We start from the raw sequence: 56,739 nt of genomic DNA, 5'->3' as shown, positions 1-56,739 counted from the left end.
TGGGGCTCCCTGTTCGGGCTGCTCTTCCTGATGCCCGTGTTCGGTGCCGCGGTGGGCGCCGCGACCGGAGCCGTCGCCGGCAAGCTCACCGACGTCGGCATCAACGACTCCTTCGTCAAGGAGATCGCGCACGCCCTGGAACCCGGCCACGCCGCCGTCTTCGCCCTCGTCCGCCGCTCCACCCCCGACCGGGTCAGGGACGCCGTGCGCCCCTTCCACCCCACCGTGCTCCGCACCTCCCTCACCAAGGACCGTGAGGAGGAGCTGGTCGAGGCCCTGCGGCCCAGCTGACCCGACCGGGACGCGGCCCGCCGCACCCCCGCAGGAGACCCGACCGGGCACGGGCTCGCGCGCCCGCCCCGTCGCGCCGTCGCACGCCGGAACTTCACCCGGGTGAGATGGCCGGCGAGGCGGGCGCCGGGCCGTGCCGGGCGGCGCACACTGGCCCGTGCCGCGTCACTGTGCGCCGAGAGCGAGGTGCCGTCCATGGCCGGAGGACCACTCACCAGCGGGGGCAACGGCGGGGATCGTGGGGCCGCCGGCGGCGTTCCCGAGCTGCCCGGATGGCTGGTCCCCAGGCCCCGCCTCACCGACCGGCTCGCCCGCGGCGCCCGCGGACCGCTGACCGTCGTGGTGGGGCCCGTCGGTGCGGGCAAGACCGCGCTCGCCCTCGAATGGGCACACACCCGCCGACCGCCAGGACCCCTCGCCTGGGTCTCCTGCGACGGCCGGGCTGAGCGGCCCCCGGTGTTCTGGCCGCGGGTGACCCACGCGCTGCGGGCCGCCGGGGTCGACCTGCCGGACTCCGTCGCGGCGGGGGAGGGCCCGCTGTTCGTGGCCGCGCTGGCCGCCGCCCTCAACGCCCGGGACGAACCGGTGGTGCTGGTCCTCGACGACTTCCAGCCCGCCCCCAACTCGGCCCTCGCCGAAGGCGTCACCAGCCTGCTGCGGCACACCTGCGGACTGCTGCGCCTGGTGGTCCTGGCCCGCCGCGACCCGCCCCTGCACCTGCACCGCGGACGGCTGACCAGCGATCTCACCGAACTGCGCACCGCCGACCTCGCGTTCGACGACCGGGAGGCCGCAGCGCTGCTCGCCCAGCACGGCATCGACGTGCCCCGGCAGACCGTGAGCACCCTGCGCCGCCGCACCGACGGCTGGGCCGCCGGGCTGCGGCTCGCCGCGATGTCCATGGAGAAGCACGGCGACCCCGACCGGTTCGTGACCCGGTTCGCCGGCGACGACGAAGCCGTCGCCAGCTACCTCGTCGAGGAGGTGCTCGACGTGCAGCCGCCCGGCATGCGCCGGCTGCTGCTCACCACGAGCGTCCTCGACCGGGTCAACGCCGAACTCGCCGCCGAGCTCTGCGACGAGGACGCCGGCCGGCACTTCGCCTCGCTCGTCCGCGAGAACTCGTTCCTGCAGCCCGTCGGCCACGGCTGGTACCGCTGCCACCAGATGTTCGCCGACGTCCTGCGGATGTGCCTGCGCCACGAAGCCCCCGGACTCGTCGCCCCGCTGCACCGCAGGGCCGCCGACTGGCTCGACGAGCACGGCCAACTTGCCGATGCCGTACGGCACTTGCTGGCGGCGGACAACTGGGACCAGGCGGCCAGGCTGATCGTGCACCGGCTCGCCGTCGGCCGGGTCATCGGCGTGACCCGGGCCCGGCTGCCCGCCGAGCTCACCCGCGCCAGGACCGAGACCCTGCCCGACGAGCCCGAGCCGGTGCTGCTCGCCGCCGCCGCGGCCCACGCGCGCCACGACGACCAGGTGTGTGCCCATCACCTGGAGCGGGCGGCCCTCCTCGTCGATCGACTGCCGCCCGACGAGGAGGACCGTGCCGCCCGCTGCCGCCTCGCGCACGCCGAGATCCGGATGGAGCGCCTGCGCACCCGCGACGCCAAGGCGGCCCGCGCCGCCGCCGCCGACGCGGAGGCGGCCGGACCGCGATTACCGCACGGCGCCCTGGCGCAGTGCCCCGAGATCCCCGCGCTCACCCTGACCGTCCGAGGCGGCGACGAACTGCGCGCCGGCTGCCTCAAGGCCGCCGAGAGCTCCCTCACCGGTGGCCTCAAGGCGGCGGGGGCCGCGGGCAACGGTGCGCTGCGCCGGGACTGCCTGGTCGAACTCGCCCTGCTGGAGGCGCTGCGCGGCCGGTTCCGGGCGGCCGACGAACTCACCGGCCTCGCCACCCAGCCGCCGCTGCCCGCCTGGACCGCCACCGAGCCGGCCCGCGCCACCCTGCACCTGGTGCGCGCCTGGGTGGAGCTGGCCCGCGGCGACGTCCGGCGGGCCCGGCACGAACTCGCCCGCAGCGAGGCCGTGTTGCGGGTCCTGCCCGATCCGTTCGTCGGCGCGGTCGGCGCCCTGGTGGCGGGTGTGGCCTGCGCGGCGGAGCGCGGCGAAGGGCCGGCCGCACCGATCGCCGCCGTGTCCGCCCGGCTGCCCCGCTCCGTGCTGCGGTCGGTGGAACCGGCGTGCGCCGCGCTGCTGCGCCCGGGCCGCGCGGGTCGCCTCCCGGCGGGCGCGGCGGCCGAGCAGCTCCAGCGGACGGCGGCCCCGGCCGAGCGGCTCAGCGTCCGCGAACGCGACGTGCTCGACCGGCTGGCGCAGATGATGACCACCGAGGAGATCGCCGAGGAGCTCTACCTCTCGGTCAACACCGTGAAGACCCACCTCAAGAGCGTCTACCGGAAACTCGCCGTCTCCCGGCGCTCGGCCGCCGTGCGGCGGGCCCGCGAACTCCAGCTCCTGTGACGGCGGCCGCGGCCGCCGGCAGGCCGCGCCTGAACTCACACGAGACCCAACTCCCGTGCCCGGTCCACGGCTTCGGCCCGTGACCGCGCGCCCAGCTTGCGATACACGGCGCGGGCATGGCTCTTGACCGTGTTGTACGAGACGTACATGCCGTCGGCGATCTGGCGCAGCGGCACCTCCTCCTGCAACTGCCGCAGCACCGCCAACTGGCGGCCGGTCAACGGCTCGTGGGGCGGCGGCGCGCCGCGTGCGGTCCCGTCGTGCGGCGGCGCGGGCACCGAGGCGAGGACGGCGGACGCCTCGTGCACCAGCGCGCCCGCGCTCCGCAGATCGGCCACGTCGCCCGCGATCTCCACGAGGACGCCCGCGACCCACACCAGACACGTGGTGACGGCCGCGTCCGGCGCCGCCGGATCCCGGGCGAGCGCGTGCAGCCGCCCGCGCAGCGCGGACACCCGCACCCCCCTCGCGAGATCGGCGTCCACCTGCGCGCACAGCGCTGTGGTCATGCCCCTCACCTCCCCTTGTGCAGGGCATCACCCCTCCACGGTGGCGGCTGCCCGATGCCTGCGGAAGGGGTCCGTCGGCCGGATTCTTGGGGGAGGCTTTGCCCTGCGGGCCTGCCCGCGCGCCCGTCACGGCAGGCGTCAGGCCGGACTCCCGCCCTCGTGCCCGGCCGGCAGGCGGCGCACCTCCAGGAGTTCGAGTCCGAGCGCCTGGATGCGGTCGAGGATCCCGTACAGGGCCGCCTGGTCGAGCCGGGTGCCGAGCAGCACCGTCTCCGCCGGCCGCAGCACCATCGTCAGCTCGCCGAAGGCGGTGCGGTACGCCTCGCCGATCCTGCCCCGCACCCGGATCTCGAAGTCGGCGCCGCCGGACGGCGTCCCGCCCGGACCGCGCTCCGGGCCCGACTGTGCCCCGCCCATGGCGTCACCTCCTGTGCGACGACCTGGCCTCGCCCCCATTCTCCCGGCGGGACGGCGGAGGGCATCACCTGAGCCGGGTGACGGCGCGCGGCCCACCGCTCATCCGCTGCGGGTGAACCGGTGTGCCGCGCCGGGGCGGGATGCTCCGGTCCGATCGAGGAGGAGGACCGAGAGATGGCCGAACAACAGACCTCGCCGGGCACGGTGCGGCCCGGCACGCCCGAAACACCGCCCCACGTCAGCGCGGTCGCCGTCACCGGCGTCGTCTTCGCCGCGTGCGTGATGGGCATCGTCGGCGCGTTCCACGCGATCGCGGGACTCTCCGCGATCCTCAACGACAACTTCTACCAACAGCAGAACGACTACCCGTTCGACTTCGACGTGAACGGCCGCGGCTGGGTCCAGCTGATCTCCGGCGTGCTGATGGTCGCGGCGGCCTGCGCCCTGTTCACCGGCCGCACCTGGGCCCGGGTCGTCGGTATCGTCTTCGCCGGGCTCAGCGCGATCGAGAACTTCCTGTTCACGCCGTACTACCCGGTGTGGTCGGCCATCATCATCATGCTCGACGTCCTGGTGATCTGGTCGCTGACCGTGTACGGGAAGCCGCAGGCGCACAAGGTCTACGGGGCGTAGCCGCCGTCCCCGGCCGGTCGCCCGCTCAGTGCCGGAAGGGCAGCCCGAGCAGCAGGACCTGGCGCCAGTCGAGCCGCGGGCGTTCGCGGTACGTGCCCGGGCGCCGCCGGGGCACCAGCACCCGCAGCGCCCCCGGCCGCACCTCGCAGCGCACCGGCACGGGCAGCCGCATCGCCTCCCCGTCCACGCCGACCGGGATCTGCTCCTGGCCGGCGTCGACGACCACCGAGACCGCGGTCGCCCGGGTCAGTCCGGTGGACCGGCTGCCCCGCAGCAGGCCGGCCGCCTGGGCGGCGCTCGTCACCCGCACCCCGATGCAGCCGAGCACCCCGCCGTCGATCCGGCTGCGGCGGCCGAGGCCGGCGATGTCGTCGGCGGCGTACGGGTTGTTGCTCACCAGCAGCGCCTGCGGATCCGTGAACTCCTGGTCACCGGCGCGTGCGGTGAGCCCGGCGTCGCGGTGCCGCTCCAGCAGGTCGGGCAGCAGGCGCAGGGTCGTGCGGGTCTTGTCGTCGCGGTAGGCGGGGCTCTGCACCACCTCGGCGTAGGCGCCGAACGACACGTTGTTCACGAACGGCCGCCCGCCGGCCCGGCCGAGGTCCACCCGCAGTTCCACGCCGTCGCGCAGGGCGTCCAGCGCTGTGGAGGGGTCGTCCCGGTCGAGGCCGAGGTCCAGGGCGAAGTGGTTCCGGGTGCCCGCGGGGATCACCAGGAACGGCAGGTCGTGGTCGGCGGCCACCTCGGCCACCAGGGCCTGGGTGCCGTCGCCGCCCGCGACGCCGAGCAGATCGGCGCCCTCCGCCGCGCAGGCGTGGGCCAGCTTCGTCACGTCGGTCTCGCCCGGTCCCTCCAGGAGCACGACGTCGGCGCCCAACTCCCGGGCGCGGTCGGCCAGATGGAACTGCCCCACCTTGCCCCCGCCCGACCGCGGATTCATGATCAGCACCGGGCGGCGGAACACGGGCGGCGCCGTCTCCGGCATCGTCGGGGCGACGGCACCGCGGGCGAGTGCCGCCCGGCCCGCGCCGGCCGACAGGACCAGCAGCGCGCCGGACACCAGGGCCACCCACAGCAGCCGGGCCCGGCCGAACTCCACCAGCACCCAGACCGGTGCGGCGAGTGCGAGCAGGGCCGCGAGGAACCGCGGCAGCCCCCTCCTGCTCAGCACCCACCACACCGCGACGACCGTGACCACGAGGCCCAGCAGTCCCGCGCCGAGCAGCGCGAACGTGCGCAGCCCGGCGAACACGCCCAGGACGAGCACCGCCGCCGCCGCGGCCGCCAGGGAGGCCCGGGCCAGCAGGCGCTGCCCGGGCGCATCCGTCCGCCCGGCCGGGCCGGGCCGACCGGGGGTCAGGGGTTCCATACGGCTCAGTCTGCGGCCTCCCGGCCCGCCCGGCCTCACCCCTGGCAGGCGACCTCACACCGGTGGGGTGACGCCCGGACCGCGCCGCCGCGCTGCCATGCACCCAGCACTCCGCGCCGGAAGGGAGCGGCCATGACCGAGACCACGCACCGCCACCGCACGCCCCAGGAGCGGGCGGCCGGGGGACGCGCCGCCCGCGCCGGCGTCCCGCGCTCCGCCCACGCCGAGTTCACGCCCGCCGCGGACCGGCCCGACCCGGTCGACGTCCTGGAGGACCAGTCGGCGACCCGGCTCACCGAGCTGGTGCCGATCCGCTACGGGCGGATGCTGGAGTCCCCGTTCCGGTTCTACCGGGGCGCGGCCGCGATCATGGCGGGCGATCTGGCCACCACCCCGGACAGCGGACTGCGGGCCCAACTGTGCGGCGACGCCCACATGTTGAACTTCCGGCTGCTCGCCTCGCCGGAGCGGCACCTGATGTTCGACGTGAACGACTTCGACGAGACCCTGCCGGGCCCCTGGGAGTGGGACGTCAAACGGCTCGCGGCCAGCCTGGCGATCGCCGGACGCGGCAACGGGTTCCGCACGTCGGAGCGGGCGGCCGTGGTGAGCGGCACCGTCCGCGCGTACCGCCGGTGGATGGCACGGTTCGCCCGGATGCGCACGCTCGACGTCTGGTACGCGCGGATCGACGCGGACGACCTGTACCGGCTGCTCTCCGCCCGGCTCGACACGAAGGTGCGGCGGCGGGTGACGCGCACCATCGGCAAGGCCCGCACCCGTGACCACCTCCAGGCGCTGGAGAAGCTCGCCCACGTCGTGGACGGCACCCTGCGCATCACCGCCGACCCGCCCCTGATCGCCCCGCTGGACACCCTGATGCCGGGCGTCGAGCGCAAGCAACTGGAGGACCAGCTCAGGAATCTGATCGAGCGTTACGCCCGCACGCTGCCCGCCGACCGGCGGACCCTGCTCGCCCAGTACCGGGTGGTCGACATGGCGCGCAAGGTCGTCGGGGTGGGCAGCGTCGGCACCCGCTGCTGGATCGTCCTGCTGCTCGGCAGGGACGACGCCGACCCGCTGCTGCTGCAGGCGAAGGAGGCCCAGGAGTCGGTGCTCGCGAGGTACGCGGGCCGGGCCGAGCACAGCAACCAGGGGGAGCGGGTGGTCGCCGGACAGCGGCTGATGCAGGCGACCAGCGACATGTTCCTCGGCTGGGAGCGGGTCGAAGGACTCGACGGACGTGAACGCGACTTCTACGTGCGCCAGTTGAGGGACTGGAAGGCGATCCCGCAGGCCGATCTGATGACCCCGGAGGTGATGCGCCTGTTCGGGCGGGTCTGCGGGGCGTCGCTGGCCCGCTCCCACGCGCGCTCCGGCGACCGGATCGCCATCGCCGCCTACCTGGGCCGCTCCGACAGCTTCGACCGGGCCCTCGTCCGCTTCGCCGAGGCGTACGCCGACCAGAACGAGCGGGACCGCGCGGCGCTGGCCGCCGCGGTGAAGTCGGGCCGGGTGAGCGCCGCGCAGGCGGAGCCGCCGTCACGGTGACGCCGGGTCCGGCCCGCCGAGCCGGCGCCGCAGGAACTCCTCCTGAGCGAGCGTGCGGCCGACGGCGATGCCGAACACGACGATGGTGAAGTACACGATGAGCCAGGACAGCACGGTGAACACCGGACCCAGCGCCCCGTACCGCTCCACGCTCATCCGCAGCGTCCGCGGCAGCCAGAGACCGGACACCGCGGAGAACACTACTCCGCCCACACCGGTCAGCACGGCGCCCGGAAGCAGCGGCAGCCACCGAACGCGGCCGACGAGCAGCAGGTGCTGGGTCCACCACCACAGCAGCACCGAGCCGGCTGCCTGCAGCGGGATGCCCAGGACGGCTCCGGCACCGAACGCCTGGTGCAGGGCGCCCTGCACCACCAGCACCACGATCCACACGAGCAGCCACGCGGCCCACCGCCACGCCACCAGCCGTACGGCGGACCGCGGCAGGTCCCAGGCACGCTCGCACAGCCGTTGCAGCGCGCGGGTGAAGGCGGTGGCGGACAGCAGGGCGACCAGCACGCCCACCGCGCCCCAGCTGTGCAGGACGGTGTCCTCGCCGCCGGTCATCTGCTCGGCCTGGGCCACCACCGGCCCGACCGAACCGATCAACGAGCGCAGCGAGCGCAGCAGTTCACGCCGGACCGCGTCGGGGAAGAACGACGCCACGGCGATGAGCATCGGCAGCGCCGCGAGGAACGCCTGGGCGGCGAGCCGTGTCGCCATGTCGAGGATGCTGACGTGGGCCAGCTGGCGGAGGGCCCGCCCCGTCAGCGGCCCCAGGACCCCGGCGATCGCCATGACGCGGACCTCCCCGGCCAGGCACGGCATGAGGCCCCCACCCTCACCCATCCGGCCACGGCCCACGTCCCCCACGACGGGTGACGGAGTGGGTGCGCCCGGCCCTAGCCGGCCGGCGGCAGTTCCCCGGAGCCGCGGCGGATGAGCCGGGTCGGCAGTTCGATGCGCTCCGGCAGCAGCGTCGCCCCGTCCAGCTGCCGGAACAGCCGCTCCGCCGCCGTGCGGCCCAGCTGCGCGGCGTCCTGCGCGACCACGGTCACCCCGGGCCGCAGCAGATCGCCCAGCTCGATGTCGTCGAAGCCCACCAGGGCGATGCTCCGGTCGACCTCGGACAGCACGCGGACCACCGTCACCGTCACCCGGTTGTTGCCCGCGAAGATCGCCGTGACCGGGTCGGGACCCCGCAGCATCTCCTCGGCCGCCCGCCGCACCCGCTCGGGATCGGTGACGCCCAGCGACATCCAGTGGTCCTCGACCGGTATCCCGGCGTCCTCCATCGCCGCGCGGTAGCCGCGCAGTCGCTCGGCCGCCGTGTGGATGCGCGGCTGGTCGCCGATGAAGCCGATCCGGCGGTGGCCGCCCGCGATGAGGTGCGCGACGCCGTCCCGCGCGCCGCCGAAGCTGTCGGACAGCACGACGTCCGCGTCGATCTTCCCGGCGGGCCGGTCCACGAACACGGTCGCGACGCCGGCGGCGATCTCCGGCTCCAGGTACCGGTGGTCGTCACCGGCCGGGATCACCACCAGACCGTCGACCCGGCGCGCGCACAGCGCGAGCACCAACTCCTGCTCGCGGTCCGGGTCCTCGGCGCTGGAGCCGTTGATGAGCAGGGCGCCGTGCGCCCGCGCGACCTCTTCGACAGCGCGGCTGAGCGGCCCGTAGAACGGGTCCGCCAGATCCTCCAGGACCAGACCGATGCTCGCCGTACGGCCCTTGCGCAGCACCCGCGCGCTGTCGTTGCGCCGGAAGCCCAGGGCGGCGATCGCCTCCTGGACGCGCCGCTCGGTGTCCGGCGTGACCCCCGGCTCGCCGTTGACGACGCGGGAGACCGTCTTCAGGCCGACCCCGGCGCGTGCGGCGACGTCCTTCATCGTCGGGCGGTTGCCGTAGCGGTTCTCGGAGCGGCGGGCGGTGCGGTCCACTATGCGATGTCCTGTCCTGTCGTCGTCAGGGTTCATCATGCTGTACCGGCATGTGGCGTCGAGCATAGGGCCTGGACAACGTTGTCAGATGCGGGAGAGACTGTCCATCACTCTCTGCTCTTTTCTAGAGTTGCCCTCTCCGACCTGCCTTTTCCCGACCCGTTTCTCCAGGGGATCTGACACTGATGCACATGGACCTCGTCGCCGCGCTCGACATCGGCGGCACCAAGATCGCCGGCGCCCTGGTGGACGACCGGGGCCGCATCCTGCTGCGGGCGCAGCGCCCGACCCCCGCCCAGGAGGACGGCGACACGGTGATGGGCGCGGTGCAGGAGGTGCTGACCGAGCTCGCCGCCTCGCCCCTGTGGGCCGACGCGCGCGCCGTGGGCATCGGCAGCGCGGGCCCGGTGGACCGTTCGGCGGGCACGGTCAGCCCGGTCAACGTGCCCGGCTGGCGCGACTTCCCGCTGGTCTCGCGGGTCCGCTCGGTGGCGGGCGGTCTGCCGGTCGAGCTCATCGGCGACGGGGTGGCGATGACGGCGGCGGAGCACTGGCAGGGCGCGGCCCGCGGCCATGACAACGCGCTGTGCATGGTGGTGTCGACCGGCGTCGGCGGCGGTCTGATCCTGGGCGGCCAACTGCACCCCGGCCCCACCGGCAACGCGGGACACATCGGCCACATCAGCGTCGACCTCGACGGCGACCTCTGCCCCTGTGGCGCCCGCGGCTGCGTCGAGCGCATCGCGAGCGGCCCGAACATCGCCCGCCGCGCCCTCGCCGACGGCTGGCGGCCGGGCCCGGACGGCGACGAGTCCGCCGCGGCGGTGGCCCGCGCGGCCCGCGCGGGCGACAAGGCGGCCGTCGCCTCCTTCGAGCGTGCCGCCCAGGCGCTGGCGGCCGGCATCGCGGCCACGGCGACCCTCGTCGAGATCGACATCGCGGTGATCGGCGGGGGAGTGGCGAAGGCCGGCGACGTCCTCTTCACGCCGCTGCGCCGCGCGCTGCGCGACTACGCCACCCTCTCGTTCGTCCAGCGCCTCACGGTGGCCCCCGCGTCGACCGGCACGGACGCGGGTCTCGTGGGCGCGGCGGCCGCCGCGCTGCGCGCCGGCTCCGCCCTGGACGCGGCACACCCGCAGGCCGTCTGAGGCGGCGTCGAGCGGCTCTCGGAGCCGTGCGGTTCATCCGCGATTCGCCCGGAAGTCATACGCGATTTCCGGGCATCGCGGGCTTCTCCCACAATGCTTGAAGTGTGGACTGTTGTTCCCCTACTGTCCCAGGAACACAGCGCCCCCACAGCGTTCCCCCACATGCACGCCGTTACGTCGTCCTCTACATGTGAGGGTCACCGAACCATGCGAGCGCTACTCACCAGCAAAGCCGCCCGGCGCGCCCTGCGCCCCGTCGCCGACCTCATCGACCAGCGCATCGAGCGCCGGGTCGGACCCCTGAGCAACCGGCAGCGTCCCCTGGAACTCCTGCTCGACGGCACCGGCCGCGGCCCGTCCCGGCTGCCCGCCCAGGTCCATCTCGACCGTCTCGTCGAGGAGTTGGGGCGCGTCACCGGCGACCCGGCAGGCGCCGAGCGCAACGTCGCCCAGGCGTTCCGGCTCCTCATGGCGCTGGAGGCGCTCGGCGTCGGCCGGATCGCCGGCGGCACGATGAACATCTGCGGCAAGCTCTCCGCGGTCCCGCTCCTCGACCCGCCGAACGACGACGTCCTGGAGATCGGCACCCTGTACGGGATGTTCGGCGCGGCCCTGATCCGGATGCTGGAGCGGGCGGGACGCGACCCGCGCCTGACGATCGTCGACCCGCTCGCCGGACTGCAACTGCAACCGGGCACCACCGAGGGCGCCGACCCGACGGGCGCCCCGGTGCGGGGCGCCGCGGTGCGCACCAACCTGGCCCTCGCGGGAGCGGCGGGCGCCGCGGCCCGGATCCAGCAGGGCTTCTCCGGGGACGCCGAGGTCCGCGCCGCCGTCGCCGACCGCGCCTACGGAGTGATCATCGTCGACGGCGACCACTCCGCACCGGGCGTCGCCGCGGATCTGGCGTGGGCCGAGGAGATCGTGGCACCCGGCGGCATCGTCGTGCTCGACGACTTCGGACACCCCAAGTGGCCCGGCATCAGGGAGGCGTACGAGAAGCACATGACCGGCGTGACCCGGCTGACGTTCCTCGGTCAGGTCGCCAACTCGGGCTATCTGCGTGCGAGTTGACGCACCGCGCGGTGCGGGGAACGCGCCGGGGTGCGGCCCGTTCCCCGCAGGGTTCTCGGCGAGGCAGTGACTCAGTGACTCAGTGACTCAGTGAGTCTGCGAGTCGATGAATCGGTGGATCGGTGGATCGGTGACTCAGCAGCTCAGCTGGGCGTCCGCCCAGTCCGCGTGGTCGGAGTCGATCCCGTCACCGCCGTCGGTGACGACGAGCCGGACCACCTGAGCGCCCGTCACATCGGCCGAAAGGTCCTGCGCGGCATCGGCGTTGGTGAGCACGCCGGTCGAGGCCACCTTCGCGCCGTCGGCCCAGATCTCGAAGGCGACCGTGCCCTTCGTGCCCTTCTCGTCGTCGACCCCGACCTTCGCGGTGACCCGCTCGCACGCCCGGGCCGTGTAGTAGTCGACGGAGCTCTGGGCGTGTACGCCGAGCCCCTTGGCGTACACCACCGAGCCGATCGTGATCGGATTCCCGTCGCCCGCCGCGCTCTCGCCGTTGCTGGTGTCGCGCTCGACCGGGCCCCAGCCGTTCGTGGTCGCCAGCCACGGGAGGTCGCTCAGGGCGGACGTGCCGGCGGGCGGCGCCGTCGCCACGTGGGCCGTCACCGGGACCGTGGTGGTGACCCGGGTGCCCTGCGGCGAGCGGTAGGACGCGCGCAGGGTGAGGTCGTACGAGCCGGTGGCGGTGCCCGCGGGGACGGTCACCCGCCAGGGCGTCGCGAAGGACTTGCCGCTCGGCACCGTCGGTGCGCTCGTCGGTCCGGCCGCCGCGACCTTCCAGTCGGCTCCGGACGGTCCGGTCAGCGACACGGAGACGTCGCGGGCCGCGGTGCGGCCCAGGTTCGCGAACGTGCTGGAGACCTTCGCGGAACCACCCGGCTCCATGAACACGCCGTCACCCAGGCCGAGTTCGGCCGCCGGAGGGTAGGAAGCCCACTTCGGGTCGGCCGACACCCGCAGCAGCACGGTGCCGTGCGCGGGGACGGTCGCGGCGAGGGTGCCCGCCGAGTTGTAGTTCTTGTGCTGCCACAGGTCGCGGGCGACGTACGCGTCGGCCGCGGGCAGTCCCACCGCTCGCGCGGTCGTCGCGATGCGCTGCGCGGACCCCGTCTCGTTGAACAGGGCGACGGCGCGGCTGCCGTCCTTCATCTCCTTCGACACGACCCAGCGGCCGCCCTCCGACGACACCACGGCGCCCTGCTTGCCCAGCGGGTCCTGGTCGACGGCGATCACGTCGTGGTTGGAGAGGATCTCGTACGTCTCGTCGGACGCGGTCCGCAGGTCCGTGCCGATGAGCAGCGGCGACGCCATGACCGACCACATCGAGAAGTGGGTGCGGTACTCGGTGGCCGTCATGCCGCCGTTGCCCACCTCCAGCATGTCCGGGTCGTTCCAGTGGCCGGGCCCGGCGTACTGGTCGAGCGGCAGGTTCTGCTTCATCAGGGACAGCATCGAGCCCCAGCTGTCGCTGATGTCGCCGGTGGTGCGCCACAGGTGGCCGACGTCGGCAGCCCACTCCCACGGCTTGTTGGAGCCCCACTCGCAGATGCTGTAGACGATGGGGCGGCCGGTGGCGCGCAGGGCGTCGCGCATCGTCGTGTAGCGCTGTTTGGCGTCCACGCCCTGGTTGTTGCAGTTGTCGTACTTGAGGTAGTCCACGCCCCAGTCCGCGAACTGCTGGGCGTCGCTGTACTCGTGCCCGAGCGCGCCGGGGAACCCGATGTCGCTGCAGGTCTTCGTTCCGGCGCTGGTGTAGATGCCGAGCTTGAGCCCCTTGGAATGCACGTAGTCGGCGACCGCCTTGATGCCGCCCGGGAACCGGACCGGGTCGGGCACCAGCTTGCCGTTCGCGTCGCGGGCCGGCAGCGCCCAGCAGTCGTCCAGGTTCACGTAGTGGTAGCCGGCCTCCTTGAGGCCCTTCTCCACGAAGATGTCGGCGATGCCCTTCACCATGGCTTCGTCGAAGTCGGCCCGGCAGTGCGTGGAGTTCCAGTTGTTGAAGCCCATCGGCGGGGTCAGGGCGAGACCGTCGTCGAGGGTGGGGGACGGGTCGGCCGGTGCGGCGGCAGAGGCGGGTGGCGCGGCCGCGGGGGCGGCGGCCGCGGAACCGGCGGGCAGCGCCGCGAGGCCGCCGGTGCAGAGCACCCCGACGGCCAGCGCTCCGACGACTCTTCGCCGGACCGTGGCGGCCCTGCGGATGGGGAGACGACGCATCGTCACATTCCTCCGTACTTCCAAGAGATTGGATCACGGCATGTACGTGTCAGTCGTGCGCGTTGACGGTAGGCCGTGTTGAAGTCTGTTGGAAGAGGTCGGCAGGGAAGCGCCGGCAGTTGGGCGAAATCTTGTCAAAGCCCTTGACGCTTGCCGAAGTTGGCAGTGCCGATCAGGTCGCACGTTCGGTTGTGTTTGGTTGCGCTCCGAGGGGGTGGCAGTTTCGTCGTACGGCGGCTCCCCACCGGACATCGGATGTCCCGCCGGAACGTCCCGCGGGTCACTCCGTGGCGCGGTGCAGCTGGATCTGCCGGTTGACGAAGAGGTGGACGAAGCCGCAGTGCCAGCAGATCAGGCCCGTGGCGGTCTCGTCCGCCCAGGCCAGGTTGAAGAACTCCCCGCCGGTGCTGTTCAGCTTCACGCCGCGCTCGCGGAAGAGGCCGCCCTTGCAGACCTGGCAGCTGATCCACATGTCACCCACGGAAGCCCGCACCGCCTTGGCCATGGCCCCTCCTCGATTGCACCCGATCGTCCGACAGTGCAGTGACCATGCCCCGGATCGGCCGAAGTCGATCACGAATTGAGCAAGACCTGAGCAATGAGGTCAAAGGGGAGGATCGGCCCCCGGCCGCCGACTGCCGTACGGGATCAGTCGGCCTCGGGCTCCAGTGCCTCCGCCATCGTCCGCATCGGTGTCAGCGTGCCGGTGAGTCCGGCCAGCCCGATGATGCGCAGGGTGAGGCGGTGGGGGCAGACCACCGCGACCCGGCCGCCGTGCTCGGCGGCCCGGCGGTCCGCCCGGACCAGCAGCGTGAGGCCCGAGCAGTCGAAGAACGTGGTGGCGGTCAGGTCGATCACGACGACGCGGTAGGGCCCGGCCGCCACGGTCTCGACCAGCGCCGCCATCCTGTGCAGCGCCAACAGGTCTATCTCGCCGGCGAGTTCGACGACGGCGCAGTCCTCGACCGTCCGCACCACGGGCGCGGGCGCACCGTCCTCGACTCCGGAGAGGTCGGCGAACCGCTCGTGCTCGCCGAAGTCGTCGGAGAGGTAGTCCTGCTGGTTGCCCTGTCGCATCGGTCCCCCCGGGCCGAGCACCGGCCGGCTCCGGAGGGGAGTCGGACGTGCTGCGTTGCGTCTCGGTGTACGAACGAATCGGGAGGTCACCGGGGGCTGGGGCGCCTGAGCGGTCACCGTACCGGGAGTGACCGTGTCACGTCGTGCCGTAACGATTCCCGACGAGTGCGCATCACTTGATGGAGTGAATTGGCTGCAAGGGGCTTGACGCGTCAGGGGTGCGTGCGCACGGGAAATCGGTCGACAGACGGCGCGCCAGGCGCTGGGATGGACCGAGGCCCCTCCCTCCCCACCCGTGCCGCCTTCGCCGCGTGCTCGGAGCCCCCTCCGTCCCCTCCGTCCCTCTCATGTCCTCCCAGGAGCAGTCGACTTGACCACAGCGCGTGACCTCGACGTCCGGCCCGTCATCGACACCGCGCTCGTCCGGCGACTCGTCGACACCCAGTGCCCGCAGTGGGCGCGGCTCCCGCTGGCCGTGCTCGACGAGGCCGGTTCGGACCACGTCATCCACCGGCTCGGGGACGAACTGTCGGTCCGGCTGCCGCGCTTCGCAGGCGCCGCGGGACAGGCGGAGAAGGAAGCTGCCTGGCTCCCGCGGCTCGCCCCGCACCTGCCGCTCGCCGTCCCCGTCCCCGTGGCGGTGGGCCGTCCCGCGCTCGGCTACCCTTGGCCGTGGGCCGTCACCCGCTGGCTGGACGGCGAGGTGGCGACCGTGCGGGACCTCGGCGACTCGACGCGGGCCGCCCGTGAACTCGCCGGATTCCTCCGGGTGTTGCAGGCGATCGGCCCCGACGGGGCGGCCGGCGACGGCGCACCCGGCGACGGTACACCCGGATCCGCGCCCGTCCGGGACGGCGCGGGGCTCGCCGCCCGGGACGCAGAGACCAGGGAAGCCATCGGCCGGACCGCCGGTGACTTCGACGCGCCCGCGATGACCGCCCTGTGGGACCGGGCCCTGGCCGCGCGGGCCCGGCAGGAGCCCCCGGTCTGGTGCCACGGCGACTTCCACACCGGCAATCTGCTCACTGTCGAGGGCCGGCTCTCCGCCGTCATCGACTTCGGCGGATGCGGCCTCGGTGACCCCGCCGTCGACCTGATGGTGGCCTTCACCCTTCTGTCGCCGACCCCCAGGGCCGCCTTCCGCGCCGCGCTGGACGTGGACGACGCGACGTGGCTGCGCGGGCGCGGCTGGGCCCTGTGCACCGGACTCAACGCGTACACGACGTACGCGGCGACGAGTCCCCGGATCGCCGCGCAGACCACCCGGCAGATCCGCGCCGCGCTGGCCGGCTGAGGCCCCCGGGCGGCGGAGGGCGGCGAGCGCACACCCCGTGTGCGCACATCGCACCCCGTGTGAACCGGATGCCGTCACCTCGCCCGCACACACGCTTCTGCGCTCCGCGCGGCTGCGCTTGACTGCTCACACGGGAACAGCGGGAGGCCGCAAAGAGGCCGGTCGTGGACCGTCGGGCAGCGGTCCGTGCCCCGGCGCCCCGGTCCTCCCGCGGTCGCCTCCGGGATCCCCCCGATGCCCGGAGCCGGACGGGTGGTGCCGAGAACCCCGCATCCACCCGGCACGGAGAGCCCGCCTGTCGTGACCTTCCTCGGGCGGCAGGCGGGCGCCGCCCCCTCGCACCGAACGCCTCCGCGGCGATCGTTAGAGTGCCCCGAACCATCGGCCGATGGCTGAATCGGAGAGGGGAACTCCATGACCGCTCGGTCACGGACCCGGGTGTCCGCGTACGCGCTGGCCCGCCGGGACGACCACGTGCTGCTCGCCCGGCTCTCGGACGCCTCACCGGTGTTCGCGCCGGGCCTGTGGCATCTGCCGGGCGGCGGGATCGACCACGGCGAACAGCCGGTGGAGGCCCTCGCCCGCGAACTGTACGAGGAGACGGGCCTGCGGCTCGTCGACGCCCGCCTGGTCGACAGCCGCGCGTACACCGCCGAACGAGGCGGTGTGCACTGGCACTTGATCGCCCTGTTCTACGCCGTCGAGCTGAAGGGCGACCTGCCCGAGGTCGTCGAAGTGGCGGGCTCGACCGAGGCGGTGGAGTGGATCCCGCTGGCCGAACTCGACGACGCGATGCTGTCCCCGGCCGCGGTGGACGGCCTGCGCCGGATGTGACCGGTTCTGATCCGTGACCACCGCCACGGGCGACGCCCGGACCACGGAACCGGCTCCTCATCAGGGCCTGGTTTCCGTGGCGGGGTGTTGCGGGCAAGCCTCAGGAGGCCGACGAAGAGGGGGAGCCGTGATCGTCTGGGTCAATGGGGCGTCCCGTGCGGGCAAGACCACCGCCGCGCGGGAGCTGATCGACCTGATCCCCCACTGCACGCTCTTCGACCCCGAGGTCATCGACGGCGAGCTGGAGCGGCTGCTGCCGCCCAAGCGGCTCGCCGAGGTGAGCGACCACCAGGACCTGCCGATCTGGCGACGCCTCGTCGTCGACACCGCCGCCGCGCTCCTCGCCGAGCTCGGCGGGGTGCTCGTGGTGCCGATGGGACTGCTGCGCCAGGAGTACCGGGACGAGATCTTCGGGGGTCTCGCCGCCCGGCGGATTCCCGTGTGCCATGTGCTCCTTGCTCCAGGGGAAACGATCCTGCGCGACCGTGATCCGGGAGGCGAGGCCCCCGCCGACATCGAGCCCTACCGCGCCGCACTCGACGGCTGGCTCGCCGCCGACGCCTATCCCGTCGACAACGGAGCCCTGACGCCGTACGAGACCGCCGTCCGGATAGCCGCCGCCGTCCGGGCCGGGGACGCGCCGCTGTGCGACATCGTGCAGACGCCCGAGCCGACCGCCGAGACCGTCGCCGCGGGCGTGCTGCTCTTCGACGAGGAGGGGCGCGTGCTGCTCGTCGACCCGACGTACAAGCCCGGCTGGGAGTTCCCCGGCGGCGTCGTGGAGCCCGGCGAGGCCCCCGCGCGCGCCGGGGTGCGCGAGGTCGCCGAGGAGACCGGCATACAACTCACCGTTGTGCCAAGGCTGTTGGTCGTCGACTGGGAGCCGCCCGTGGCGCCCCGCTACGGCGGCCTGCGGCTGCTCTTCGACGGCGGGCGCCTCGACAGCGGCACGGCCAGCCAAGTGGTGCTCCCGGGACCGGAGCTGAGGGGCTGGCGGTTCGTGACCGAGGCCGAGGCGGCCGGGTTGCTGCCGCCGGTCCGCTTCGAGCGCCTGCGCTGGGCCCTGCGCGCCCGGGAGCGCGGCGCCGCGCACTACTTGGAGGCCGGAGTGCCGGTCGACCAGCTCGGCTAGTTCAGCTGCTTGAGCTGGAGCAGCTGGATCGCCTGGAGCAGCTGGAGCAGCCGGAGCAGCTGGATCGGCCGGATCGGCCGGATCGCTGGTTCAGGCCGCCGCCGACCGCAGCGCCGCCGCCGATCCGCCCACCACCGGGGCGCCGTGTCCGAAGCACGCCACGTCGCTGTCCAGGGCGGCGAGCCGGCGGAACGAGGCGAGCGCCTGCTCGCGGTCCAGATTGAACACGCCGAGGATCACCTGCCCGTCCACCGGCGACACCGCCACGGCGTCCCCCGTGAACAGCACGCCGTGGGCGGGGAGATGGAGCGCGATCGACCCGTCGGTGTGCCCGGGCGCGCCGACCACGTGCGCGCCACCGCCGAGGTCGAGAACGTCGCGGTCCGTCAACTCCCGCACCGGCGAGGGGAATTCGGGGTGCTCCGGACTGGGCGGGAGCTGCGCGAGGGCCTGTGCGTGGATCGGGCGCTCCCAGTCCTCGAAGACCGGGCCGGGACCCCGCTTCTCGCCCCGCACGAAGGGGGCGTCGAGCCGGTGCGCGCACACCTCGGCGCCGCTCAGCCGCGCGAACTCCCCGGCGCCGCCCGCGTGGTCCTCGTGGAAGTGGGTCAGCACGATCCGGCGCACGTCCTGCGGGGCGTGCCCCCAGTCCCGTACGGCCTCCGCGATCGGCTGCCCCGCCCCGGGCGCGCCCGCGTCGATCAGGGTCAACTCGTCGCCGTCACGCCACAGATAGGCCTGCCCCACCGGGAAGCGCAGCATCCGGAGGCGGGGAGTCACATCGATGATGTCCGTCGGTGCGTAGGTCGTCATGCCGGCGACCGTACGAGGGTCGCGGGCATGACGGCGTACGTCTTGGCCCAGAGCAGATTCGCCCCGGACCCAGGGCCTGTCTCCCAGGTCAGTTGGCGGCCGCGTACTTCTGCAGGAACAGCGCCTCGGCGACCGAGAGGCGCTCAAGCTCCTCGGGCGAGACGCTCTCGTTCACCGCGTGGATCTGCGCCTCCGGCTCGCTCAGACCGATGAGGAGGATCTCCGCGTCGGGGTAGAGCGAGGCGAGCGTGTTGCACAGCGGGATCGAGCCGCCCTGGCCCGCGTACTGCATCTCCTGGCCGTCGTACGCCTCCGCCATCGCGTCCGCCAGCGCCGCGTAGGCGGGGCTCGCGGTGTTCGCGCGGAACGGCTGGCCCTGGCCGACCTGCTCGACCTTGACGCGGGCGCCCCACGGCGTGTGCGCCTCGATGTGCGCCATGAGCAGCTTGGTGGCCTCGGCGGCGTCCGTGCCCGGCGGCACCCGCAGGCTGACCAGGGCGCGCGCCCCGGCCTGCACGGACGGCGTCGCGCCGACGACCGGCGGGCAGTCGATGCCGAGCACGGTCACGGCGGGCCGCGCCCAGATGCGGTCGGCGACCGTGCCCGAGCCGATCAGGCCGACGCCGTCGACGACCTTCGCGTCCTTGCGGAACGCCTCCTCGTCGTACTGCAGCCCGGTCCAGGACTCGGCCGAGTCGAGCCCGTCGACCGTCGTCGAACCGTCCTCGGCGCGCAGCGAGTCCAGGACGCGGACCAGGGCGGCCAGCGCGTCGGGGGCCGCCCCGCCGAACTGGCCGGAGTGCAGATTGCCTTCCAGGGTGTCGATCTGGACCCGGACCAGCGTCATCCCGCGCAGCGTGGCGGTCGCCGTCGGCAGGCCCACGCGGAAGTTGCCCGCGTCGCCGATCACGATCGTGTCGGCCTTCAGCAGGTCGGGGTGCTGCTCCGCGTACCGCTCCAGGCCGCCGGTGCCCATCTCCTCCGAACCCTCGGCGATGACCTTCACGCCGACCGGCACGCCGCCGTTCGCCTTCAGCGCGCGGATCGCCAGCAGGTGCAGCAGGACTCCGCCCTTGCAGTCGGCCGAGCCGCGCCCGTACCAGCGGCCGTCCTCGCGCTCCGTCAGCTCGAACGGGGGCGTCACCCACGCCTCCTCGTCCAGCGGCGGCTGCACGTCGTAGTGCGCGTACAGCAGTACCGTCGGCGCGCCGGCGGGACCGGGCAGGTAGCCGTACACGGACTGCGTGCCGTCCGGGGTGTCGAGCAGGGCGACGTCCTGGAAGCCCTCGGCGCGCAGCGCGTCGGCGACCCAGTTGGCGGCGCCCTCGCTCTCGCTCTTCGGGTACTGCTCGAAGTCCGCCACCGATTTGAAGGCCACCAGCTCGGCCAGCTCCGCCTTGGCGCGGGGCAGCAGGGAGGCGACGGTTCCGGCGATCGGATGCGGCGACATGGGCACGCTCCTCGTGGGTGCGACGTTGTGCGGGGTGTGCTGATGATCCTCCCACAGAGGGTCGCGGCACGGCCCGCCGTAGGATGCCTGGGAAAGGTGCGGCAGGCATCCTCCAAGAGCGCGATTCGGGAGCGGCAGACCATCGTGAGCAGCGAGAACTCGGCGGGCGGCAACGAAGTGAGCGACGAGCGGCCCGGCAGCGTGTGGGACGTCGTCGTGGTGGGCGCCGGTCCCGCCGGGGCGTCCGCGGCGTATGCGGCAGCCGTCGCCGGGCGTCGGGTGCTGCTCCTGGAGAAGGCGGAGTTGCCCCGGTACAAGACGTGCGGCGGCGGCATCATCGGCCCGTCCCGGGACGCGCTGCCGCCGGGCTTCGAGCTGCCGTTCAAGGACCGGATCAACGCGGTGACGTTCTCCCTGAACGGCAAGTACGCCAGGACCCGGCGCTCGCGCAGCATGCTCTTCGGGCTCATCAACCGGCCGGAGTTCGACGCGCAGCTCGTCGAGCACGCCCAGAAGGCGGGCGCCGAACTGCGCACCGGGGTCACGGTCTCGCGCGTCGAGCAGCACGGCTCCGCCGTCCCCGACCGGCGCACGGTCGCGGTGGTCCTGCAGGACGGCGAGACGATCCTGGCGCGGGCCGTGGTCGGCGCCGACGGCAGCGCCAGCCGGATAGGAGCGCACGTCGGGGTCAAGCTCGACCAGGTCGACCTGGGCCTGGAGGCGGAGATCCCGGTTCCGCAGACCGTCGCGGACGACTGGCGCGGCCGGGTCCTCATCGACTGGGGCCCCATCCCCGGCAGTTACGGCTGGGTCTTCCCCAAGGACGACACCCTGACGGTGGGCGTCATCTCGGCCCGCGGCGAAGGGGCCGCCACCAAGCGGTACTTGGAGGACTTCATCGGCCGGCTCGGCCTCGCCGGGTTCGAACCGTCCATCTCGTCCGGGCATCTGACGCGCTGCCGCGCCGACGACTCCCCGCTGTCCCGCGGCCGCGTCCTGGTCTGCGGCGACGCGGCCGGTCTGCTGGAGCCGTGGACCCGGGAGGGCATCTCGTTCGCGCTGAGGTCCGGGCGGCTCGCGGGGGAGTGGGCGGTGCGCGTCGCCGAGTCGCACGACGCGGTGGACGCCCGCCGGCAGGCGCTGAACTACGCGTTCGCCATCAAGGCCGGGCTCGGCGTCGAGATGGCCGTCGGCAAGCGGATGCTGGCCGTCTTCGAGCGCAAGCCGGGCCTGCTGCACACGGCGATCACCGGCTTCCGTCCCGCGTGGAACGCGTTCGCGAAGATCACCCGGGGATCGTCGTCCCTCGGTGAGCTGGTGCGGACGCATCCGATGGCGGGCCGCGCGCTGTCGCGGTTCGACCGCCAGGGGGACGACGCCGTCAGCTCTTGAGCGTCACGCGGAAGACCGGGTGGTCGGGGGCGATGCGGCGCAGCTCCTCGTCGGAGGAGTCGGGGCCGACGCCGTTGAAGAACACGCCCACCTCGGCCTTCCAGCGCTTGAGGTAGGCGCGGAGCAGGGCGGGCTTGTCGTCGTCCTGGATCTCGGTGGCGGTGAACTCGTCGACGCGCTTGCCGAGCCGCAGTTCCCCGCCGCCCGCGGCCCGCATGTTGTGCGTCCACTGCACGTGTCCACGGGGCGCGACGATGTACTGCTCCCCGGACACCGTCAGGAGATTGACCGGGGTGGTGCGCCAGGCGCCGCTCTTGCGCCCGCGGACGGCCAGCACCCGGGAGCCCCAGACGCTGAGGCCCCGCCGGGTCAGCCAGGCCACCGAACGGTTCAGCACGTTGACGGTGAACCAGCCGGGCTTCTGCACGTGCGGGGTCGACGCGGACATCATGTCCTCCAGGAAATAGTGAGCGGTGCTCTCGCTTGAGAGCAGTCTGTACCCGATGGGTGATCCAAAGCAAGAGCGCTGCTCTCTTTGTTGTTTGCTGCTCCTGAATGTGTGCACCGATCCGTTCCCGTGGGACACTGACCCGCATGAGTACGAGCCGCAGCACGCGACCCAGCGCCGTGCAAGGAGCCCGCGCCCGCGCGCGACAGGAGATCACCGTCGCCATCAAGGACGAGGCACGCAGACAGCTGGCCGACGACGGCGCGGCCAAGCTCTCGCTGCGCGCCGTCGCCCGCGAGCTCGGCATGGTCTCCTCGGCCCTGTACCGCTACTTCCCCAGCCGCGACGAGCTGCTGACCGCGCTCATCATCGACGCGTACGACTCGCTCGGCGAGGCCGCCGAGCGCGCGGACGCCGACCGGACCGCGGCCACTCCGCCGCCCTCGTCCGTCGAGCGCTGGGTCACGGTGTGCGAGGCGGTCCGCGCGTGGTCGCTGGCGCACCCCCACGAGTACGCACTCATCTACGGCTCGCCGGTGCCCGGCTACACCGCGCCGACGACCACGGTCCCGGCCGCCGCCCGCGTCGGCCTGCTGCTGATCGGCATCGTCCGGGACGCGCACGGGACGCGCGGCGTCGCCCTGACGCCGCTGCCCGACGCGCTGCGTGCCGAGGCGGAGCGGATCGCGGCCGACATCGCGCCCGATCTGCCGCTCGAGGTGGTGGCCGCGCTCGTCGCCGCGTGGGCCCAGCTGTTCGGGCTCGTCGGCTTCGAGGTGTTCGGCCAGTTCAACCGGGTCGTCGAGGACCGTGCCGCCTTCTTCGCGTACGCCGCGACCGGACTCGCCCACACGGTCGGCCTGCTGCCGGCTTCTCCCGGGGAGTGACGCCGGGCCCCGAACCGGCGGACCACCGGCGCGGTCACGGGGTGAACCTCCGCACGGGGTGAACCTCCGCACGGGACGCCGGACACCCGGGCGTCCCGTACTCGCCCGCACTCACCCGTACTCCACGGGGAGTACGGGTGATCACCTCGCCCGGCTGACGCTCACGAGGGCCCGCGGCCCTTAGCGTGGCGGCATGGACGAGCAGCGAGGACGGGGCGGCCCCCCATGGACGCGGCCGGGGCTGCCGTGGTGGAGCCAGGGGCCCGCGTGGTGGAACCGGGGCGGTGACGCCCGCTGGCCGTGGCGGTCCACGGTGCTGGTCACCGCGTTCGTGCTGCTCGGCTCGAACTTCGCCGCGCACGGCCAGAGCGACCGCGCCGCCCTCGACGTCTTCGCCCGGCTGCTGCTGCTCGCCGGCGGCGCGCTGCTGCTCTGGCGCAAGCGGTACCCGGTGGCCGTCGCGTACGGGACAGCGCTGTGCGCGACGGTGTACCTGGGCGCCGGATACCCGTACGGGCCGGTGTTCATCACCGTGGCCCTGGGCTGCTTCGCGGCGATCATCGCCGGCCGCCGGTGGGCCGCTTGGGGGGCCGTCGGGCTCTTCTGGGTGGGGCACGTCGTCATCTCGCACTGGCTCTACCGGTACCTGCCGCCGTCGGGCGACGGTCCGGCGGCCTGGGGACAGGAGGGGTTCGTCGCGGCGTGGGTGCTCGCCGTCGTCGCGATCGCCGAGCTGGCCCGGGTGCGGCGCGAGCAGTGGGAGCAGGCGCGCGCCGAGCGGGAGCGGGCCGCCAGGCGGCGGGCCGACGAGGAGCGGCTGCGCATCGCCAGGGAACTGCACGACGTGCTGGCGCACTCCATCTCCGTGATCAACGTGCAGGCGGGCGTCGGCCTCGCGCTGCTCGACTCCGACCCGGAGCAGGCGCGGACGGCTCTGACCACGATCAAGGCCGCGAGCAAGGAGGCGCTGGGCGAGGTGCGGCAGGTGCTGGACACCCTGCGGGCGCCCGGGGACGCGCCGCGGGCCCCGGCGCCCGGCCTCGACCGGCTGCCGGAACTCGTCGAGCAGGCGTCGGGGGCCGGGCTCACCGTCGGCGTGACGACGGACGGGGAGCGGGTGGGCCTGCCGCCGGGTGCCGACCTCGCCGCGTTCCGCATCGTGCAGGAGGCGCTCACGAACGTCGTACGGCACTCCGGGTCGCGCGCGGCGCGGGTCCGGCTGCGCTACGGGAAGGGCCTGCTGACCGTCACCGTGGACGACGACGGACCCGCGAGCCGGACCGAGGCAGGCGGCAGCGGCAACGGACTCGCGGGAATGCGGGAGCGTGCCGCCGCGCTCGGTGGCACGATCGAGGCGGGCCCGCGCCCCGACGGCGGCTTCCGGGTCGTCGCCGAACTGCCGCTCACCGCCCGAGCGGCAGCGCCCGCACCGTCTCCGGAGGACCCCCGTTGATCCGCGTACTGCTCGCCGACGACCAGTCGCTCGTCCGCGCCGGGTTCAAGGCGCTCCTCGACGCACAGTCCGACATCGAGGTCGCGGGCGAGGCCGCGGACGGCGAGGAGGCCGTGCGCCTGGTGCGCGAACTGCGGCCCGACGTCGTCCTGATGGACATCCGGATGCCGCTCCTGGACGGGCTCGCGGCGACCCGCAGGATCGGCGAGGAACCGGAACTGGGAGAGGTGAAGGTGGTCATGCTGACCACCTTCGAGCTCGACGAGTACGTCTTCGAGGCGATCCGCTCCGGTGCCTCGGGCTTCCTGGTCAAGGACACCGAGCCGGAGGAGCTGCTGCGCGCCGTCCGTGCGGTGGTGCACGGCGACGCGCTGCTCTCGCCTGGGGTGACGCGGCGCCTGATCGGGGAGTTCGCGGCGCGTTCCAAGGAGCCCGCGGCCGCCGCGTCGCTGTCCCGGCTGACCGAGCGGGAGCGCGAGGTGATGGCGCTCGTCGGCATCGGGCTGTCCAACGAGGAGATCGCCCGCCGCCTCGTCGTCAGCCCGCTCACCGCGAAGACCCATGTGAGCCGCACGATGGTGAAGCTGGGCGCCCGCGACCGGGCCCAACTGGTCGTCCTGGCCTACGAGTCGGGCCTGGTGCGGCCGGGCTGGCTGGGCTGACCCGGCACCTTCGCCGGGCCCGGCGGCAGGTTCCTGACGTCAAGGCCCTGCCGTCAGGCGTGCGCCCTCGCGTCGGTCCCCAGGGCCGCCTCCATCGCGTGCAGCCGGTCGAGATTGCGGCGGCGCACCCACAGGATCCAGACGCAGAAGACGGCCACGCCGAGCGCGAAGAGCAGCGGGAAGCCCCAGGAGCCCGAGACGGCGCCGAGCACGAGCATGCCCGCGGCCAGCAGGCCCATGAGGCCCAGGCTGTACGGGAGCCAGCGCCGCCCGCGTTCGATCCGGCCCTTCTGGTCGGCGACGAGCCGCCGCATCGAGTCCCGCTCCGCCGGGTCCTCGGGCACCTCCCGGTGCCGGATCTTGCGCGCGAGGTCGGTCACGCCGCGCGCGTCGGTGCCGGCCGCGCGTCCGGCCTTGCGGCGCGCCACGGCCACGAACGTGATGCCGATGGCGGTGTAGAGCGCGGCCTTGATCACCCACAGGACCGGGTGTTCGCCGGGACGGAAGAGGGCGGAGATCCCCACTCCCAGCAGGAAGATGAGCACGGCCTGGGCGGGCAGGCTGTGGTCGAGACGCTGCTTGAGACGGTGCACGGCTGTACCTCCTCGCTCGCTCCGGATGTCGTCCGTCTCCGGGTACCCCCTGGTCCCGAAATCAACGAACCCATCGGGCGCACAGGGCAGTTGGGCCCCGGCTGCACCGCGGGCCCCGCAGCTGACGTCACGTCAACTGCGGGGCCCGTCCCCCGAAACGCGGTGCCGGATCAGTCCCGCACCGCGACCCGCTCCTCGTCGGCCTCCGTCTGCACCGACTTCACGACGACGATCGTGTCCTGGGTGCGGGGCGTGCGCAGACCGGTGAGGGTGATCAGCAGACCCGCCAGGGCGACCGCGGTGACGACGACGAGCCCGGGCCGGAAGCTGTCCAGGACCGCCTGCGGCGAGGCGTCCGCCGGGGCGCCCGCCGTCACCACGGCCGTCACGACGGCCAGGAAGATCGCGCCGCCGACCTGCACGGACGTGTTGAGCAGGCCCGAGACCATGCCCTGCTCGTCGTCGTGCACGCCGTTCGTGGCCTGGATGTTGAGCGAGGGGAAGACCAGGGCGCAGGCCCCGCCGATCAGCAGCATCGTGGGCAGGATGACGGCCGTGTAGACCGGGTCGAGGTTGATGCGGAGGAAGAGCGCGTAGCCGACGACCATCAGCGTGAAGCCGGCGGCGATGACCCGGGGCGTGCCGAAGCGGTCCACGACCGCGCCGACCTTCGTCGACGACAGCGCCACGAGCGCGCCCGCCGGAAGGAAGGCGAGCGCCATGCTCAGCGCCGACCAGCCGAGCAGCGACTGGAGGTAGAGCGTCGCCAGGAACTGGAAGCTGACGTACGAGCCGAAGAAGGTCATCGCCCCGAGCTGGGCGCGGATCTGGGACCCGGAGCGCAGGACGCCGAGCCGGATCAGCGGGCCGGGCGAGCGGCGCTCGATGCGGACGAAGACGACGAGCAGGACGGCGACGGCCAGGAAGGAGAGCAGCGTGCGGGCCGAGCCCCAGCCGGCCTCCGGTGCCTGGACCACGGTGAAGACGAGCAGCAGCATCGACAGGGTGCCGGTGACGGCGCCGGGGATGTCGTAGCCGCGGTGGTTCTCCTCCTTGGCGCTGTGCGGGATCAGCTTGAGGCCGAGCAGCAGCGCGATCACCGCGATCGGCGCGGGCAGCAGCATCGTCAGGCGCCAGCTCGCCTCCGTCAGCAGGCCGGAGAGGACGAGGCCCATGGAGAAGCCGGTGGCGGCGCAGGTGGTGTAGATGGACAGGGCGCGGTTGCGGACCGGTCCCTCGGCGAACGTGGTCGTGATGATGGACAGGCCGGCGGGCGCGGTGAACGCGGCGCTCAGCCCCTTGATGAAGCGGCTGGCGATGAGCAGCGGACCGGAGTCTACGAGCCCGCCGAGCAGCGAGGCGAGAGCGAAGACGCCGAGCGCGATGAGGAAGACGCGGCGCCGTCCGAGCAGGTCGGCCGCGCGGCCGCCGAGGAGCAGCAGTCCGCCGTAGCCGAGGATGTAGCCGCTGACGACCCACTGCAGGGTCGAGGTCGACAGGCCGAGTTCCGAGCCGATCGACGGCAGGGCGACGCCGACCATCGACACGTCGAGCGCGTCGAGGAACATCGCGGCGCAGAGCACGAGCAGGGTGCCCCACAGGCGGGGGGACCAGTGCTCGTGGTGCGGCGCGGACTGCTCCTGCGCGGACTGCTCCTGCGCGGACTGCTCCGGGGACGTCGGAGCGTTGGTGAGCGGAGAGGTCATGCGGAGCAGATTACATGCGTATGCATTGACTGCAAGTGCATTTAATTCCGATGCAACAAAGTCTGACTTTTCTGCTACGGTGCGGTTATGGCGGCAGGAAAAGCGGAGGCGCGGGTCGCGACCGGCCTCGTCGACCAGTGGCGGGACATCCTCTCGGTGCACGCGCGCACGATGTGCGAACTCGACCGCGCGTTGCACCGGCACGGCCTGGGCGCCAGCGACTTCGAGGTGCTCGACGTGCTCGCCGAGGGCACGGCGGAGGACGGCACGTCCGGGTTCCGGGTGCAGGAGATCGCCGGGCAGGTCCATCTCAGCCAGAGCGCCCTGTCCCGCCTCATCGGCCGCCTGGAGAAGGACGGTCTCGTGGAGCGCGGGATGTGCAGCGAGGACCGGCGCGGGGTGCGGGTCTGCCTCACCCCGAAGGGCCGCGACCTGCACACGGAGGTGCGGCCGGTGCAGCGGGCCGTCCTCAGCCGGATGCTGGAGAGCGACGACTGAGAGCCTGCGAACAGGTTCTGACGGCCCGCGCCCGGGTCAGATCCCCGACCGCTCCCGCCACAGCGCCGCGAGGGCGGCGTCACCGGTGACGTCCGGGAACGGCAGCCGGTTCCACAGCGCCAGGTAGAGGCGGGCGGCGGGCCCCACCACCTCGCAGTCCGCCGGGGCCGAGGCGCCGCGCTCGGCCGTGGGCGGTTCCCCGGTGATGCGCACGGTCCAGGTGACGTCCGCGTCCGTCGCCCTGACCCGCAGCACCCGCGGCACGTCCGACCGGACCTTGCTGCGCGACCGCGCGTGGAAACCCGTGAGCAGCTCGTCGATCCCGTCCACCCCGAACTCCGTGGTGATCGGGTCGGGCTCGTCCCGGGAGACCCGGGTCAGCGCCGACTGGGCGTCGACCCGGTGCACCGTCGTCTCGTGCGCCTGCCGCCGCGCCCAGAACGCGAGCGGTGAGGGAGCGGGCAGGAACGCCCAGCAGTCCACGTCGGGGCGTGCGCCGCGCAGCGTGTCGAGCAACTGCCGGTGGCCCTGCCGGAACCAGGCCAGCAGCTCGTCGCCGTCGAGGTGGTCGGGATTTTCCAGCGGCTGGCGGGACTTGTGCCCCTCCGCGATGTGCGAGGCGGCCCAGCGGTGCACCGCGCCCTGGTGGCGCACCAGGTCACGGACCTGCCAGCCCGGGCAGGTCGACACCTTCGCGTCGACGCCCGCCTCTTCGGCGGCCGCCGCCAGCAACTGGCCTTCGGTGTCGACGACTCGTACGTGTTCGGCTGTCTCCATGCCGCCGAGTCTGCCGGTTCGAGGGCGCTCGATGGCACGGTTCGGTGATTCAGGTGGTGGCCGTGTGCCGGGTGGCGAAGGCGATCGTCGCCGCCACGGCGGCCAGCAGCGCCACGCTCGTCAGGGCCGTCGGCAGCGAGAACCAGTCCGCCATGAATCCGATCGCGGGCGGCCCCAGCAGCATGCCGCCGTAGCCGAGGGTGGAGGCCGCGGCCACGCCCGTGGGGCCCGCCAGCGCTCCGGCGCGCTCGACGGCGACCGGGAAGATGTTCGCCAGGCCGAGCCCGGTGACCGCGAAGCCGACGAGGGCGAGCCACGCCCACGGCGCGAGCGAACCGAGCAGCATCCCGGCGGCGCCCGTCGCCCCGCCGAACACCAGCGTCCGGGTCCTGCCCAGCCGTTCGAGCAGCGCCGTGCCGGACAGCCGGCCGATGGTCATGGCGAACGCGAAGCACGCGTAGCTGGCCGCGGCGACGCCCGGGCGGGCCCCCAGGTCCTGCTCCATGTGCAGCGCGCTCCAGTCGGCCAGGGCCCCTTCGCCGTACGCCGTGCACAGTGCGATGAGTCCGAGGACGACGACGAGACCGCGGACGCCGCGGTCGAGGCCGCGCGGCTGCCGCGTCCGGATCTGCCCGGGCGGCCGGGGCGAGGGGTGCCGCAGCAGCGCCGGTCCGGTCGCCGCGGTGACGACGAGGCCGATCACCGTGATGGCGAGCAGGTGCCGGGTGGGGGAGAGGTGCCCGGCGACCAGTCCGCCGAGGCCCGAACCGACCATGCCGCCGAGGCTGAAGGCGGCGTGGAAGCTGGGCATCACCGGCCGGCGCAGCGCGGCGACCAGATCCACGGCCGCGCTGTTCATCGCCACGTTGATGCCGCCGTACGCCGCACCGAACACCAGCAGGACGAGGCCGAGCGCGAGCGGTGTGTGGGTCAGCGGCGGCAGCGCCACGGTCAGCGGCAGGAGCACGCCGCAGCCCACGGTCACCGCGTGGCTGCCGAATCGCCGGCACAGCCGTCCCGTCAGCATCATCGTGACGACCGCGCCGGCCGAGACCCCGAGCAGGGCGAGGCCGAGCTCACTGGCCGAGGCCCCGGTCTGCTCCTTGATGGCGGGGATCCGCACCACCCACCCGGCGAAGACGAAGCCGTCGAGGGCGAAGAAGACGGTGAGGGCGATGCGCAGTCGCGTGAGGGACGTGGGTCGCGGGCCGTCGGCGCTGACGGTGGCGAGTTTGTTTAGTAGCGGCACAAAGTCAGGTTAGGGGTGGACTCTCGCTCTCGACAAGGGGGTTCGCGGTGTGGCGCGGAGCACGGAAAGGGGGAGGTCGGACGGGTGCGGGACACAGGGGTGGGTGCGGCGGGGCATGAAGAAGCGCGCGGTGCCCGTGCACCGCGCGCCTGCTACTTTCCTGACCGGTCAGGTCGGAGGGCCGGAGGGCCGGAGGGTCAGACGGCGACGACCTGGACCCCCGCGTCCTCGAACCGGCCGAGCACCGCCTTGTCGGCCGCCGTGTCCGTGACGAGGATGTCCAGCTGTGCGACGTCGCAGATCCGCGCGAACGCCCGGTGGCCCAGCTTGCTGGAGTCCGCCGCGACCACCACGCGCTCCGCCCGCTCGCACAGCAGCCGGTTGATCGCGGCCTCCGCCTCGTCGTGCGCGGAGGCGCCCTGCTCGACGTCGAGACCGACGACACCGAGCACGGCCGTGTCCAGGGTGATCTGGCCGAGCACGCCGTCCGCGAGCGGTCCGATCAACTCGTACGACTGGGGGCGGGCGACCCCGCCGGTCAGCACGATCTTGAACTGGGGCCGTACGGCCAGTTCGTTGGCGATGTTCAGCGCGTTCGTGACGATCGTCAGGGCCGGGGTGCCGGAGGAGAGGTCGGACCGGACGGCGAGCGCCCTGGCCACCTCGGTGGTCGTCGTGCCGCCGGTCAGGCCCACCGCCTCACCGGGGGTGAGGAGTTCGGCGACGGCCTTGGCGATGCGCTGCTTCTCGGAGGCGTTCCGCGCGGTCTTGTAGCGCAACGGGAGCTCGTAGCTGACCCCGTGCACCACGGCGCCGCCACGGGTGCGCACCAGCATCTGCTGCTCGGCGAGCTGGTCGAAGTCGCGGCGGATCGTGGCCGCGGAGACGCCCAGTTCACCAGCCGCTTCCTCGACGTCGAGGCGGCCGCGCTCGACGAGCAGCTCCAGGAGGGACTTCCAGCGGGCGTCGCGGGACATCCGCGGCCTCCAATCGTCTACGGACCGGTCTGAGGACCCGGTCGGACAGACCCTAGCCGCTGTGCGCAGGAATGCTTGATTGTGCGTGAAAGCTCGCTATATCTTGCAGTAACGAGCATCAGCTGGATCGAGGGAGTGGGGCACGGCATGAGTCATGTCGAGAACGAGCTGAACAGCCAGCCGGAGTGCTGGACGCGGGCCGCGGGGCTCGCCGTGCAGCACAAGGCGGCGCTGCCGGCCGCGGGGGAGCGGGTCGCCATTGTCGGCTGCGGCACCTCGTGGTTCATGGCGCAGGCCGCGGCCGTGCTGCGCGAGCAGGCGGGGCAGGGCGAGACGGACGCGTTCGCCGCTTCGGAGTTCCCGGCGGGCCGGACGTACGACCGGGTGATCGCGCTGACCCGCTCGGGCACCACCACCGAGGTCCTCGACCTGCTGGCCGCCCTCAAGGGCACGGTCCGCACGACCGCGATCACCGGCGACCCGAACACGCCGATCAGGACCGCGGCCGACGACCTCGTCGTGCTCGAGTTCGCCGACGAGCGGTCCGTGGTGCAGACCCGCTTCGCCACCACCGCGCTGACCCTGCTCCGCGCCCACCTCGGACTGCACACCGAGCAGGCCGTCGCCGACGCGCGCACCGCGCTCGCCGAGCCGCTGCCCGAAGGGCTCGTGGAGTGCGGCCAGTTCACGTTCCTGGGCCGCGGCTGGACCGTCGGTCTCGCCAACGAGGCCGCGCTGAAGATGCGCGAGGCGTCGCTGTCCTGGACCGAGGCGTACCCGGCGATGGAGTACCGGCACGGCCCGATCAGCGTCACCACCGCCGGCACCGCCACCTGGATGCTCGGCGAGGCGCCCGAAGGGCTCGCCGAGCAGGTCGCCGCGACCGGCGCCCTGTGGGTCGAGGGCCGCCTCGACCCGCTGGCCGAGCTGGTCCGCGCCCAGCGGCTCGCCGTCGCCGTCGCCGCGCGCCGGGAGCTCGACCCGGACCAGCCGCGCCACCTCACCCGCTCGGTGATCCTGGCCGACAACTGACCGCAGCAGTCCGGCACTCACGAAGGGAGGGGCCGTGCCCCTCGCAGCAACAGGGACGCTGGTCGGCGCGGCCGCGGACCGGCGCGGCGCCGTCGCCGCGTTCAACGTCATCACGCTCGAACACGTCGAGGCCGTCGTCGCGGGCGCCGAGGCCGTCGGCGCCCCCGTCGTCCTGCAGATCAGCGAGAACGCGGTCCGCTACCGCTACGGCCGGCTCCTGCCGCTGGCCCGCGCCGCGGCCGCCGTCGCCGAGGGGGCCGGGGTCGACGTCGCCCTCCACCTCGACCACGTACAGAGCGACGACCTGCTGCGGCAGGCCGCCGACGCCGGGTTCAGCTCGGTGATGTACGATGCCGCGCGCCTGCCCTACGACGAGAACCTCGCGGCCACCCGTGCCGCCGCCGACTGGGGTCACGCCAACGGCCTGTGGGTGGAGGCCGAGCTGGGCGAGGTCGGCGGCAAGGACGGGCGGGGGCCGCTCGACGCGCACGCGCCCGGCGCCCGTACCGATCCCGGGGAGGCCCGCGCCTACGTCTCGGACGCGGGGGTCGACGCGCTCGCCGTCGCCGTCGGGTCCTCGCACGCGATGACGACCCGGACCGCCGCCCTCGACCACGATCTGCTCAAGCGGCTCGCCGACGGCCTCGACGTGCCGCTCGTGCTGCACGGCTCGTCCGGCGTCCCGGACGCCGAACTGACCGCGGCCGTGCGCGGCGGCATCGCGAAGGTCAACGTCGGCACGGCCCTGAACATCGCGATGACCGCGGCCATCAGGGAGTTCCTCGCGGCGCATCCCGACGCCGTCGACTCCCGCAAGTACCTCACGGTCGGGCGCGAGGCCATGACCCGTACCGTGAGCGAACTGATCACGGTGCTACAGGGCTGACGCCCGGGCGCAGGCGGCACGCAGACCGGGCAGGTCGATGAACTCGGTGTGCGTGCCGGCCGCGCCGCACGCGAACGCCCCGGACACCGATCCGGCGAGGACGCACTCTTCCACGGACCCGCCCTGGGACAGCGCGTGCAGGAAGGCGGTCACGAACGCGTCGCCCGCGCCGTTCGTGTCGACGACGGGACGCTCGGGCCGGACGGCGGGGAAGTGCCGGGGCTTCTCCTCGCCGCGCTCCAGGACGTGGCACCCGGCGGCGCCGTCGGTCGCGACGACCAGCCGGGCCCGGCCCTGCGCCAGGATCGAGCGCAGCACCTCGTCGAGCCGGTCGTGGATCGCGGCCGCGCTGAGGAACACGTAGTCGGAGGCGAGCGCGTAGGCGCGGTGGTGCGGGTTCGTCCCGTCCCAGTCGTGCAGGTCCGTCGAGCTGGGGATGCCGAGCCGGTGGACGTCGGCGTACATGTCCTTCGTGACACCCGTGATGGCCAGGTGCACGTGCCGGGCACGCTCCAAATACGGCAGGTAGAAGTCGCGCGGCAGCCGCAGGTCGGCCGGGTGGCGGCCGTCGAAGAAGGAGAAGCGGCGGCCCTGCGCGTCGACGAGATTGACGCCCCGGGGCGTGCCGTGCGGCGTCACCACATGGCTGAAGTCGAGGCCGGCGGCCGCGTAGGCGGCGAGGATCTGCTGTCCCTGGACGTCGTCGCCGAGGAAGTCGACGAACTTGGTGGTCATGCCCAGCGCGTGGGCGCCGAGCGCGACGCCGTTGCCGGTGTGGCCGACGTAGTCGCGCACGGGCGGCACGAACACCGAGTCGCCGGCCGGGATGCGCAGCTCGGGCACGCGGACGATGGTGTCCACGCCGGTGCCGCCCGCCACGAGGATGTCGTACGAGGTTGCTGTCATGGGAGAGCGGCTCCTGAACCGGCAGGTGTGGACGGGGTGTTGAGGGCCTCGGAGGCCGAGTGAAACACCGCCGCCACACGGCTGGCAAGAGCTTGCAGAAACTTTCAAGGCCGCTTTGCAGGGTTGTGGCGGTCTCCGGCGTCAGGCCTTCCGGGTCGCCGGTCCCGCCGCCGTCGAGCCGCGGACCACGAGTTCCGGCATGAACACGAACTCGGTGTGCGGGGCGGGCGTGCCGCCGATCTCCTCCAGGACCGCGCGGACCGCCGCCTGGCCCATGGCCTGCACCGGCTGCCTGATCGTGGTCAGCGGCGGGTCGGTGAAGGCGATCAGCGGGGAGTCGTCGAAGCCGACGACGGAGACGTCCTGCGGGACCCGGTGGCCGGCCTGGCGGGCGGCGCGGATCGCGCCGAGCGCCATCATGTCGCTGGCGCAGACGATCGCCGTGCAGCCTTGCGCAAGGAGCGTGGTCGCCGCGGCCTGGCCGCCCTCCATCGTGTAGAGGGAGTGCTGGACCAGTGCCTCGCTCTGGTCGTCGGTGAGGCCGAACCGCTCGGCCATCCCCGCCTGGAACCCCTCGATCTTGCGCTGCACCGGCACGAACCGGCGCGGGCCGACCGCGAGCCCGATCCGGGTGTGGCCGAGCGAGGCGAGGTGCGCCACCGCGAGGCGCGTCGCGGCCCGGTCGTCGGTCGACACGAACGGTGCCTTGATCTGCGGCGAGAATCCGTTGACCAGCACGAACGGGATGCCCTGGCCGCGCAGTTGGTCGTAGCGCTGGGTGTCGGCGGTGGTGTCCGCGTGCAGCCCGGAGACGTAGATGATGCCGGAGACGCTGCGGTCCACGAGCATCTCGGTCAGCTCGTCCTCCGTGGACCCGCCGGGGGTCTGGGTGGCGAGCACCGGCGTGTATCCCTGGCGCGTCAGCGCCTGGCCGATGACCTGCGCGAGGGCCGGGAAGATCGGGTTGTCGAGCTCCGGGGTGATCAGGCCGACCAGGCCCGCGCTGCGGGTGCGCAAGCGCGGCGGCCGCTCGTAGCCGAGCACGTCGAGTGCGGCCAGAACTGATTCGCGGGTGCCGGTGGCCACGCCGGGCTTGCCGTTGAGCACGCGGCTGACTGTGGCTTCACTGACCCCCGCCTGGGCTGCGATGTCGGCGAGCCGCGCGGTCATGGAAGTGGACTGTACCGGTTACCTGCGGGAATGCCCACCAGTGAGGAGAAACCGCCCGCAGCCGCCCCGCTGGAAGCCGTTGCAGGAATGCGCGCGGCCGGGAATCGCCCCTCCGGCGCGACCAACTCACCTTCTTGCGGCGAGAGTTGCGGACCTTTGATGACTGTTTGTCCCGATCTGGGGAGGCCTGTCAAGCGATTCTTCGGCAACCTTCAGGACACGGCGATGTAACGATGACGAGCTCTTGCAGAAATTTCGCGCAAGCTCTTTCCGTCGGGCTTTCCGCGCTGTTACGTTCACGTCGCCCGGCGGCCGCAACGGTGCAGTCGGCGAGTCGGTCAGGGGAGCGGACGGGACCGTTCTCCGCCCACAGACGGGCTTTTACCCCTAGGAGATCTCATGCGGCGTGGCATAGCGGCCACTGCGGTGGTGGCGTCCCTCGCTCTCGCGGCGACGGCTTGCGGCGGAAGCGACGACGACGGCGGCAAGGCTTCCGGCCCGGTCACCATCACGTGGTGGGACACGTCGAACGCGACCAACGAGTCGCCCACGTACAAGGCCCTCGTGAAGGACTTCGAGAAGGCCAACCCCGACATCAAGGTCAAGTACGTCAACGTGCCCTTCGACCAGGCGCAGAACAAGTTCGACACGGCGGCCGGCGCCAGCGGCGCCCCGGACGTGCTGCGCGCCGAGGTCGGCTGGACGCCCGCGTTCGCGAAGAAGAGCTACCTGCTGCCGCTCGACGGCACCGAGGCGCTCGCGGAGAAGGACAAGTTCCAGCCCAACCTGGTCAAGCAGGCCGAGTACGACGGCAAGACCTACGGCGTCCCGCTGGTCACGGACACCCTCGGGCTCGTCTACAACAAGGCCCTGTTCGAGAAGGCCGGCATCACCGAGGCGCCGAAGACCTGGGACGAGCTGAAGAAGGCCGCCGCCACCATCAAGGCGAAGACCGGCGTCGACGGCTACTGGGGCTCCGAGAAGGGCTACTACTTCCAGCCGTTCCTGCTCGGCGAGGGCACCGACACGATCGACGCCGCCGGCAAGAAGATCACCGTGAACTCGGCCGAGGGCCAGAAGGCCGGCAAGACCTGGCTGAGCACCTTCGACGGCAAGGGCCTCCACAAGGCGGACGTCACCGCCGACTCCTACGCCCACCGCCAGGACGCCTTCGTCAACGGCAAGGTCGCCATGACGATCGAGGGCCCCTGGGAGGTCACGAACTTCTACAAGGGTTCGGCCTTCAAGGACAAGAACAACCTCGGCGTCGCCACCGTCCCGGCCGGCTCCACCGGCAAGGCGGGCGCCCCGACCGGCGGCCACAACCTCTCCGTGTACGCGGGCTCGGACAAGGCGCACCAGGACGCGTCCCTGAAGTTCGTCAAGTGGATGACCTCCGCGAAGACGCAGACCGCGATCGCGCTGAAGAACGCCACGCTGCCCACCCGTGACGACGCCTACACCGCCGACGTCACCAAGGACCCGGGCCTCGCCGGCTACCAGAAGGTGCTCGCCGCGGCCAGCCCGCGGCAGGAGCTGCCCGAGTACAGCTCGCTGTGGGGCCCGCTCGACACCGAGCTGCCCAAGGCCGCCAGCGGCAAGGAGGGCGTCGGCAAGGCCCTCTCCGACGTGGTGACCCAGTACGGCAAGCTCCTGCCGGACGGCTTCACGAAGTAGTCCCCCGATCAGGTGCCGCGGTCCCGCCCAGCAGCCCGCCCCGCGCGTGGGACCGCGGCACCCGCCGTACGGCTTCGTCGCCGTACGGCCCTGTGCACATTCCTGAAGCCGCAGACCAGAAGGTGTTCCCCCATGACTGTCGCCGTCGAGAGCCCGGCCGCCCCCAGCGGTGGTGACCGCGGCCGGCGCCCGGGCCTCATAGCCCGCGTCAAGAACGGATACCAGAAGCACTGGTACGCGTACGCGATGATCGCCCCGGTCGTCGTCGTACTCGCCGTGATCGTGCTGTATCCCCTGGCGCGCGGCTTCTACCTGACGCTCACCGACGCCGACAGCCTCAACTCGGCCCGCACCATCGGCGTCAACCACATCGACGCCACCTACCAGTTCATCGGCCTCGACAACTACGCCGACATCCTGTGGGGACCGACCGCCTACGACCGGTTCTGGTCGCACTTCATCTGGACGATCGTGTGGACCGCGTCCTGCGTCGTCCTGCACTACGTCATCGGGCTCGGTCTCGCGCTGCTGCTCAACCAGAAGAACCTGCGCGGCCGCACCGCCTACCGCATGATGCTGATCCTGCCGTGGGCCGTGCCGACGTTCGTCACCGTCTTCGCCTGGCGGTTCATGCTCGCCGACGCCGGTGTCATCAACACCACGCTCGCCGCCGTCGGTCTGCCGGACCCGGCCTGGCTGGAGGACCCGTTCTTCCAGAAGCTCGCCGCGATCCTCGTCAACACCTGGTGCGGCGTGCCGTTCATGATGGTCTCGCTCCTCGGCGGACTCCAGTCGATCGACGCGTCCCTGTACGAGGCCGCCGAGATGGACGGCGCGAACGCCTGGCAGCGCTTCCGCCACGTGACCCTGCCCGGCCTCCGGTCGGTCAGCTCCACCGTGGTCCTGCTCGGCATCATCTGGACGTTCAACCAGTTCGCGATCATCTTCCTGCTGTTCGGGAACACCGCGCCCGACGCGCAGATCCTCGTCACCTGGGCCTACCGGCTCGGCTTCGGCCAGCAGCCGCGCGACTACGCCCAGTCCGCCGCGTACGGCGTGCTGCTCCTGTCCATCCTCATCGTGTTCACCTCCGTCTACCGCCGCTGGCTGAACCGCAATGACGTATCAGCCACCATCTGACGCCGTAGGAGGAGACACCGCCATGAGCACCCAGACCCTCACCAAGACCTCCGTCCCCGAGCAGTCGGCCGCGGCCGTCCCGCGGGTGAACGCGGATCGCCGGGGCCGGCGCAGCCGCCGGGCGTCGCTGGTGACCCACGCCGTGCTGATCGTGTCGAGCTTCGTCGCGCTCTTCCCGATCGGCTGGCTGATCTTCCTCTCGCTCGGCCCGGGCAAGGACGACTACCTCCACCCGTCGCGCATCCTCGACACGGCGACGCTCGGCAACTACTCGTACGTGCTCCAGCACACCAACTTCCTGAAGTGGCTGGGCAACACGCTCGTCGTGTCCCTCGGCACCACCGTGATCGGTGTGCTCGTCGCCGCGACCAGCGGCTACGCGGTCTCGCGCATGCGCTTCCCCGGCTACAAGAAGTTCATGTGGATCCTGCTGGTCACGCAGATGTTCCCGGTCGCGGTCCTCATGGTCCCGATGTACGTGATCCTGTCGGACCTCGGCCTCATCGACACCTACGCCGGCCTGATCGTCGTCTACCTGACGACGGCCGTGCCGTACTGCGCCTGGCTGATGAAGGGCTACTTCGACACGATCCCGCTGGAGATCGACGAGGCCGGCCGCGTCGACGGGCTCTCCCCGTTCGGCACGTTCTTCCGGCTCATCCTGCCGCTGGCCCGGCCGGGCCTGGCCGTCGCCGCCTTCTACACCATGATCACGGCGTGGAGCGAGGTCGCCTTCGCCAACACGTTCATGCTCGACGACCGCAAGTACACCCTCGCCGTCGGCCTGCAGACCTTCATCAGTGAGCACGACGCACAGAGCCAGTACATGGCCGCCACGGCCGTACTGATCGCCATCCCGATCTCCGCCGTCTTCTACCTCGTCCAGAAGAACCTGGTGACCGGCCTGACGGCGGGTGGCACCAAGGGCTGAACCACCCCGCACCATCGACCAGTTGTCCGGCCCCTCACGTTTCAAGGACGCCATGAGCCAGCAGCACTCCACGGACGTCTCCGCGACGCCCACCACGACCCGCGAGTCCACCGACTGGTGGCGGGACGCGGTCATCTACCAGGTCTACCCGCGCAGCTTCGCCGACAGCGACGGCGACGGGACGGGCGACCTGGAAGGCATTCGCCGTCGGCTGCCGTACCTGCGGGAGCTGGGCGTGGACGCGGTGTGGCTGTCCCCCTTCTACGCGTCGCCGCAGGCCGACGGCGGCTACGACGTCGCCGACTACCGGGCCGTCGACCCGATGTACGGCACGCTCCTGGACGCCGACGCGGTGATCAGGGACGCGCACGCGCTCGACCTGCGCGTCATCGTCGACCTGGTGCCCAACCACTCCTCGGACCAGCACGAGTGGTTCAAGCGGGCCGTCGCCGACGGCCCCGGCTCCGCGCTGCGGGACCGCTACCACTTCCGGCCGGGCAAGGGCGCGGACGGCGAACTGCCGCCCAACGACTGGGAGTCCATCTTCGGCGGCCCGGCCTGGACCCGCCTGCCCGACGGCGAGTGGTACCTCCACCTGTTCGCCCCCGAGCAGCCCGACCTGAACTGGGAACACCCCGCCGTCGCCGACGAGTTCCGCTCGATCCTGCGGTTCTGGCTCGACATGGGCGTCGACGGCTTCCGGATCGACGTCGCCCACGGCCTGGTCAAGGCCGAGGGGCTGCCCGACCTGGGCGGCCACGACCAGCTCAAGCTGCTGGGCAACGATGTCATGCCGTTCTTCGACCAGGACGGCGTGCACGACATCTACCGGACCTGGCGCCGGATCCTCGACGAGTACGACGGCGAGCGGATCTTCGTCGCCGAGGCGTGGACGCCGACCGTCGAGCGGACCGCGAACTACGTCCGCCCCGACGAACTGCACCAGGCGTTCAACTTCCAGTACCTGGGCGCCCCGTGGGACGCCGACGAGCTGCGCAAGATCATCGACACGTCCCTGGACGCGATGCGGCCCGTGCACGCCCCGGCCACCTGGGTCCTCTCGAACCACGACGTGACCCGGCACGCCACCCGGTACGCGAACCCGCCCGGCGGCACCCAGATCCGCACCCCGGGCGACCGCGAGCTCGGCCTGCGCCGCGCGCGGGCGGCGACGCTGCTGATGCTGGCGCTGCCCGGCTCCGCGTACGTCTACCAGGGCGAGGAACTCGGCCTGCCCGACGTCACCGACCTGCCGGACGAGGTGCGCCAGGACCCGTCGTTCTTCCGCGCCCAGGGCCAGGACGGCTTCCGCGACGGTTGCCGGGTGCCGATCCCGTGGACCCGCACCGGCCCCTCGTACGGTTTCGGGGACGGCGGCAGCTGGCTGCCCCAGCCCGATACCTGGGGCGAGCTCAGCGTCGAGGCGCAGACCGGGGTGGCGGGCTCGACCCTGGAGCTGTACCGCTCCGCGCTCGCCCTGCGACGGGAGACCGCGGGCCTCGGTGCCGGCGAGAGCGTCACCTGGCACGACGGGGCGCCCGCGGGACTGCTGCACTTCGAGCGGCCCGGCTTCGCCTGCACCGTCAACACCACCGGCGCCCCGGTCCGCGTCCCCGCGCCCGGCACGGTCCTGCTGGCCAGCTCGCCGGTCGAGGTGACCGACGGCGAGATCGAGCTGCCCGCGGACTGCACGGTCTGGTGGGCCGCGTGACGATCTCTGTGCCGCGGGGTGCCGAGAACGGCACCCTGCGGCTCCAGGACATCGCCACGCAGGCCCAGGTCAGCGAGGCCACCGTCAGCCGGGTGCTGAACGGCAAACCCGGCGTCGCCGCAGCGACCCGGCAGCGGGTGCTCGCCGCCCTGGACGTCCTCGGCTACGAGCGTCCGGTGCGGCTGCGGCAGCGCAGCGCGGGGCTGATCGGGCTGGTCATCCCCGAGTTGACCAACCCCATCTTCCCCGCGTTCGCGCAGGTCATCGAGCAGGTGCTGGCCGGCTACGGGTACACGCCGGTGCTCTGCACCCAGATGCCGGGCGGATCCACCGAGGACGAGCTCGTCGAGCAGCTGGAGGAGCGCGGCGTCAACGGCATCGTGTTCCTGTCGGGGCTGCACGCCGACACGACGGCGGACCCGGCGCGCTACGCGCGTCTCGCCGAGCGCAAGGTGCCGTTCGTCCTCATCAACGGATTCAACGAGCACGTCAACGCACCGTTCGTGTCGCCCGACGACCGGTCGGCGGCACGGATGGCCGTCCGGCACCTCATCGACCTGGGGCACGAGCGCATCGGCCTGGCCATCGGCCCGACCCGGTTCGTGCCCTCGCGGCGCAAGGCGGAGGGCTTCGTCGCCGCGCTGCACGCCTTCCTCGGCCTGCCCCACGACGAGGCGGAGGGGCTGATCCAGCGCACCCTGTTCACCGTGGAAGGGGGCCACGCGGCCGGCGGCGCACTCCTCGACCAGGGCTGCACCGGCATCGTCTGCGGCAGCGACCCCATGGCGCTCGGCGTCATCCGGGCCGTCCGGGAGCGCGGTCTCGACGTGCCGAAGGACGTCTCGGTGATCGGCTTCGACGACTCGCCGCTCATCCCGTTCACCGACCCGCCGCTGACCACGGTGCGCCAGCCGGTGCAGGCGATGGCGACGGCGGCGGTCGGGGCGCTCCTGGAGGAGATCGGCGGAACCCCCGTGCAGCGCACGGAGTTCGTGTTCCAGCCCGAGCTGGTCGTCCGGGGATCCACCGCGGCGGCCCGCTGAACGTCTGGCGCTCCGGTCCGGACGCCGGGCGCGTGGAACCCGGCGTGACCGGGTCCTCGGCGCCGGACCGGAAGCGTGGTTGAACGTAACACCGATGCAATGCTTGCGTAAGACCTTGCAAGCGAAGTTCCCCAATTTCCCGGGCCTGTCGAGAAGGGTGTGCCGGGAGGGTTGACCATCTCGTCGGGGCCTCGTACGGTCACGACCGCAATCACTTGCAGCAAGAAGATGTAAGACGATCGGTCGTGATCGTTACCCCCCCCAACGGCCTTACGGGCATGGCGCGTTGCCCCTTCGCATCAGGAGGAACCATGGCCAGAAAGTCCGTGGCCGCAGCACTCGCCGTCCTCGCGGGAGCCGCCGCGGCCGTCACGATCCCGGCCCCGGCCCAGGCGGCGCCGCCCGGTGAGAAGGACGTCACCGCGGTGCTCTTCGAGTGGAACTTCGCCTCGGTCGCCAAGGAGTGCACCACCACCCTCGGACCGGCCGGCTACGGCTACGTCCAGGTCTCCCCGCCGCAGGAGCACATCCAGGGCTCCCAGTGGTGGACCTCGTACCAGCCCGTCAGCTACAAGATCGCCGGACGGCTCGGCGACCGCGCCGCCTTCAAGAGCATGGTCGACACCTGCCACGCGGCGGGCGTGAAGGTCGTCGCCGACAGCGTCATCAACCACATGTCCGCCGGATCCGGCACCGGCACCGGCGGCTCCTCGTACACCAAGTACGACTACCCGGGCGTCTACTCGGCCGCCGACATGGACAACTGCACCGCGACGATCAGCAACTACCAGGACCGCACCAACGTCCAGGAGTGCGAACTCGTCGGCCTCGCGGACCTCGACACCGGCGAGGACTACGTGCGCGGCAAGATCGCCGGCTACCTGAACGACCTGCTCTCCCTCGGCGTCGACGGCTTCCGGATCGACGCCGCCAAGCACATGGCGGCGGCCGACCTCGCGAACATCAAGTCCCGGCTCACCAAGCCGGACGCGTACTGGAAGCAGGAGGCCATCTACGGCGCAGGGGAGGCGGTCTCGCCCAGCGAGTACCTCGGCAACGGCGACGTCCAGGAGTTCCGCTACGCCCGCGACCTCAAGCGCGTCTTCACCAGCGAGAACCTCGCCTACCTGAAGAACTTCGGCGAGTCCTGGGGCTACATGTCCTCGGGCAAGTCGGCCGTGTTCGTCGACAACCACGACACCGAGCGCGGCGGCGACACCCTCAACTACAAGGACGGCGCCAACTACACCCTGGCGAACGTCTTCATGCTGGCCTGGCCCTACGGCTCGCCCGACGTGCACTCCGGCTACGAGTGGACCGACAAGGACGCCGGCCCGCCCAACTCCGGTGCGGTCAGCGCCTGTTACACCGACGGCTGGAAGTGCCAGCACGCCTGGCGGGAGATCTCCTCCATGGTGGGCTTCCGCAACGCGGCACGCGGCGAGGCCGTCACCGACTGGTGGGACAACGGTGGTGACCAGATCGCCTTCGGACGCGGTGCCAAGGCGTACGTCGCCCTCAACCACGAGAGCGCGTCGCTGACCCGCACCTTCCAGACGTCGCTGCCCGCCGGCGACTACTGCGACGTGCAGAGCGGCAAGGGCGTCACCGTGAACGCGTCGGGCCAGTTCACCGCCACCCTCGCGGCGAACACCGCGCTCGCCCTGCACGTCGGCGCGAAGACCTGCGGCAGCGGCTCCACCACCGACCCCGAACCGGCCGCCGGCGCCTCCTTCAGCGTCAACGCCACCACCGCCTGGGGCGAGAACATCTACGTCACAGGGAACAAGTCCCAGCTGGGCGACTGGAACACCGGCAACGCCCTCAAGCTGGACCCGGCCGCGTACCCCGTCTGGAAGCTCGACGTCGCCCTGCCCGCCGGGACGTCCTTCGAGTACAAGTACCTGCGCAAGGACGCGAACGGCACCGTGACGTGGGAGAGCGGCGCGAACCGCACCGCCACCGTCTCCTCCTCCGGCGCCGTCACCCTGTCCGACACCTGGCGCAGCTGACCACCACCACCTCTGCACGGCCGACCGTCCGGCGCCCCGCCTCCCCGCAGGCGCCGGGCGGTCGGCCGCGCCCGGCACGACCCAGCACAGTCCAGAGAGGCCCTCAAGGTGAACCGAAGAAGAGGCGCGCTCGGCGCGTCACGGAAGGCCGCGGCCGCGGCGGCCGTCACGGCGCTGCTCGCCACCGCGCTGCACACGGCCACGGCGGCGTCCGCGGCGCCCGCCCCGCCGAAACCCCCGTCCGACGCGAAGCTGGCCGCCGAACCGGCCCGCCACGACGCGACCGACGAGCAGTTCTACTTCGTCCTGCCCGACCGGTTCGCCAACGGCGACACCGGCAACGACAAGGGCGGACTCACCGGCAGCCGCACCGCCACCGGGTACGACCCCACCGACAAGGGCTTCTACCAGGGCGGCGACCTCAAGGGCCTGACCAAGCGGCTCGACTACATCAAGGACCTCGGCACCACCTCCATCTGGATGGCGCCGATCTTCAAGAACAAGCCCGTCCAGGGCGAGGGCAAGGACGCGTCGGCCGGCTACCACGGCTACTGGATCACCGACTTCACCCAGGTCGACCCGCACTTCGGCACCAACAAGGACCTGGAGACCCTCATCGCCAAGGCGCACGCCAAGGGCATGAAGGTCTTCTTCGACGTCATCACGAACCACACCGCCGACACCGTCGACTACGCGGAGAAGAAGTACGGCTACCGCCCCAAGGGCGCCTTCCCGTACCTCGACAGCGCGGGCCGCCCCTTCGACGACAGCCGGGGCATGGCGAAGGTCGACGCCGACGCGTTCCCGTACACGCCGAAGAACACGGGCGAGATGGTGCCGTCCTGGCTCAACGACCCGACGATGTACCACAACCGCGGCGACTCCACCTGGGAGGGCGAGTCCGCCACCTACGGCGACTTCAACGGCCTGGACGACCTGTGGACCGAGCGGCCCGAGGTCGTCAAGGGCATGCGGGACATCTACCAGAAGTGGGTCCACGACTTCGACATCGACGGGTTCCGCATCGACACCGTGAAACACGTCGACCTGGACTTCTGGACCCAGTGGGCGACGGCCCTCGACACGTACGCCGCCAAGCAGGGGCGTGACGACTTCTTCATGTTCGGCGAGGTCTACTCCGCCGACACCGACGTCACCTCCCCGTACGTGACGCGCGGCCGCCTCGACGCCACCCTCGACTTCCCGTTCCAGGACGCGGCCCGCGCCTACGCCTCGCAGGGCGCGAGCGCCGACCGGCTCACGAAGGTCTTCGCCGACGACTACAAGTACGCGTCCGACAAGGCCAACGCCTACGAGCAGGTCACGTTCCTCGGCAACCACGACATGGGCCGCATCGGCACCTTCCTGAAGGCCGACAACCCCAAGGCCTCGGACGCCGAACTGCTGAAGCGCGACAAGCTCGCCAACGAGGTGATGTTCCTGTCGCGCGGCAACCCCGTCGTCTACTACGGCGACGAACAGGGCTTCACCGGCGCCGGCGGCGACAAGGACGCCCGGCAGACGATGTTCGGCTCGAAGGTCGACGACTACCTCGACGACGACGAGATCGGCACCGACCGCACCCACGCCGACGACGCGTACGACACCGAGCACCCGCTCTACGAGTCGATCGCCGCGCTGGCGAAACTGCGCAAGGCGAACCCGGGGCTGACCGACGGGGCCCAGAAGGAGCTCTACGCCAAGGACTCCGTGTACGCCTTCTCCCGGACAGGGAAAGACGACCGCGAGTATGTCGTCGCGGTCAACAACGCCACTGAGGCGAAGACCGTCACGCTTCCCGTCGAGTCCGCGAAGTTCCTTGCCCTGTACGGGGGTTCGGGCAAGGAGACGGCGACCGACGGCACCGTCACGGTGACCGTGCCCGCCCTGTCGTCCCTGGTGCTGCGCGCCGAGAGCCGGCTGCCCGCGCCGACGGCGAAGCCCACGCTGTCGCTGAAGGCCCCGGCCGCCGGCGCCACCGGCACCGTCACGCTCACCGCCGACCCCGGGGACACCGCATCGGCCCGCGTCGTCTTCGCCGCACAGGTCGGCAACGGCGCGTGGCGCACCCTCGGCTCCGTCGACCACGCCCCGTACAAGATCACGCAGTATCTGCCCGAGACGGTGTCCGCCGGAACGGCACTGCGGTACAAGGCAGTCGTGGTGGACCGCGCCGGACGGACCGCGAGCGCCCTCGCCGACACGACGGCGGGGCAGGCGCCCGCGGCCGAGAAGCCGAGCGCCGTCGACCGGGACCACGCGATCGTCCACTACAAGCGCACGGACGGCGACTACACCGGCTGGACCCTCACGTCCGGTGACAGCACGGGGGAGTTCAGCGGCCGCGACGCGTACGGTGCCTTCGCCTGGGTGAAGGTGCCCGACGGCGCGTCGTCCCTGACGTACACGGTCGAGAAGTCCGGCACCGCCGACGGCGGCGAGCGGACCGTCGACCTGGCGAAGACCGGCGAGGTCTGGGTCGAGCAGGGCAAGGACGGCCAGGAGACCACGAAGCCGGACGGCGTGTACCCGGCCCCCGACAAGACCAAGGCGATCATCCACGTCCACCGGGCCGACGGTGACTACGACGGCTGGGGCCTGCACACCTGGACGGGTGCCGCGAACCCCACCGACTGGTCGAAACCGCTCCAGCCCACCGGCAAGGACGCCTACGGCATCACCTTCGAGGTGCCCCTGGCGGACGGCGCCACCTCGCTCAACTACATCGTGCACAAGGGCGACGAGAAGGACATCCCCACCGACCGCTCGCTCGACCTGACGACGTACGGGCACGAGGTGTGGCTGAACTCCGGCGACACCACCTATCTGCTCCCGTCGGTCGGTTCGGCCCCCGACCTCGACCTCACCAGGGCGCAGGCGCAGTGGATCGACGCGGACACCGTCGTCCTGCCGAAGGACACGGCGAGCGGCTCCGCGCTGTCCACACAGCTGGTGTATGCCCGCGACGGCGGCATCACCGTGAAGGACGTCGCGCTCAGCAGCGAGGGACGGTGGCTGCGCCTCCGGGCGTCGTCGCTCAGTGACGCGCAGAAGGCGAAGTTCCCGCACCTGAAGGACTACGCCGCGTTCACCGTGGACGCCCGCGACCGCGACCGGATCCGCGAGGCACTGGCCGGCCAGACCGTCCTCACCCAGCGCATCGCCAACGGCGCCCTGGTCACCGGGACGGGCGTGCAGACCCAGGGCGTCCTCGACGACCTGTACGGCGCGCAGGCCGAGAAGGCCTCCCTGGGGCCGGTGTTCAAGGACGGCAGGGTCACCCTGTCCGTGTGGGCGCCGACCGCGCACGACGTGAAACTGGAACTCGGCGGCAAGAACCTGGCGATGCGCCGCGACGACGCGAGCGGCGTGTGGTCCGTGACCGGCTCCGCGAAGGCCTGGAGCGGCGAGAAGTACCGGTACGCGGTGACGGTGTGGGCGCCGAGCGTCCAGAAGCTCGTCACCAACAAGGTCACCGACCCGTACTCGGTGGCCCTGACCACCGACTCCGAGCGCAGCCTCGTCGTCGACCTCGACGACAAGTCCCTCGCCCCCAAGGGCTGGACGGGCCTGAAGAAGCCCGCCGCCGTCGCGATGAAGGACGCGCAGATCCAGGAACTGCACATCCGCGACTTCTCCGCCGAGGACCGCACCAGCAAGCACCCCGGCACGTACCTCGCTTTCACCGACAAGGACAGCGACGGCTCCAAGCACCTGCGCGAACTCGCGAAGGCCGGCACGTCGTACGTGCACCTGCTGCCCGCCTTCGACATCGCCACGATCCCCGAGAAGAAGTCCGAACAGGCCACCCCTGATTGCGACCTGGCCTCCTACGCCGCCGACAGCGACAAGCAGCAGGAGTGCGTGACCGAGGCCGCCGCCAAGGACGCCTACAACTGGGGCTACGACCCGTACCACTACACGGTCCCCGAGGGCTCGTACGCCAGTGACCCGGACGGCACCGCCCGCACCGTCGAGTTCCGCGACATGGTCAAGTCGCTGAACGAGGACGGGCTCCGCGTCGTCATGGACGTGGTCTACAACCACACCACCAGCAGCGGCCAGGCCGACACGTCCGTGCTCGACAAGATCGTGCCGGGCTACTACCAGCGGCTGCTGGCCGACGGCTCCGTCGCCAACTCCACGTGCTGCGCCAACACCGCCCCCGAGAACACGATGATGGGCAAGCTCGTCGTCGACTCGATCGTCACCTGGGCCAAGGAGTACAAGGTCGACGGCTTCCGCTTCGACCTGATGGGCCACCACCCCAAGGCCAACATCCTCGCCGTCCGCAAGGCGCTCGACGCCCTGACCGTCGCCAAGGACGGCGTCGACGGCAAGAAGATCATCCTCTACGGAGAGGGCTGGAACTTCGGCGAGATCGCCGACGACGCCCGCTTCGTGCAGGCCACGCAGAAGAACATGGCGGGCACCGGCATCGCCACCTTCTCCGACCGGTCCCGTGACGCGGTGCGCGGCGGCGGCCCCTTCGACGAGGACCCGGGCGTGCAGGGCTTCGCGAGCGGCCTCTACACCGACCCGAACTCCTCGAAGGCGAACGGCACGGAGGCGGAGCAGAAGGCGCGCCTGCTGCACTACCAGGACCTCATCAAGGTCGGCCTGTCCGGGAACCTCGCGGCCTACGAGTTCACCGACACCGACGGCAAGAAGGTCAAGGGCTCCGGCGTCGACTACAACGGAGCGCCCGCCGGCTACGCGGACGCCCCCGGCGACGCCCTCGCCTACGCGGACGCCCACGACAACGAGTCGCTGTTCGACGCGCTGACGTACAAGCTGCCCGCCACGACGAGCGCGGCCGACCGCGCCCGCATGCAGGTCCTCGCCATGGCCACCGCCGCCCTGTCGCAGGGCCCGGCCCTGTCCCAGGCGGGCAGCGACCTGCTCCGCTCCAAGTCCCTCGACCGGAACTCGTTCGACAGCGGCGACTGGTTCAACGCGATCCACTGGGACTGCCGCGCGGGCAACGGCTTCGGGCGCGGTCTGCCCCCGGCCGCCGACAACAAGGACAAGTGGCCCTACGCCAAGCCCCTGTTGACGTCGGTCCAGGTGCCGGGCTGCCCGGAGATCACCGGGGCGTCCGCCGCGTACCAGGAGCTCCTGAAGATCCGCACGGACGAGTCCGCCTTCCACCTGTCCACGGCCGGGCAGGTCCAGAAGGAACTGTCCTTCCCGCTCTCCGGGAAGGACGAGACGCCGGGCGTCATCACGATGCGCCTCGGCGACCTGGTGGTCGTCTTCAACGCGACCCCGAAGAGCCAGGAGCAGACGGTCGCCGGCCTCGCCGGTGACGCCTACCGCCTGCACCCGGTCCAGGCCGAGGGCGCCGACGAGATCGTCAAGTCGGCGTCGTACAGCAAGAGTTCGGGCACCTTCACGGTCCCCGCACGCACCGTCGCGGTCTTCACCCGCTGACCCCCGCCGGTCGTCCCCCTCGAGGCGCGCGAGGGGGACGACCGCCGTCAGGCCGCACCGCCGCGGCCCCGACCGAGGAGTTCACGTGAACCTCTCCGCACGACCACGTACGCGCCGCCACAGATTCCGCCCCCTGGGCCTCGTGCTCGCGGTGATCGCCGCCCTCCTGGTGACGCTCCTGCCGGGCACCCCGTTCGGCGGCGCCCCCGCGAGCGCCGCCGACACAAACACGGCCACCGTCTACTACTCCACGTCCAGCACCGACTGGGCCGCCTACAAGCTGCATTGGGCGCCGTCCGGCGGCACCTGGACGACCGTGCCGGGCGTCGCCATGGAGGCCGCCTGCACCGGCTGGGTGAAGAAGACCGTCGACCTGGGCGCCGCCACGACGTGGCAGGCGACCTTCAACAACGGCAACGGCACCTGGGACAACAACGGTGGGAACAACTACCGGTTGGGCACCGGGCTGATCACCGTCAAGGACGGCGTCGTCGCCCACAGTGACCCGTGCGGCGCCACCGAACCCGCCGAGGGCAACGCCGCCACCGTCTACTACGAGACCACGACCATCAACTGGGCCGCCTACAACCTCCACTGGGCGCCGACCGGCGGCACCTGGACGACCGTGCCCGGTGTCGGCATGGAGGCCGCCTGCACCGGCTGGGTGAAGAAGACCGTCGACCTCGGTACCGCCACGACGTGGCAGGCGACCTTCAACAACGGCAACGGCACCTGGGACAACAACAACGGCGGCAACTACCAGCTCGGCAAGGGCATCAACACCGTACGGGCAGGCACCGCCACCAAGGACGCGAAGGACCCGTGCGCGGCCGCCGCACCCGACACCACCGCGCCCTCCGCACCCGGCAACGTCAAGGCGGCGGCCACCGGCACCGCCATCGTCCTCACCTGGGACGCGGCCACCGACGACACGGGCGTGACCGGCTACCAGATCACCCGCACCGGCGGCTCCAAGGGCACCTCCGTCATCGCCGCCACCTCCACCGTGTACTCCGACACGGGACTGGAGGCGAAGACCGCGTACACGTACACGGTCAAGGCGCTGGACGCCGCCGGGAACGCCTCGGCCGCGAGCGCGGAGGCGAAGGCCACCACCGGCGAGCAGCCCGCACAGAGCACGGGCACCCCGCTCGGCGGCGACCCCCGCAAGGACCCCATCTACTTCGTGCTCACCGCCCGCTTCTACGACGGCGACAGCTCCAACAACCGGGGCGGCAGCCAGCACAAGAAGACCGGCAACGAGGCCAACGACGACCCCATGTTCCGCGGCGACTTCAAGGGCCTGGTCGAGAAGCTCGACTACATCAAGGGCCTCGGGATGTCCGCCGTCTGGATCACCCCGGTCGTCCTCAACCGCTCCGACTACGACTACCACGGGTACCACGGCTACGACTTCTACAAGGTCGACCCGCGCCTCGAATCCGCCGGCGCATCCTACCAGGACCTGATCGACGCCGCCCACGCCAAGGGCATGAAGATCTACCAGGACGTGGTCTACAACCACTCCTCGCGCTGGGGCGCCAAAGGGCTGTTCACACCGACCGTGTACGGCGTCCGCGACGACCAGTGGAGCTGGTACTACGACCAGAAGCAGGACGGCTTCGAGTACGACGGCCTGACGGTCGAGCCGGTCTCCGGCAAGTCGTACTACAACGGCGACATGTGGTCGACGGCTGAGCCCAGCGGCAACACCTGCCTCAACTGGGGCAAGCCCACCGGCGCCAAGAGCCCCGAGGGCTACACCATCTACAACTGCCAGTGGCCGAGCCCGACATCGGGCATGTTCCCCAAGTCCCTCTACCACCAGTGCTGGATCGGGAACTGGGAGGGCGAGGACTCCCGCTCGTGCTGGCTGCACGAGGACCTCGCCGACTTCGACACCGAGAACGCCCAGGTGCAGAACTACCTGATCGGCGCCTACGACAAGTACATCGACATGGGCGTCGACGGCTTCCGCGTCGACACGGCCGTGCACATCCCGCGCGTCACCTGGAACCGCCGCTTCCTGCCCGCGATCCAGGAACGCGTCACGCAGCGCTTCGGCGCCGAGAAGGCCAAGGACTTCTTCGTCTTCGGCGAGGTCGCGGCCTTCGTCAACGACAAGTGGAACCGCGGCTCGGTCAACCACTCCGCGCAGTTCTACACCTGGAAGGAACGCAAGGAGTACTCCGCCGACGACGAGAAGGCGGCCCTCGAACAGTACGACTACGAGGAGCAGTCGGGCACCGGCAGCCAGCCGACGTCCACCAACGCCTTCCTCGACGGGAACAGCTACCACACGCCCGACCACAGCAAGTTCTCCGGCATGAACATCATCGACATGCGCATGCACATGAACTTCGGCGACGCCTCCAACGCCTACAACAACGGCAAGGACTCGGACGACTCGACCAACGACGCCACCTACAACGTCGTCTACGTCGACAGCCACGACTACGGGCCGAACAAGAGCAGCGAACGCTACGCGGGCGGCACCGACGCATGGGCCGAGAACATGGCGCTGATGTGGACGTTCCGCGGCATCCCGACGCTGTACTACGGCTCGGAGACCGAGTTCCAGAAGGGCCAGAAGATCGACTGCGGCACCACGTGCCCGCTGGCGACGACCGGCCGCGCCTACTACGGCGACAAACTGGAGGGCAGCGTCACCGCCTCCGGCTTCGGTACGGTCTCCAGTGCGTCCGGCGCCGTCGCCACCACTCTCGACGCGCCCCTGGTCAAGCACGTCCAGCGGCTCAACCAGATCCGCCGGGCCGTGCCCGCCCTCCAGACGGGCCAGTACTCGACGGCCGACATCAGCGGGAACATGGCGTTCAAGCGGCGCTACACCGACACCGCGACCGGCGTCGACAGCTTCGCGCTGGTGGCCGTCACCGACGGCGCCACGTACAGGAACATCCCGAACGGGACCTACAAGGACGCCGTCACCGGCGACGTGCGGACCGTCACCGACGGCACGCTCACCGTGGCCGCACCCGGCAAGGGCAATCTGCGGGTGTACGTCCTGGACCTGGGCGGCAAGAACGCGGCGCCGGGCAAGGTCGGCACCGCGGGCCCGTACCTGAAGTAGCGCGGACGGACCCACCGGCCCGGTCACGGGCCGGTGGGTCCGCCGTTCCCCGCCCGGCGCCCCGGTACGGGGTCTGGGCACGGCCCCGCCCCCGTTCACCGGCTACCATTCCAGACCGTGATCAGGGCGAGGAGTTGCTGATGGGCGGCAGGGCGGCCTCCGGGAACGGGAGCCATACGGCGGGCGAAGGTGCCACGCGGCCACCGCGGCTTGAACGGGGCCGCAGCGCCCTCGGCCCCGCGCTCGAACTCGTCCACACCGGACGCGCCCCGACCCGCGCCGTCCTCACCGCCGAACTCGGCGTGACCCGCGCCACCGCGGGCGCCGTCGCCGCGGAACTCGAAGCGCTCGGCCTCATCCGGATCGACGCCAGGCCGAGCGCCGCCGCCGGCTCCCAGGGACGCCCCTCGCACCGCCTCTCCGTGGCCGAGGACGGGCCCGTCGCCCTCGCCGCCCAGGTCCACTCCGACGGCTACCGCGCGGCCCTCGTCGGCCTCGGCGGGCAGATCGTCGCCACCACCCCCGGCTGCGAGATCATCGACCCCGACCCGGCGGACGTGCTGCGCTCCGTGGTGGAGGCGGGCGTCCGGCTCCTGGAGAGCAGCGGGCGGCGCTGCGTCGGCGCGGGCCTCGCCGTGCCGTCCGCCGTCGCCGAACCCGACGGCACCGCCCTCAATCCACTGCACCTGGCCTGGCCCGCCGGAGCTCCGGTCCGGCAGATCTTCGCCGACTGCGTCCGCGAGGCGGACCTCGGCATCCCGGCGTTCGCCGCGAACGACGTCAACCTGGGCGCGCTCGCCGAGCACCGGCACGGCGCCGGACGCGGCGCCCGCGACCTGCTGTGCGTCGCCACCGGACACCGCGGCGTCGGCGGCGCGCTCGTCCTGGACGGCCATCTGCACACCGGCAGTTCGGGCCTCGCCCTGGAGGTCGGGCACCTCACCGTCAACCCCGAGGGCCGTCCCTGCCACTGCGGCAGCCGCGGCTGCCTGGACGTGGAGGCCGATCCGCTGGCCTTCCTCATCGCGGCGGGCCGTACCCCCGACCCCGGCGGGTCGCTCCTGGAGCAGGCCCGCGGCCTGCTGCGCGACGCCCCGGGCGACGGTGCGGTGCGCGCGGCCACCGAGACCCTCATCGACCGCCTCGGACTCGGCCTGGCCGGCCTGGTCAATATCCTCAACCCGGACCGGATCATCCTGGGCGGCCTGCACCGCACCCTGCTCGACGTCGACCCGGAGCGGCTGCGGGCCGTGGTGGCCGACCGCAGTCTGTGGGGACGCAGCGGCGGTGTGCCGATCCTGGCGTGCACGCTCGACCACAACAGCCTGGTCGGCGCCGCCGAGCTGGCCTGGCAGCCGGTGCTCGACGACCCGATCGCGGCGCTCACCGCGTCGAGCTGAGCGGCAGGGGCCCGGGGCGCCACCGCCGACGGCACCCCGGCCCCGGCCCCGGCCCCGGGGACGAGGAACGAGCGACGAGGCGCGCCCGCGTTCGCCCGGCGCGGTCGGGCGGTGCTCACTCGCCCCAGTCGAGCTGTTCCTCCGGCACGCCCGCGGACCGGCCGTAGGCGCGTGCCGCCTCGCGGCCCGCCGCGTCACCGCGCCGGTACCGGCACACGTGCCCGGCGAACACCACGTACACCTCGGTGGCGCCGTGGAAGTCCGCGTACCAGCCGCCCTCGGGGGACAGACAGTCCGCCAGCGCGTCGGCGAGCGCGGGGGCGTCGCGGTCCGCGGCCTCGAAGTGCAGGAGCGTCCAGTCGGCCGGCTGGCCGTCCCCGACGCCCGCCGCACGCACCCTGCGCACCCGGGTGACGGACAGCGGCACACCGCTCAACTCGCCGTCCGCGCGCAGGCTTTCGGCGACCAGAACTCCAGAGACCACGTCCGCACCCCTCACCGCCACTCGACCGAGAACGCCTGTGCCGGATTGTCCACCAGGATCCGCTCCACCGCCTCCTTGCCCAGCTCGGCCTCCAGCCGGGGCCGCACCCGCCGCAGCAGGTACGGCATCCCGGGCCCGCCGCTCACCGACCGCGCCCCGGCGGTCGTGGTGTCGCCGCCCAGCAGCAGCCGGTCCGCGTACCCGGCACCGGCGAGCGCCGCCATCACGTCGGGCATCCGCCAGTCCGTGGCGTGGTTGCCCCGCGACGGCCCGTCGAGCGCCACGTACGCGCCCGAGCGGGCGGCCTCGCGCTGCGTCACGACGTCGGGGCAGCGGTTGAGGTGCCCGAGGATCACCCGGTGCGCGGGCACCGCCAGCTCGTCGCACAGCAGGTCGAGGACGTCCAGGGCGCCCGTGCCCAGCTCGTGGTGGACGGCGATCGGCGCCCCCGTCGCGTGATGCGCCTCCGCGGCGGCCCGCATCGTCCACCGGGCGTGCGCGTCGAGTGCGTGGAACCCGCCCGCGACCTTGATCAGACCGGCCCGTACGCCACTGTCCCCGATGCCTTCGGTGAGCTCGCGCACGAAGACCTCGGCCAGGTCCGTCCGGCGCGCGTCCAGCAACTCGCCCGGATAGTGGGCCGCTTGGTGCAGACCGGTCGCGGCGACGACGCGTACCCCGGTCGCCTCCGCGAGCGCGGGCAGCTCTGCGGCCCGGCGCCCCAGTCCGTACGGGGTCCACTGCACGACGGTGCCGCCGCCCACCGCCGCGTACGCCGCCAGCTCCTGCCGGGCGAGTCCGGTGTCGGCCAGCTCCTGGCCGGGCAGCAGCGGGCTGCGGAAGAAGAGGTGGTCATGGGCGTCGACCACGCCCAACGTCCTTGGATCCAGGTCGCCTTGGACGCTGCGAACGGTGCCGCTCACCACTGCCTCCCACGGTGCAGAAGATGCCGCTCGGGCTGCGACAGGTGCAGCACCTGATAGACGTCGCCGGACGCCTTCGGGGCGTCGTGCGCCCAGACCGAGAAGGTCACCAGCTCCCAGGTGCGCGGATCCACCCCGGCCGCGGCGTACAACACGCCGTCCCGGTCTGCCAGTTGCCCGGTCGCGGCCACCGCGTCCGCCGTCACCTCGTGCAGCTCGGCCCCCGCCTCGACGGGCGTCCGTGACCGCACCGCGCTGCGCGCCGGCTCCGCGGTCGCGGGCCCCTCCTCGTACGCGATCCCCGTCCAGTGCCGCACGGCCGGCCGCCCGAAGTCGTTCACCACGCCCTGGAAACCCGGGCCCCAGAGGAAGGAGTTCATGCCCTGCGCCGAGTTCCACAGGTAGAAGGAGCCGTACAGGTTCACCGGAGAGCCCTGCTCGCCGCGCACCCGCATCAGGTACGCCTTGGCGCCGAGGCCCGGGAAGTCGTCCAGCAGATGTCCCTTGGCCGCCACCCGCGCACGGATGACGTCCATGTCGTAGTCGGCGGGCAGCGTCATCTCGTAGTTCATCGCATGCACGGTCGGTCTCCTCGTCAGTGCGCCGGGTGCGGGTCGTCGGCCGTGACGTGCGCGCCCCAGCACGCCGTCGTGCCGTCCTCGCCCGCCTCGACGGCGGCCAGGTGCGTCATGAACGTGCGCGGCCCCGCCCCGTGCCAGTGCCACTCGCCGGGCTCGATCCAGACGGTGTCGCCCGCCCGGATCACCTCGACCTCACCAGCCCTGCGCTGCACCCGGCCCTCGCCCGAGACGACGTGCAGCACCTGGCCGTGCGGGTGGGTGTGCCAGGCGGTGTGCGCGCCCGGAGCGAAGTGGACGTTGAACATCCGCAGCCGGGACGGGAGTTGAGCGCCGGCGATCTCCTCCAGCCAGACCGTCCCGGTGAAGTTCTCCGCCGGACCCTGCAGCGAGTCGGGGCGATGGCGCGTGATCTGCACGAAGGTGTCCTCAGTCCGTGGTGGTGGCGGGGGAGCGGAGCAGGGAGAGCAGGCCGCGGACGCCCGCGTCGAACGCCTCGGTGGACCCGGAGGCGCGCGCCAGGACGTAACCGCCCTGCACCGTCGCGACGACGGCGGCGGCGATCTCGGCCGGCACCAGGTGGGGCGCGAACTCGCCGTCCGCCACGCCCTCCTGGACGACGTCGGCGATCCGGCTCTTCACGTAGGCGATCGTCTCGTCGACCGGTGCGCGCAGTTCGTCGCTGGCGATCACGTCCGGATCCATGGTCAGCCGCCCGACCGGGCAGCCGCGCAGCACGTCGCGCTCGCGCAGCAGATACGCCTCGACCCGCTCGTACGCCGAACCGTCGGCGCCGAGCAGCCGGTCGATCGTGGCCCGCATCTCCTCGCCGGTGCGCCGGATCGCGGCGAGCGCGAGATCGGGCTTGCCGGTGAAGTGGTGGTACATGCTGCCCTGGCCGACGCCCGCCCGCTGCAGGATCGCCTTCGGGCTGGTGCCGACGTACCCGCGCTCCCACAGGAGCTCGCGGGTCGTCTCGATCAGTCGCTCCTGAGTGCTCATGACCTCACCGTACATACTAGTAGTTACAGAAAGCAAGGGCAGAGGGGTGGGAGCAGCCGGAAGGCGCCGTCGTACTCCCGCGGTGGTACGCGATGTGCCGCTGGCCGTACGACGACCTGGGCCCCCTCGCGGAGCGACGCTCAAGTCATCAATCACCGACGTCCTTCGGGAGATGAGTCAGATGCAGACCCTCGCGCACTTCGGCGGCGACGGCCCCGGACCGTGGATCCTTCTCTTCCCGCTGATCTGGGCGGCCGTCGTGGTCGGCGGCATCACCCTGCTGCGCCGCACCGTGTGGCGCGGGCGGCGCGGCCCCTGGCGGCCGGGACCGGCCCGCGTCGACCAGAACTCGCCGATCGCCGTCCTCGGCCGGCGGTTCGCCTCCGGTGAGATCGACGAGGACGAGTACTGGCGCCGGCTGACCGTCCTGAACGAGGAGTTCGGACGCTACGGCAGCCAGACCAAGGAC

General features: G+C 72.1%; 49 protein-coding genes (2 of these 49 running past the window's edge). 26 read left to right on the top strand and 23 right to left on the bottom strand.

The annotated features are described in order from the left end of the window. Positions 1-291, top strand: the 3' portion of a protein-coding gene (locus tag RBJ77_RS47525) for a DUF1269 domain-containing protein (RefSeq protein ID WP_372350671.1). Its footprint begins 195 nt before the window's first position; the window shows 291 of its 486 coding nt (coding positions 196-486); its start codon lies beyond the left edge, outside the window; its stop codon occupies positions 289-291. A gap of 195 nt (positions 292-486) precedes the next feature. Beyond that, a complete protein-coding gene (locus tag RBJ77_RS47520) occupies positions 487-2,760 on the top strand; it encodes a LuxR C-terminal-related transcriptional regulator (RefSeq protein ID WP_372350670.1) in 2,274 nt (757 codons plus the stop codon). Positions 2,761-2,795: 35 nt separating this feature from the next. Here RBJ77_RS47520 and RBJ77_RS47515 read toward each other — a convergent pair whose 3' ends face one another. After that, on the bottom strand, positions 2,796-3,269 hold the full coding sequence (locus RBJ77_RS47515; RefSeq protein ID WP_372350669.1) for a LuxR C-terminal-related transcriptional regulator: 474 nt from the start codon (positions 3,267-3,269) through the stop codon (positions 2,796-2,798). A gap of 138 nt (positions 3,270-3,407) precedes the next feature. Beyond that, the gene (locus tag RBJ77_RS47510; protein WP_372350668.1) at positions 3,408-3,686 is read right to left on the bottom strand and encodes a hypothetical protein; all 279 of its coding nucleotides are present in this window, start codon (positions 3,684-3,686) and stop codon (positions 3,408-3,410) included. Between the two features lie 174 nt (positions 3,687-3,860). On the opposite strand from RBJ77_RS47510, the gene RBJ77_RS47505 reads away from it, so the two are divergent. Continuing rightward, a complete protein-coding gene (locus tag RBJ77_RS47505; RefSeq protein ID WP_372350667.1) occupies positions 3,861-4,319 on the top strand; it encodes a hypothetical protein in 459 nt (152 codons plus the stop codon). 25 nt (positions 4,320-4,344) lie between these two features. Here RBJ77_RS47505 and RBJ77_RS47500 read toward each other — a convergent pair whose 3' ends face one another. Then, positions 4,345-5,685 carry a diacylglycerol kinase family protein gene (locus tag RBJ77_RS47500; RefSeq protein ID WP_372350666.1) on the bottom strand — a complete coding sequence of 447 codons (1,341 nt, stop codon included), beginning with the start codon at positions 5,683-5,685 and terminating at the stop codon, positions 4,345-4,347. A gap of 132 nt (positions 5,686-5,817) precedes the next feature. Between RBJ77_RS47500 and RBJ77_RS47495 the strand changes: the two genes are divergently transcribed. After that, complete coding sequence (locus RBJ77_RS47495; protein WP_372350665.1) at positions 5,818-7,236, top strand: DUF2252 domain-containing protein; 1,419 nt, start codon at positions 5,818-5,820, stop codon at positions 7,234-7,236. On the opposite strand, the gene RBJ77_RS47490 is transcribed toward RBJ77_RS47495, so the two are convergent. Both RBJ77_RS47490 and RBJ77_RS47485 read right to left on the bottom strand, forming a co-directional pair. Next, on the bottom strand, positions 7,228-8,064 hold the full coding sequence (locus tag RBJ77_RS47490) for a YhjD/YihY/BrkB family envelope integrity protein (protein WP_372350664.1): 837 nt from the start codon (positions 8,062-8,064) through the stop codon (positions 7,228-7,230). The genes RBJ77_RS47495 and RBJ77_RS47490 overlap by 9 nt on opposite strands. Before the next feature lie 74 nt (positions 8,065-8,138). Further along, positions 8,139-9,212, bottom strand: coding sequence for a LacI family DNA-binding transcriptional regulator (locus tag RBJ77_RS47485; RefSeq protein ID WP_372350690.1), 1,074 nt, complete (start codon positions 9,210-9,212; stop codon positions 8,139-8,141). A gap of 149 nt (positions 9,213-9,361) precedes the next feature. Here RBJ77_RS47485 and RBJ77_RS47480 point away from each other — a divergent pair, with 149 nt between their 5' ends. Both RBJ77_RS47480 and RBJ77_RS47475 read left to right on the top strand, forming a co-directional pair. Next, on the top strand, positions 9,362-10,324 hold the full coding sequence (locus tag RBJ77_RS47480) for an ROK family protein (RefSeq protein ID WP_372350663.1): 963 nt from the start codon (positions 9,362-9,364) through the stop codon (positions 10,322-10,324). A 207-nt stretch (positions 10,325-10,531) separates the two neighbouring features. Next, on the top strand, positions 10,532-11,398 hold the full coding sequence (locus RBJ77_RS47475) for a class I SAM-dependent methyltransferase (RefSeq protein ID WP_372350662.1): 867 nt from the start codon (positions 10,532-10,534) through the stop codon (positions 11,396-11,398). A 135-nt stretch (positions 11,399-11,533) separates the two neighbouring features. Here the strand turns inward: RBJ77_RS47475 and RBJ77_RS47470 are convergent, their stop codons facing one another. From RBJ77_RS47470 to RBJ77_RS47460, 3 genes are all read right to left on the bottom strand, one after another. Next, a complete protein-coding gene (locus tag RBJ77_RS47470; RefSeq protein ID WP_372350661.1) occupies positions 11,534-13,609 on the bottom strand; it encodes an NPCBM/NEW2 domain-containing protein in 2,076 nt (691 codons plus the stop codon). A 280-nt stretch (positions 13,610-13,889) separates the two neighbouring features. Then, entirely contained in the window at positions 13,890-14,114 is a 225-nt protein-coding gene (locus RBJ77_RS47465) for a hypothetical protein (RefSeq protein ID WP_372350660.1), read from the bottom strand. A gap of 143 nt (positions 14,115-14,257) precedes the next feature. After that, positions 14,258-14,686 (bottom strand): STAS domain-containing protein, encoded by a 429-nt coding sequence (locus RBJ77_RS47460; RefSeq protein WP_372350659.1) that lies wholly within the window; start codon positions 14,684-14,686, stop codon positions 14,258-14,260. Between the two features lie 370 nt (positions 14,687-15,056). On the opposite strand from RBJ77_RS47460, the gene RBJ77_RS47455 reads away from it, so the two are divergent. The 3 genes from RBJ77_RS47455 (at position 15,057) to RBJ77_RS47445 (ending at position 17,946) form a co-directional block, all read left to right on the top strand. Continuing rightward, a complete protein-coding gene (locus RBJ77_RS47455; protein ID WP_372350658.1) occupies positions 15,057-15,980 on the top strand; it encodes an aminoglycoside phosphotransferase family protein in 924 nt (307 codons plus the stop codon). Positions 15,981-16,394: 414 nt separating this feature from the next. Continuing rightward, positions 16,395-16,814 (top strand): NUDIX domain-containing protein, encoded by a 420-nt coding sequence (locus tag RBJ77_RS47450; protein ID WP_372350657.1) that lies wholly within the window; start codon positions 16,395-16,397, stop codon positions 16,812-16,814. 127 nt (positions 16,815-16,941) lie between these two features. Then, complete coding sequence (locus RBJ77_RS47445; RefSeq protein WP_372350656.1) at positions 16,942-17,946, top strand: NUDIX domain-containing protein; 1,005 nt, start codon at positions 16,942-16,944, stop codon at positions 17,944-17,946. 90 nt (positions 17,947-18,036) lie between these two features. On the opposite strand, the gene RBJ77_RS47440 is transcribed toward RBJ77_RS47445, so the two are convergent. Together RBJ77_RS47440 and RBJ77_RS47435 are read right to left on the bottom strand one after the other, a co-directional pair. Then, on the bottom strand, positions 18,037-18,759 hold the full coding sequence (locus RBJ77_RS47440; protein WP_372350655.1) for an MBL fold metallo-hydrolase: 723 nt from the start codon (positions 18,757-18,759) through the stop codon (positions 18,037-18,039). Between the two features lie 88 nt (positions 18,760-18,847). Next, entirely contained in the window at positions 18,848-20,209 is a 1,362-nt protein-coding gene (locus tag RBJ77_RS47435; protein ID WP_372350654.1) for a dipeptidase, read from the bottom strand. Positions 20,210-20,353: 144 nt separating this feature from the next. Here RBJ77_RS47435 and RBJ77_RS47430 point away from each other — a divergent pair, with 144 nt between their 5' ends. Further along, on the top strand, positions 20,354-21,601 hold the full coding sequence (locus RBJ77_RS47430) for a geranylgeranyl reductase family protein (RefSeq protein WP_372350653.1): 1,248 nt from the start codon (positions 20,354-20,356) through the stop codon (positions 21,599-21,601). Here the strand turns inward: RBJ77_RS47430 and RBJ77_RS47425 are convergent. Then, positions 21,591-22,052: a nitroreductase family deazaflavin-dependent oxidoreductase gene (locus RBJ77_RS47425; protein WP_372350652.1), complete on the bottom strand. Its 462-nt coding sequence runs from the start codon at positions 22,050-22,052 to the stop codon at positions 21,591-21,593. The genes RBJ77_RS47430 and RBJ77_RS47425 overlap by 11 nt on opposite strands. Before the next feature lie 143 nt (positions 22,053-22,195). Between RBJ77_RS47425 and RBJ77_RS47420 the strand changes: the two genes are divergently transcribed. The 3 genes from RBJ77_RS47420 to RBJ77_RS47410 all read left to right on the top strand — a co-directional run bounded on the left by RBJ77_RS47420 (position 22,196) and on the right by RBJ77_RS47410 (position 25,051). Further along, the gene (locus RBJ77_RS47420) at positions 22,196-22,936 is read left to right on the top strand and encodes a TetR/AcrR family transcriptional regulator (RefSeq protein WP_372350651.1); all 741 of its coding nucleotides are present in this window, start codon (positions 22,196-22,198) and stop codon (positions 22,934-22,936) included. A gap of 193 nt (positions 22,937-23,129) precedes the next feature. Continuing rightward, a complete protein-coding gene (locus RBJ77_RS47415; RefSeq protein ID WP_372350650.1) occupies positions 23,130-24,389 on the top strand; it encodes a sensor histidine kinase in 1,260 nt (419 codons plus the stop codon). After that, positions 24,386-25,051, top strand: a complete 666-nt coding sequence (locus RBJ77_RS47410; RefSeq protein WP_372350649.1) for a response regulator — start codon at positions 24,386-24,388, stop codon at positions 25,049-25,051. Before RBJ77_RS47415 ends, RBJ77_RS47410 begins: the two co-directional genes overlap by 4 nt. Positions 25,052-25,104: 53 nt before the next feature. Here RBJ77_RS47410 and RBJ77_RS47405 read toward each other — a convergent pair whose 3' ends face one another. Both RBJ77_RS47405 and RBJ77_RS47400 read right to left on the bottom strand, forming a co-directional pair. After that, positions 25,105-25,644: a hypothetical protein gene (locus RBJ77_RS47405; RefSeq protein WP_372350648.1), complete on the bottom strand. Its 540-nt coding sequence runs from the start codon at positions 25,642-25,644 to the stop codon at positions 25,105-25,107. Positions 25,645-25,814: 170 nt separating this feature from the next. Beyond that, positions 25,815-27,212 carry an MFS transporter gene (locus RBJ77_RS47400; RefSeq protein ID WP_372350689.1) on the bottom strand — a complete coding sequence of 466 codons (1,398 nt, stop codon included), beginning with the start codon at positions 27,210-27,212 and terminating at the stop codon, positions 25,815-25,817. Positions 27,213-27,437: 225 nt separating this feature from the next. Here RBJ77_RS47400 and RBJ77_RS47395 point away from each other — a divergent pair, with 225 nt between their 5' ends. Then, positions 27,438-27,848 carry a MarR family winged helix-turn-helix transcriptional regulator gene (locus tag RBJ77_RS47395; protein WP_372350647.1) on the top strand — a complete coding sequence of 137 codons (411 nt, stop codon included), beginning with the start codon at positions 27,438-27,440 and terminating at the stop codon, positions 27,846-27,848. A gap of 36 nt (positions 27,849-27,884) precedes the next feature. Here RBJ77_RS47395 and RBJ77_RS47390 read toward each other — a convergent pair whose 3' ends face one another. The 3 genes from RBJ77_RS47390 to RBJ77_RS47380 all read right to left on the bottom strand — a co-directional run bounded on the left by RBJ77_RS47390 (position 27,885) and on the right by RBJ77_RS47380 (position 30,851). After that, a complete protein-coding gene (locus RBJ77_RS47390) occupies positions 27,885-28,625 on the bottom strand; it encodes a maleylpyruvate isomerase family mycothiol-dependent enzyme (RefSeq protein ID WP_372350646.1) in 741 nt (246 codons plus the stop codon). Between the two features lie 49 nt (positions 28,626-28,674). Beyond that, the gene (locus RBJ77_RS47385) at positions 28,675-29,874 is read right to left on the bottom strand and encodes an MFS transporter (protein WP_372350645.1); all 1,200 of its coding nucleotides are present in this window, start codon (positions 29,872-29,874) and stop codon (positions 28,675-28,677) included. Between the two features lie 197 nt (positions 29,875-30,071). Then, a complete protein-coding gene (locus tag RBJ77_RS47380) occupies positions 30,072-30,851 on the bottom strand; it encodes a DeoR/GlpR family DNA-binding transcription regulator (protein ID WP_255966649.1) in 780 nt (259 codons plus the stop codon). 147 nt (positions 30,852-30,998) lie between these two features. On the opposite strand from RBJ77_RS47380, the gene RBJ77_RS47375 reads away from it, so the two are divergent. Then, a complete protein-coding gene (locus tag RBJ77_RS47375) occupies positions 30,999-31,883 on the top strand; it encodes an SIS domain-containing protein (RefSeq protein ID WP_372350644.1) in 885 nt (294 codons plus the stop codon). A gap of 34 nt (positions 31,884-31,917) precedes the next feature. Next, on the top strand, positions 31,918-32,769 hold the full coding sequence (locus RBJ77_RS47370; protein WP_255966647.1) for a class II fructose-bisphosphate aldolase: 852 nt from the start codon (positions 31,918-31,920) through the stop codon (positions 32,767-32,769). On the opposite strand, the gene RBJ77_RS47365 is transcribed toward RBJ77_RS47370, so the two are convergent. After that, a complete protein-coding gene (locus tag RBJ77_RS47365) occupies positions 32,758-33,675 on the bottom strand; it encodes a carbohydrate kinase family protein (protein ID WP_372350643.1) in 918 nt (305 codons plus the stop codon). The genes RBJ77_RS47370 and RBJ77_RS47365 overlap by 12 nt on opposite strands. 141 nt (positions 33,676-33,816) lie before the next feature. Further along, complete coding sequence (locus RBJ77_RS47360) at positions 33,817-34,845, bottom strand: LacI family DNA-binding transcriptional regulator (RefSeq protein WP_372350642.1); 1,029 nt, start codon at positions 34,843-34,845, stop codon at positions 33,817-33,819. Between the two features lie 399 nt (positions 34,846-35,244). Here RBJ77_RS47360 and RBJ77_RS47355 point away from each other — a divergent pair, with 399 nt between their 5' ends. From RBJ77_RS47355 to RBJ77_RS47315, 9 genes are all read left to right on the top strand, one after another. Beyond that, entirely contained in the window at positions 35,245-36,522 is a 1,278-nt protein-coding gene (locus tag RBJ77_RS47355) for an extracellular solute-binding protein (RefSeq protein WP_372350641.1), read from the top strand. Positions 36,523-36,654: 132 nt separating this feature from the next. Beyond that, positions 36,655-37,662 carry a carbohydrate ABC transporter permease gene (locus RBJ77_RS47350; protein WP_372350640.1) on the top strand — a complete coding sequence of 336 codons (1,008 nt, stop codon included), beginning with the start codon at positions 36,655-36,657 and terminating at the stop codon, positions 37,660-37,662. Positions 37,663-37,684: 22 nt separating this feature from the next. After that, positions 37,685-38,593, top strand: coding sequence for a sugar ABC transporter permease (locus RBJ77_RS47345; protein ID WP_372350639.1), 909 nt, complete (start codon positions 37,685-37,687; stop codon positions 38,591-38,593). 52 nt (positions 38,594-38,645) lie between these two features. Next, positions 38,646-40,304 (top strand): glycoside hydrolase family 13 protein, encoded by a 1,659-nt coding sequence (locus tag RBJ77_RS47340; protein ID WP_372350638.1) that lies wholly within the window; start codon positions 38,646-38,648, stop codon positions 40,302-40,304. Continuing rightward, complete coding sequence (locus tag RBJ77_RS47335; protein WP_372350637.1) at positions 40,292-41,347, top strand: LacI family DNA-binding transcriptional regulator; 1,056 nt, start codon at positions 40,292-40,294, stop codon at positions 41,345-41,347. Before RBJ77_RS47340 ends, RBJ77_RS47335 begins: the two co-directional genes overlap by 13 nt. 311 nt (positions 41,348-41,658) lie before the next feature. After that, positions 41,659-43,359 carry a carbohydrate-binding module family 20 domain-containing protein gene (locus RBJ77_RS47330; protein ID WP_372350636.1) on the top strand — a complete coding sequence of 567 codons (1,701 nt, stop codon included), beginning with the start codon at positions 41,659-41,661 and terminating at the stop codon, positions 43,357-43,359. 108 nt (positions 43,360-43,467) lie between these two features. After that, on the top strand, positions 43,468-48,792 hold the full coding sequence (pulA, locus tag RBJ77_RS47325) for a pullulanase-type alpha-1,6-glucosidase (protein WP_372350635.1): 5,325 nt from the start codon (positions 43,468-43,470) through the stop codon (positions 48,790-48,792). An 85-nt stretch (positions 48,793-48,877) separates the two neighbouring features. Further along, a complete protein-coding gene (locus tag RBJ77_RS47320) occupies positions 48,878-51,883 on the top strand; it encodes a carbohydrate binding domain-containing protein (protein WP_372350634.1) in 3,006 nt (1,001 codons plus the stop codon). Between the two features lie 140 nt (positions 51,884-52,023). Continuing rightward, a complete protein-coding gene (locus RBJ77_RS47315) occupies positions 52,024-53,283 on the top strand; it encodes an ROK family protein (RefSeq protein WP_372350633.1) in 1,260 nt (419 codons plus the stop codon). 115 nt (positions 53,284-53,398) lie between these two features. Here the strand turns inward: RBJ77_RS47315 and RBJ77_RS47310 are convergent, their stop codons facing one another. Genes RBJ77_RS47310 through RBJ77_RS47290 form a run of 5 tightly spaced genes read right to left on the bottom strand, consistent with a single transcriptional unit; the run spans position 53,399 to position 56,285 of the window. Further along, entirely contained in the window at positions 53,399-53,767 is a 369-nt protein-coding gene (locus RBJ77_RS47310) for a hypothetical protein (RefSeq protein ID WP_372350632.1), read from the bottom strand. 11 nt (positions 53,768-53,778) lie between these two features. After that, positions 53,779-54,693 carry a phosphotriesterase gene (locus RBJ77_RS47305; protein WP_372350631.1) on the bottom strand — a complete coding sequence of 305 codons (915 nt, stop codon included), beginning with the start codon at positions 54,691-54,693 and terminating at the stop codon, positions 53,779-53,781. Then, positions 54,687-55,271, bottom strand: a complete 585-nt coding sequence (locus RBJ77_RS47300; RefSeq protein ID WP_372350630.1) for a DUF4865 family protein — start codon at positions 55,269-55,271, stop codon at positions 54,687-54,689. Before RBJ77_RS47300 ends, RBJ77_RS47305 begins: the two co-directional genes overlap by 7 nt. Positions 55,272-55,285: 14 nt before the next feature. Beyond that, positions 55,286-55,687 carry a cupin domain-containing protein gene (locus tag RBJ77_RS47295; protein ID WP_372350629.1) on the bottom strand — a complete coding sequence of 134 codons (402 nt, stop codon included), beginning with the start codon at positions 55,685-55,687 and terminating at the stop codon, positions 55,286-55,288. A 10-nt stretch (positions 55,688-55,697) separates the two neighbouring features. Next, positions 55,698-56,285: a TetR/AcrR family transcriptional regulator gene (locus RBJ77_RS47290; protein WP_372350628.1), complete on the bottom strand. Its 588-nt coding sequence runs from the start codon at positions 56,283-56,285 to the stop codon at positions 55,698-55,700. Between the two features lie 166 nt (positions 56,286-56,451). Here RBJ77_RS47290 and RBJ77_RS47285 point away from each other — a divergent pair, with 166 nt between their 5' ends. After that, positions 56,452-56,739, top strand: partial view of an SHOCT domain-containing protein gene (locus RBJ77_RS47285; RefSeq protein WP_372350688.1) — the 5' portion only. It continues 12 nt past the right edge of the window; only the first 288 of its 300 coding nucleotides appear in the window; its start codon is at positions 56,452-56,454; its stop codon lies beyond the right edge, outside the window.

This window comes from Streptomyces sp. KL116D (assembly GCF_030766975.1).
Taxonomy (GTDB): domain Bacteria; phylum Actinomycetota; class Actinomycetes; order Streptomycetales; family Streptomycetaceae; genus Streptomyces; species Streptomyces longispororuber_A.
This window is presented reverse-complemented; position numbering and strand designations above follow the sequence as displayed.

Bases quoted from the DNA above. Each gene is read 5' to 3' on its own strand.
- RBJ77_RS47520 (WP_372350670.1), top strand. From the start codon at position 487: ATGGCCGGAGGACCACTCACCAGCGGGGGCAACGGCGGGGATCGTGGG.
- RBJ77_RS47515 (WP_372350669.1), bottom strand. From the start codon at position 3,269: ATGACCACAGCGCTGTGCGCGCAGGTGGACGCCGATCTCGCGAGGGGG.
- RBJ77_RS47510 (WP_372350668.1), bottom strand. From the start codon at position 3,686: ATGGGCGGGGCACAGTCGGGCCCGGAGCGCGGTCCGGGCGGGACGCCG.
- RBJ77_RS47505 (WP_372350667.1), top strand. From the start codon at position 3,861: ATGGCCGAACAACAGACCTCGCCGGGCACGGTGCGGCCCGGCACGCCC.
- RBJ77_RS47500 (WP_372350666.1), bottom strand. From the start codon at position 5,685: ATGGAACCCCTGACCCCCGGTCGGCCCGGCCCGGCCGGGCGGACGGAT.
- RBJ77_RS47495 (WP_372350665.1), top strand. From the start codon at position 5,818: ATGACCGAGACCACGCACCGCCACCGCACGCCCCAGGAGCGGGCGGCC.
- RBJ77_RS47490 (WP_372350664.1), bottom strand. From the start codon at position 8,064: ATGCCGTGCCTGGCCGGGGAGGTCCGCGTCATGGCGATCGCCGGGGTC.
- RBJ77_RS47485 (WP_372350690.1), bottom strand. From the start codon at position 9,212: ATGAACCCTGACGACGACAGGACAGGACATCGCATAGTGGACCGCACC.
- RBJ77_RS47480 (WP_372350663.1), top strand. From the start codon at position 9,362: ATGCACATGGACCTCGTCGCCGCGCTCGACATCGGCGGCACCAAGATC.
- RBJ77_RS47475 (WP_372350662.1), top strand. From the start codon at position 10,532: ATGCGAGCGCTACTCACCAGCAAAGCCGCCCGGCGCGCCCTGCGCCCC.
- RBJ77_RS47470 (WP_372350661.1), bottom strand. From the start codon at position 13,609: ATGCGTCGTCTCCCCATCCGCAGGGCCGCCACGGTCCGGCGAAGAGTC.
- RBJ77_RS47465 (WP_372350660.1), bottom strand. From the start codon at position 14,114: ATGGCCAAGGCGGTGCGGGCTTCCGTGGGTGACATGTGGATCAGCTGC.
- RBJ77_RS47460 (WP_372350659.1), bottom strand. From the start codon at position 14,686: ATGCGACAGGGCAACCAGCAGGACTACCTCTCCGACGACTTCGGCGAG.
- RBJ77_RS47450 (WP_372350657.1), top strand. From the start codon at position 16,395: ATGACCGCTCGGTCACGGACCCGGGTGTCCGCGTACGCGCTGGCCCGC.
- RBJ77_RS47440 (WP_372350655.1), bottom strand. From the start codon at position 18,759: ATGACGACCTACGCACCGACGGACATCATCGATGTGACTCCCCGCCTC.
- RBJ77_RS47435 (WP_372350654.1), bottom strand. From the start codon at position 20,209: ATGTCGCCGCATCCGATCGCCGGAACCGTCGCCTCCCTGCTGCCCCGC.
- RBJ77_RS47425 (WP_372350652.1), bottom strand. From the start codon at position 22,052: ATGATGTCCGCGTCGACCCCGCACGTGCAGAAGCCCGGCTGGTTCACC.
- RBJ77_RS47420 (WP_372350651.1), top strand. From the start codon at position 22,196: ATGAGTACGAGCCGCAGCACGCGACCCAGCGCCGTGCAAGGAGCCCGC.
- RBJ77_RS47415 (WP_372350650.1), top strand. From the start codon at position 23,130: ATGGACGAGCAGCGAGGACGGGGCGGCCCCCCATGGACGCGGCCGGGG.
- RBJ77_RS47400 (WP_372350689.1), bottom strand. From the start codon at position 27,212: ATGTTCCTCGACGCGCTCGACGTGTCGATGGTCGGCGTCGCCCTGCCG.
- RBJ77_RS47395 (WP_372350647.1), top strand. From the start codon at position 27,438: ATGGCGGCAGGAAAAGCGGAGGCGCGGGTCGCGACCGGCCTCGTCGAC.
- RBJ77_RS47390 (WP_372350646.1), bottom strand. From the start codon at position 28,625: ATGGAGACAGCCGAACACGTACGAGTCGTCGACACCGAAGGCCAGTTG.
- RBJ77_RS47380 (WP_255966649.1), bottom strand. From the start codon at position 30,851: ATGTCCCGCGACGCCCGCTGGAAGTCCCTCCTGGAGCTGCTCGTCGAG.
- RBJ77_RS47375 (WP_372350644.1), top strand. From the start codon at position 30,999: ATGAGTCATGTCGAGAACGAGCTGAACAGCCAGCCGGAGTGCTGGACG.
- RBJ77_RS47365 (WP_372350643.1), bottom strand. From the start codon at position 33,675: ATGACAGCAACCTCGTACGACATCCTCGTGGCGGGCGGCACCGGCGTG.
- RBJ77_RS47360 (WP_372350642.1), bottom strand. From the start codon at position 34,845: ATGACCGCGCGGCTCGCCGACATCGCAGCCCAGGCGGGGGTCAGTGAA.
- RBJ77_RS47355 (WP_372350641.1), top strand. From the start codon at position 35,245: ATGCGGCGTGGCATAGCGGCCACTGCGGTGGTGGCGTCCCTCGCTCTC.
- RBJ77_RS47350 (WP_372350640.1), top strand. From the start codon at position 36,655: ATGACTGTCGCCGTCGAGAGCCCGGCCGCCCCCAGCGGTGGTGACCGC.
- RBJ77_RS47345 (WP_372350639.1), top strand. From the start codon at position 37,685: ATGAGCACCCAGACCCTCACCAAGACCTCCGTCCCCGAGCAGTCGGCC.
- RBJ77_RS47340 (WP_372350638.1), top strand. From the start codon at position 38,646: ATGAGCCAGCAGCACTCCACGGACGTCTCCGCGACGCCCACCACGACC.
- RBJ77_RS47330 (WP_372350636.1), top strand. From the start codon at position 41,659: ATGGCCAGAAAGTCCGTGGCCGCAGCACTCGCCGTCCTCGCGGGAGCC.
- RBJ77_RS47315 (WP_372350633.1), top strand. From the start codon at position 52,024: ATGGGCGGCAGGGCGGCCTCCGGGAACGGGAGCCATACGGCGGGCGAA.
- RBJ77_RS47290 (WP_372350628.1), bottom strand. From the start codon at position 56,285: ATGTACGGTGAGGTCATGAGCACTCAGGAGCGACTGATCGAGACGACC.